A 56,731-nucleotide genomic window follows, 5' to 3' on the forward strand; every position below is an offset into this window, starting at 1 on the left:
TGCGATGTGTTGCAGGCCGATGGCGGCACGCGTTGCGCGTCGATCACGGGGGGTTGGATCGCCTTGCGCCTTGCGGTGAACAAATTGATGAAAGCGGGCGATGTCATTAGCGACCCGATGCCCGATCCGGTCGCCGCGATCAGCTGTGGCATCTATGCGGGCCAACCTGTTTTGGATCTCGATTATCCCGAAGATTCCGAAGCGGGCGTGGACGGCAATTTCATCATGACCGGATCGCATCAGTTGATCGAAATTCAGATGAGCGCCGAAGGTTCGGTTTTTTCACGCGATCAGATGAACGCCCTGATGGACCTTGCGGAAAAAGGTGTTTCCGAACTGGCCGCCGCCCAAAAAGCAGCCACCTCATGAGCAGGCGGTTCGACGGCAAGCGGATCCTGATTGCCACGCATAACGCGGGGAAACTTGAGGAAATGGCGCAGCTGTTCGAGCCTTTCGGTGTGACCGTGGTTGGTGCTGCCGAAATGAACCTGGCCGAACCAGAAGAGACCGAAACCACCTTCATCGGCAACGCTCGTATCAAGGCGCAGGCGGCGGTCAAGGCCACCGGCCTGCCCGCGCTGGCAGATGATTCCGGGATTGAGGTCGAGGCACTGGACAATCAGCCCGGTGTTTACACGGCCGATTGGGCCGAAACGCCCGATGGTCGCGATTTCATTATGGCGATGACCAAGACGCACAATCTATTGGAATCGAAGGGGGCACCGCACCCCCGTCGTGCGCGGTTTCGGGCAACATTTGTGCTGGCCTGGCCCGACGGTCATGACGAGGTGTTCGAGGGTAAGGTCAACGGGAGTTTGGTTTGGCCGATGCGCGGTGCGGTCGGGCATGGGTATGATCCGATGTTCCAACCGGATGGCCACGAGATGACCTTTGCCGAGATGGACCCGGCGCAAAAGAACTGCATCAGCCACAGGGCGGATGCCTTTAGCAAACTGATCGCGGGTTGTTTTGGCTGAGGATTGGGAACAAGGCGGCTTCGGGCTTTATCTGCACTGGCCGTTCTGCGAGGCCAAATGCCCCTATTGCGACTTCAACAGCCATGTATCGCGCGCCATTGATCAAACGGCGTGGTGCGACGCTTATCTGAAAGAACTCGACCGCGCCGCCTTTGAAACACCGGGGCGCGTCTTGCAATCGGTCTTTTTTGGCGGCGGCACACCAAGCCTGATGGACCCGGACACGGCTGCATTGGTCATCGAACGGATCAAACGAAACTGGCCCTGTGCCAACGATCTGGAAATCACGCTCGAAGCCAATCCCGGTTCTGTTGAGGCCGGCCGTTTTCGCGCATTTCGCGACGGCGGGGTTAACCGAATTTCGATGGGGATACAGGCGTTGAACGATGCCGACCTCAAACGTCTCGGGCGGCTGCATTCGGTGGAGGAGGCGTTGCAGGCTTTTGAGATTGCCCGCAAAACGTTCGAACGCGTTAGTTTTGATCTGATCTATGCGCGGCAAGGTCAGGGTCTTGAGGCCTGGCAAGCCGAGCTTGAAGGGGCGTTATCCCTGGCAGTCGATCATCTGTCGCTTTACCAGCTGACGATTGAGCAAGGAACGGCATTTGGGGACCGCTATAATGCAGGGCGATTGCGCGACCTGCCGGACGAAGATCTGGGCGCGGATCTCTTTTCCCTGACCCAAGACATATGCGACCGGCACGGATTGCCCGCCTATGAAGTTTCCAATCACGCCCGTGACGGTGCCCAATCGCGGCATAACCTAATTTACTGGCGATACGGGGATTACATCGGAATTGGTCCGGGGGCGCATGGGCGATTGACGTTGAGTGGCCAGAAATACGCAACCGAATGTTATTCAAACCCTAACCGTTGGCTCAGTGCGGCATCGGATGGGGCACCGGAAAAACCCCGCGTTCGATTGTCAGCCACGGATCAGGCAAGTGAATTGCTTTTGATGGGATTGCGCCTTAAGGAAGGTGTGAACATCCAGCGCTATGAAGCACTCGCTGGCCTGCGGCTAGATCCCACCCGCTTAACAGAATTGCGGAACCTGGGAATGATCGACATCCAAAACGGCCATTTAATCGTTTTAGATCAAGGTGTTATATTACTAAATTCGGTTATTGCGAAGCTATTGGATTCTTAGCTTCCACTTAGGACACGGCATAGCTCATCCAGCTCATCCAGTGATTTATAGTGCAGCGTCATTTGGCCAGAATCCTGCCCTGTCTTGTGGTTCAGCACTACTTTCATACCCAAAGCAGCCGATAAATCGCCTTCCAGCGCCTTTGTATCAGCATCTTTAGCATCGCGCGCTTCACGGTTTGGATTTGGTTTCGACCCGCTGGATTCGTCCGCCTGTTCTTTTTTGACCAGCGCCTCAACGGCCCGTACCGACAAACCGCCCTTTACGATCTGCTGTGCGATCCTGAGCGGGTTCTCAGCGGTCACAAGCGCGCGTGCGTGACCGGCGCTCAAACCCCCTTGGCGGACCATCTCCAGAACCTCATCGGGCAAGTTCAGCAGGCGTAATAAATTGGCAATATGACTGCGGCTTTTCCCCAGTGCTTCGGCCATTTTCTCCTGCGTATGACCAAAGCGATCCATCAGTTGGCGATATCCAACCGCCTCTTCTATCGGGTTCAGATCAGCGCGCTGGATGTTTTCGATGATTGCAACTTCCAGCACCTCAACATCGGTGAAGCTTCGAATGACCGCGGGCAACGCATGCAATTTTGCAATTTGGGCGGCACGCCACCGACGTTCGCCCGCAACGATTTCATATCGCCCCTCGTGCAAAGCCCGTAGAATCAGTGGCTGGATGATGCCCTTCTCGCGGATCGACGCTGCAAGGTCTTCCAAATCCGCCTCTGCAAATCGTTTTCGGGGCTGATCGGGATTTGGTGAAATCTGTTCGATAGGTATAAGCTTTTCTGCTGAGGACGGTCCAGCACTCGTCGCGCGCTCCGTCTCTGCAACGTCTGACATCAAAGCCGACAAGCCCCGACCAAGGCCTCGTTTGCGGTCTACTCCACTCACCATCTCATCCCCCTAAGCAACTTTTTGTGTGTTTTTGGTCAGCACTTCCTGTGCCAAAGCGCGATAAGCCACAGCGCCCTTTGATCCCGTGTCATAAGACAGAACCGGCATGGCAAAAGATGGGGCTTCACTAACGCGGACATTTCTTGGAATTCTCGTCGCAAAAACCAAATTTCCAAGATTGTCCCGCGCGTCCTGCTCCACCTGCATCGACAGGTTGTTACGCTGGTCATACATGGTCAGAACAACCCCTTCGATACGCAGATCCCGGTTCCCCGTTTGGCGGACCTCTCGAATGGTCAACATGAGCTGTGAAAGACCTTCCAGTGCGAAAAACTCACTTTGGAGCGGCACAAGGACAGAATGAGACGCGATCATCGCGTTCACCGTCAGCAGATTAAGCGACGGCGGGCAATCGATCAATATGTAGTCGAATTGAAACAAATCCATCGCGGTTTGGCGAAGTGCGTCATGCAAAAGAAAGCTACGCTTTTCGTTTGAAATCAATTCGATATCGGCTGAGCTCAGATCGATCGTCGCAGGTATAATCATAAGCCCAGGTGTTATCGTCGGGAGAATTATTTCCGACAAATCCACATCATCAAGTAACAGGTCATATGTCGTTAATGCGCGGCTCTCAACTTCAATGCCCAGCCCGGTCGACGCGTTGCCCTGCGGATCCAAATCGACAACCAGCACTTTCTGTCCGAATTCAACCAGTGCAGCGGCCAAATTGATCGTGGTTGTCGTCTTGCCAACACCACCTTTTTGATTGGCAATTGAAATGATTTTCGGTCCAATGGGACGTGATAAATCAGACAATCTGGATATCCCTTATCTCAAGTATTGCTGCGTCCGGATTTGTGTTACTCTTATGCGCGATCACATCAAAAGACCATGATTCACGTGCGATGTTGACCTCTGCCTCCCATGTTTTTCCCTTGTGCAGTAGTGCACACCCTCCCCGTTTCATGTGCCGGTCAGCATAACCAAGCAACCCTGTCAAATCCGTCAAAGCACGTGCAGAAAGAATATCACATTCGAGCGGAGCCACTTTCTCGATACGTGCGTTGATAACTGTGGTTTCGAGGCCCAACTCTCGACTGGCGTTGCGCAGGAATGTCGCTTTGCGCGTATCACTTTCGATCATCGTTACATGACGTTCAGGATACGCCTGTTGCGCCAGAATTGCCACAACGATCCCAGGCAATCCGCCTCCACTACCAAGATCTACCCATTTTTCCCAGTGACCAGCATAATCATACACCTGAGCAGAATCCCATATATGTCTGTTGTTGATTTCAGAAACACTAGATTTGGATATTAGATTTATGGTTTGGTTCCACTTTTTAAGAAGACACACATAGAAATCAATTTTATCCAATGTTTCACGTGAAACATCTTCTCCAAGTAAGTTCATGCTGATTTCAGTCGCTTGAATTGCCGCAATTTTATCGAAACCAGCGTTAATGCGGCAGGAGTAACCCCCTCAATCCGCGCCATTTGAGCAATCGTTCGAGGACGAGACGCATTAAGCTTAGTTTTCATTTCGTTTGAGAGGCCATCCATATCGTCATATTCAAAATCACCTGGAATGACTTGGGCTTCGTCTTTATGAACAAGTTCTATCTCTCTTTTCTGGCGATCAAGATAATTTGCGTAAACAGCCTCTTTTTCTAGCTGTTTCTGAGTTTCAATTTCGACCGCTTCCAATGAAGGGTCCATTTTTTGAAGGTCTGAAAATGAGACTCCCGGAAAAGCCAGCAGCTGCATTCCCGTTCGTCTTTCGCCGTCTTCATTAATTTTTAGACCAACACGAGCGGCCTCTTTGGGAGTGAATGTCTGATATTCCAAATTACCACGCGCTTTTTCAAGCTTCTCAATTTTGGATCGATATGACGCTTGCCTTTCTTGGCCCACACACCCCAAATCAATACCAACACCTGTCAAGCGTTGGTCTGCGTTATCTGCACGGAGTGAAAGACGAAACTCTGCCCGAGACGTAAACATCCGATAGGGCTCAGTAACACCGCGAGTCGTCAGATCATCAATCATGACACCAATATAGCTATCCGCCCTCGAAAACTGTATGGAATCCTTGCCTTGCGCTTCCAGCGCGGCATTCAGACCGGCAACAATCCCCTGAGCAGCGGCTTCCTCGTAACCTGTCGTGCCGTTAATCTGACCCGCTAGGTATAAACCCGGAACGCTTGAAGCAGAGAGACTGCTATTTAGGGCGCGGGGATCAACGTAATCATATTCAATTGCATATCCCGGTTGAACAATTTTAACATCTTCTAGCCCCACAATTGAACGAACGTACTCAATTTGGACATTTTCCGGCAATGACGTTGATATTCCATTCGGATAAATTGTGGTCGTAGAAAGGCCTTCCGGTTCCAAAAATATGAGATGGGACTCCTTATCAGCAAAGCGAACTACTTTATCCTCGATTGAGGGGCAATATCTTGGCCCAACCCCTTCTATCCGGCCACCATACATTGACGATTTCGTTAGGTTATTCCTAATAATCTCATGGGTTTGCGCATTTGTATGGGTAATACCGCAAGAAACTTGACGGGCCTGAGTTGCGTTGGTCAGAAAAGAGAAAAACGTCGGCGATTCATCGCCCGGTTGCGCCTCCAACCCTTCCCAATTTATCGTTTCCCCATCTAGCCGTGGGGGCGTTCCGGTTTTTAAACGCCCGAGCGAAAAACCAAAGTCGTCAATTCGTTTCGCGAGCCTGTCACTAGACCTGTCACCCATCCGCCCAGCAGAATAAGACACATCGCCAATATGAATTATACCTCGAAGAAAAGTCCCTGTGGTTAATACAACACTTTTAGCGCGGATGGCACTCCCATCATCAAGAACGACGCCTCTTACACGAGGACCCTCCATCACAAGATCGACAACCTCTCCGACGATAACCTCTAGGTTTTCTTGCCCTTTCGTGGCCTTAATCATCTCGTTCTGGTATATTTGCCGATCTGACTGCGCGCGGGGCCCTTGAACTGCGGGGCCCTTGCGACGATTCAAAAGTCGAAATTGAATCCCAGCCTTATCCGCAATACGACCCATCACACCATCCAATGCGTCGATTTCTCTCACCAGGTGCCCCTTACCAAGACCCCCAATTGCCGGATTACAGGACATCACCCCAATACCATTTTGGCTCATCGTCACCAAAACAGTATCAACACCCATTCTAGCCGCCGCGTGCGCAGCCTCTACGCCCGCATGTCCCCCGCCAACAACCAATACATCAAAATGTTTCACGTGAAACACTCCATTATTTACCCAAGCAAAAACTTGAGAATATTTCGTCCAAGAGATTCTCAACATCCACCCGGCCTACGAGCAGCTCAAGCGCATTTACAGCGCTCCGAAGTTCTGCCGACGCCAGATCGTAATTATCTGGACCTTTCGACAAAATCTCCGACGCACAGATCAACCCTTCGACAGATCGCTGCATCGCCGTTCTATGTCTCTCATGAGTAGCTATACCAGCCACCGAAGCCCTGTCCATCAGAACATTCTGAACTCTCAGAACCAATTCGCTAACACCTTCACCGCTCTTTCCAGAAACACCAGGAATTCCAATTACAGGGTTTTCGTCGATCTTAGGAAGAAGAACGATGTCATCCTCTTCCGGTTCCAACATTGATTTATCACCCTGATTTTGCAGAAAGACCCGTAAATCCGCGGCACGCGCTCGATCAATCGCCCGCGTTACACCGATATTCTCGATCTCGTCCTCTGTGGCCCTCAGACCAGCGGTATCCAGAAACGTAACGGGCAACCCATTCAAATCCATGCGCACCTCTATCACATCCCGTGTTGTTCCCGCTATTTCGGATGTGATCGCTGCTTCCCGGCCCGCGAGTCGGTTCAGAAGTGTTGATTTGCCGGTATTAGGTGCCCCTACCAAAGCCACCTCAAACCCTGTTCGTATCCGTTCCGCTACAAAACTACCTGCAATTTCTTCAGAAATACCAGAAATGACATTGGCCAAAAGACCCTTAACTTCTGGGCTGACATCGACCGGAACATCTTCATCGGTAAAATCAATCGTCGCTTCAAGCAAGGCAGCAGCCCGAATGAGGTCGGCACGCCAGATTTCTATCTTCTCACCCATCACGCCAGACAGTACCCGAACGGCCTGTTTCCGCTGTGATTCCGTTTCTGCTGCAATCAGATCTGCCAGACCTTCAACCTGAACAAGGTCAAGCTTCTCATTCTCTAAGGCACGACGGGTGAACTCTCCCGGCTCCGCCATCCGCAGATCACTGTGCCGTGACAACTCGGCCAGCACGACGCGTACCGCTGCGACACTTCCATGGACATGATATTCAACAACGTCCTCACCGGTGAAACTCCGCGGTGCCTGAAAACAAATCACCAGCGCATGATCAAGCAAACCGCCTTTGTGATCTCTTAAACTGCGGGTGACGGCGTACCGTGGTTCCGGCAAATTTCCACACAGCAAACGCGCGGAATCCCAGGCCTTTGGCCCCGATACACGGACCACGGACACGCCGGCTTTACCTTGTGCTGACGCGAGAGCAAATATCGTATCCATGTATTAAATCACTGTTATATAACAATAAATTATGTATTCATAGAATCGAAGAAGTCCGAATTTGTCTTGGTTTGTTTTAACTTGGAGATCAGGAACTCAATTGCATCGGTCGTGCCCATCGGGTTCAAAATACGGCGCAACACGAATGTTTTCTGCAAATCAACCTTATCGACAAGCAGCTCCTCCTTGCGGGTACCAGATTTGAGAATATCCATCGCCGGGAACACCCGCTTGTCTGCAATTTTCCGATCCAACACGATCTCCGAATTACCCGTTCCTTTGAACTCTTCGAAAATCACCTCGTCCATTCTGCTACCTGTATCAATCAGGGCCGTCGCAATGATCGTCAGCGAACCGCCCTCTTCAATATTACGTGCGGCACCAAAAAAGCGCTTGGGTCGTTGCAGGGCATTTGCGTCAACACCCCCCGTCAAAACCTTACCCGAGGACGGTACAACGGTATTGAAGGCCCGCCCTAAACGCGTGATGGAATCCAGCAAAATCACAACATCCCGCTTGTGTTCCACAAGGCGTTTGGCTTTCTCGATCACCATATCGGAAACGGCGACATGGCGCGTCGCGGGCTCATCAAAGGTCGATGACACAACCTCACCTTTCACGGACCGCTGCATGTCGGTGACCTCTTCGGGCCGCTCATCGATCAGCAGGACGATCAAATAACATTCCGGGTGGTTCTTCTCGATTGAATTCGCAATGTTCTGCAAAAGCACGGTTTTACCGGTGCGTGGCGGGGCCACAATCAGGGAACGTTGTCCTTTACCGATCGGGGCCACCAGATCGATAATCCGCGCCGAGCGGTCTTTGACCGTCGGATCCTCGACTTCCATCGTCATCCGCTCATCTGGATAGAGCGGCGTCAGGTTTTCAAAAGCAACTTTATGGCGCGCCTTCTCTGGCTCCTCAAAATTGATCTTGGTGACATCAATCAGCGCAAAATACCGCTCGCTATCATCCGGTGCCTTAATCACACCTTCGATGGTGTCCCCCGTGCGCAGCGAGTGTTTACGCGCCATCTCTGGTGAGACATAAATATCATCCGGACCTGGCAAATAATTGGCCTCTGGCGACCGCAAGAACCCAAAACCATCCTGCAAGACTTCCAACACACCATCCCCGGAAATCTCCCACCCTTCATCCGCGCGCTCGCGCAGAATCTGGAACATCATCTCACCCTTGCGCATCGTGGAGGCGTTCTCGATCTCCAATTCCTCAGCCATGGACAAAAGATCTTTGGGGCTTTTGCGTTTCAGATCCGCGAGGTTCAATGTCTCAAGCGTTTCTGGAACATTTGATGTGTCGGTTGCGTCTAATGTCATGGGAATACCTGCGATCAACAAGCGCGTTTTGGCTGGTTGATGTATTTGTTTTGAATGTGAGGTCTGCGCCATCCCCGGACGGGGCGGTAATGATCTCTTACGGACCAGACCTCTTGGAGTCAATCATTTCAGAACCGCACCACTACCGACAGAACGATCAGGACCATCAACAAAGTGGGAACCTCATTCATCATTCTAAACTGGCGTCCGGTCAAGTTATTGGAGCCATTCATAAAATCCTTACGCCGCAAACCCAACCAGTGATGAAACAACGTCATTGCGAGCACACCACCGGCTTTTGTCCAGGGCCAGATTTCAGACCAATTAACCACACCTGGCGTAAATATGAGGCAAATCCCAAAGCCCCAGGTCGCTATCATAGCCGGATTCATGATCACGCGGAGAAGTTTAAGTTCCATCGTTTGAAATAACGCGTGGGTTTCTCCGCTTTGGCCGACCTGTTCAACGTGATAAACGTAAAGGCGCGGAAGATAGAACAACCCAGCCATCCAGGCGATGACCGACATGATATGAAATGCTTTGACCCAAGGGTACCCAAGGGCAAGAAGTTCGGTCATCTCATTCTCCCAACAGTCCTTGCCCTCTTATAATAATATAAGAAAAGATAAAGAGATGATGATTAAGTAGGGTTTCAGAATTCTGTGGATTATTGCCTTATGCCTAAACTTGTCCCGATGCGGAGATCTTTGATCACCAGCACCCGAAAATATGTAAAAATATAGAAAAATCATTATATTTCAAATATTTAAATGATGTTATATTTGCATTTTGGTTTATAAATCTGTGGATATCTCCGAACACGCGGGTTTAATCACAGGGCGTGACTTATCTTTGTGCGCATGGGTATGTTTTCTTCAAAAGCCAATGACACACCGCCAGATTTGGCCCCTTGTGAAAAACCGCAGATTTACGCAGAAGAAACTATTAATAAATCCTTAATGCTGTTCACAGGGATATCCACATGCCACACCCCTTGATCCTTGCGTCTGGTTCGGATGTTCGTGCGCAATTGCTGCGCCAGGCCTGCGTATCGTTTACCGCGCAGCCTGCCCGTGTTGACGAAGACATGATCCGCGACGCGATGCTCGCAGAGGCCGCATCCCCGCGTGATATTGCCGACACACTTGCCGAGATGAAGGCCCGAAAGATCAGCGATAAAAACCCCAACGCGCTTGTTCTTGGCTGTGATCAGGTTCTGGATCATAACGGAGACATGATGTCCAAGCCTGAAACCCCCGAGGATGCAGAGGCGCAATTGACCAGCTTGCGAAATGATCGTCACAGCCTGTTGTCCGCTGCCGTGTTGTATGAGGCGGGCAAACCGGTCTGGCGCCACGTTGGACAGGTGCGCTTGCGCATGCGCAATGCCAGTGATGCCTATATCAAAGGGTATGTCGCGCGGAATTGGGAGAGTATTCGCCATTCCGTTGGGGCCTATAAACTCGAAGAAGAAGGCGTACGCTTGTTTACCCGGATTGAGGGGGATTATTTCAATGTGCTGGGGTTGCCGCTCTTGGAACTACTGGCCTATTTAACATTGCGTGGAGATTTGGAACAATGACGCAGAGATTGGCGAAAATCCCTCTGGCTGGTGTCATTGGCGCCCCGATTGCTCATTCAAAATCGCCGCTGCTTCATGGGCATTGGCTTAAAAAATATGGGATCAAGGGGTTTTATATCCCGATGGAAGTTGCCAGCACCGATTTACGTAACGTTCTGACTACCCTTCCCAAGGCCGGTTTTGTCGGTGTAAACGTCACCATTCCGCATAAAGAAGCGGTATTTGAAATCGCGGATGTGATCAGTGACCACGCCAGATTGATCGGGGCGGCAAATACGCTGGTTTTTTCCGAGGATGGCAAAATCCATGCGGATAATACCGATGGCTACGGTTTTCTGGAAAACCTGAAAACTGGCGCACCGAATTGGGATCCCTCGCTTGGACCAGCGGTTGTCTTGGGTGCGGGAGGCGCTGCGCGTGCCGTGATCATGTCCTTGCTCGATGCAGGTGTTCCGCAAATTATGCTGACTAATCGAACACATGCGCGGGCGGAACAGCTCGAGGGGGACTTTGGCAATCGGGTTAAAAGCGTGCCATGGGAGCAAGCCGGTGACGTGCTGGACGCGGCAAACCTGCTCGTGAATACCACCTCCCTCGGTATGGTTGGAAAACCTGAACTCGCCGTATCGCTGGACCGTCTTGAGCCCTCCACCGTGGTGACGGATCTTGTCTACACCCCTTTGCAAACGCTCCTTTTGACTGCGGCTGATCAAAAAGGATGCGTTACCGTCGATGGGCTTGGTATGTTGTTGCATCAAGCGGTCCCCGGGTTTGAACGCTGGTTCGGTCACCGCCCGGTTGTGGATGCCGATACCCGTGCCGCCGTGTTGATATGACGTTCAAACTCGGCCTCACCGGATCGATCGGGATGGGCAAATCCACCACGGCACAGCTTTTTTCAGAGGAAGGCTGCGGTTTGTGGGACGCGGATGCGGCGGTGCACCGGCTCTATGACGTCGGCGGTGCTGCGGTTGGCCCGCTTGGCGGTGTCTTTCCAGCGGTCATTGAAAACCGGCAGGTGTCCCGCGAAAAGTTACGTGCCTTGCTCCGCGAAAACCCGGATGCGCTGAAGAGCATAGAGGTCATCGTCCATCCGCTTGTCGCGCAGGACCGTAACGCGTTTCTCGCCAAAACCACGGCAGACATCGTTGTTTTGGACATCCCGTTATTGTTCGAAACCGGGGGCCACACCGAAATGGATGCCGTCGCCTGCGTGACTATCCCGCCCAAAGAGCAAAAGGCGCGCGTGATGGCGCGCGGGACAATGACGCGCGAAGCGTTTGAGCATATTTTGTCACAGCAAATGCCGATTGAGGAAAAATCCGCCCGATCAGATTTTGTGATTGTCACGGATACGATTGAAAATGCCCGGTCACAGGTTCAAGATATCGTAAGACAGATCAGAGAGAGAATAGGCGATGCGTGAAGTTGTCCTTGATACAGAAACCACCGGGTTTGATCCGCAATCCGGCGACCGGATTGTTGAGATCGGTGCGGTGGAATTGATGGGGCATATGGCGACGGGCAAAACATATCATCAATACATCAACCCTGAACGCGCCATGCCCGAAGAGGCGTTTCAGGTGCATGGGCTGGGTGATGAATTCCTGCGCGACAAGCCCAAGTTTGCCGAAGTGGGTCAGGCGTTTCTGGACTTCATCGGCGATGCGAAACTGATCATCCATAATGCGGCCTTTGATATCAAATTCCTGAACGCGGAATTGAAATGGATGGGCTTGCCACAAATTCCGTGGGAGCAAGCCATCGACACTCTGGAGATGGCGCGCAAACGGTTCCCAGGCTCGCCGGCCTCGCTGGACGCGCTTTGCCGTCGGTTCAACATCGACAATGGCGCGCGCACCCTGCACGGCGCGCTGCTCGATAGTGAAATTCTGGCGGAGGTTTATCTGGAGTTAATCGGCGGTCGTCAGCCCGATTTTGGCCTCTCCACGCGATCAGGTTCCACATCGGGCGCGGACGGCGATGACTGGACCCCGCGTCCCCGCGCAACGCCTTTGAAGCCGCGCATTACTGAAAAAGAGGCCGCCGCCCATGCCGAATTTGTGGCAAAACTGGGCGACGACGCTTTGTGGCTTAAGGGCTGAAGATCAGGCGTCAGCCCTTGGTGCATCTTCGCTCTGGCGACGGGCCAGTTCGTTGCGATAAAGCGCCAGGAAGTCGATGTTTTCCAGATTGAGCGGTGGGAAACCGCCATCGCGGGTCACATCGCTGACCACACGGCGCAGGAACGGGAAGATCATCCGCGGGCATTCGATCAGCAGGAACGGATGCAACTGGTCTTCGGGCACGTTCTCGATGTGGAAAATACCGGCATAGTCAATTTCGAGCACAAAAAGCGTCGTGTCGCCGTCCTTTGCCTTTGAGGTCACGTTTAGCTTAATGGAGGTTTCATATTGATTGTCTGCGCTGCGCTTTTTGGCGTCCAGGTTGACCTGAACCTGAACGTCGGGCGTGACGTCAGCGGGCGCGCCCTTCTGGGCCATGATGTTCTCAAAAGACATATCACGAATGAATTGTCCCAGGACGCGCATTTGTGGTGCTTGTTGTGGTGCTTCGGCTTCGGCCATGAGTGACTCCTAAAGTGTAAAATAAATCGGGCGAGCCTTAACAGCTTGAAATGGGGTTCTCAATGGTCTGACCATTTTGACGGTCCCTTGATTTCATCAACATCCGGTGTGACTTCGGAATATTCGCCATCAATGATATCGCCGTTCTGATTACGCCTTTGACGGGGACCGGTATCGAAGGTCTGCACATTGACGCGCGCCCTGATAGCTTTGAACACCGCCGTGCGAAAAGCCGGTACGAGCAGCAGAAACCCAAAGGCGTCGGTAAAAAAGCCCGGTGTCAGCAAAAGTGCGCCGGAAAAGAGAATCATCGCCCCATGCACCAAAGGCTCAGTGGGATCGCGCAAATCTGAAAACGACGATTTCAATTTATTGATCGCCATAAGCCCCTGATTTCGCACAAGCCAGGTGCCAAGGATTGCGGTAAAAACCACTGTGATCAGCGTCCAGCCCAGACCGATCAGACCGCCGACCTGAATAAACAAGGCGATTTCGATCAGGGGAACCGCAAGAAAAGCGATAAATAGCCACATTTTGATACTTCCTTTCGTCCACGACGCAGTGGACTTGACCACGTGCCACACCTACATAAGAGGTAACAACGTCTGTTTCCATGATTTACCCCATATGAGGTTCCTATGAATTCGTCCCTGATACAGCTTTTGGTGCTGGCCGGCATTGCTGTTTTTCTGATTTTACGTCTGAAAAACGTGCTGGGAACACGGGATGGTTTTGAAGCCCCGCCCGCGAAACTGCCAACCAACACAAATGAACGCAAACATGACTTTGAAGTCATTGAGGGCGGGCCGGATCTGGATATCGTCGATCACGTAGATGAAAACAGCCCCGCGGCGCGCGCACTTGCCGAGATGAAAAGGATTGAGCCTTCGTTCAGCGTCACGGATTTTCTGGGCGGCGCGCGCGGTGCCTATGAAATGATCGTGATGGGGTATGAAAACGGCGAATTGGCTGAAATTCAGCCGTTTTTGGCCGAAGATATTTACGAATCCTTCGTTGACGGAATTGCAGCACGCGAAGATCAGGGCCTTACCGTGGAGGCGAATTTCATCGGCGTACGTGAGCTGAAACTGGTGGATGCAACCTTTGATGAGGACAATCACGAGGCCGAATTGACCATCAGATTTGTGGCCGAGCTGACCTCCGCTGTGCGCAACAGCGAAGGCGAGATCATTGACGGCAGCACAACCGAGTTGAAACGGCAGAAAGACACCTGGAGCTTTGCCCGCGCGATGGGGACAAATGATCCCAACTGGTTGCTCGTTTCCACCGACGCATGAAGCCCGCAGGTGCGGCGGCGTTTTTGGCAGGGCTGGTCATAATGACTGGCTTCGTTGATGCCGAAACGCGTGTCAGCCTTTTGTCCTTTGATGATCTGGAGGGCTGGCAAGCGGACGATCATGCAGCGGCTTTCGAGACGTTTCAAAATACCTGTCTGGACATGGATGATCCCGATTGGCGCGCGGTCTGTGCCTATGCAACCTCCAGGCCCGACCCAAAGGCCTTTTTCGAATTGCTGTTTCGCCCGGTGTTGATCGAGGACGGTGATCCCATGATCTTCACCGGGTATTTCGAACCTGAATTGACGGGCTCGCGGGTTCAAACGGCGCGTTTCAAATATCCCATCTATGCGATGCCACCCGAAGCCAGGGACACGAAACTCTGGTACTCTCGCCGTCAGATCCTTGAGGGTTCCATGATGCAAGACAGAGGTTTGGAAATCGCCTGGGTCGATGATCCGGTTGAGCTGTTTTTTTTGCAAATTCAGGGGTCTGGGCGGGTTAACCTGCCGGACGGCGAAAAACTGCGCGTGGGCTACGCAGGGGCGAATGGTCACGGCTATCGCTCCATCGGGGCCGAATTGGTACGTCGTGGCACTTATGATCCGCATCAGGTCAGCGCCGAAGTCATCAAGAATTGGGTACGGCGCAATCCGGCTGAGGGCCGTGAGTTGCTGTTTCACAACGCCTCTTTTGTCTTTTTCCGGGAGGTCAGCGAAGTGCCCGCGGATAAGGGGCCATTGGGTGCGATGAACCGTTCGGTGACGCCGATGCGCACCATTGCGGTTGATCCGAAACACACGCCTCTGGGCGCGCCGGTCTGGATCGAGAAGGCGGGTCAAAGCCCAATACGTCGTTTGATGATCGCGCAGGATACCGGGTCGGCGATCAAAGGGGCGCAGCGCGCGGATATCTTTTTCGGAACGGGCAAAGAAGCCGGTCGTGCGGCCGGAAAGTTGAAAGATCCGGGGCGCATGGTCGTATTGCTGCCGATACAGCGCGCTTATGCGATGGCACCCGAGGATGGGTTGTGACACGGCGCAAACTGTCAAAGGATGAGGTCGCGCTATGGCGAAGGGTGGCGGAACGCACGGAGGCTTTGGAGCAGCGCAGCAATTTTGATCCCGACGCCTATGCACCCCAACCCAATACGGCGCTCCCGTCCCGGCAAAAAACCGATTTTACCAAGCTGAACGCCGGATTTCCGCCCAAGCCTGAGGCGCGCAGGAATACCATGAACCTTGCGCCCTCCCTCCCCGATCAACTGCGCCAGATGCCGGTCCAGATGGATCGCAAGACTTTCGGCAAGATGAACCGTGGCAAGATCAAACCCGAGGGGCGCATTGATTTACATGGGATGACATTGGATCGCGCGCATACGGCGCTGACAAGCTTTATCCTGCGGGCAAACGGTTCCGGCAAGCGGTTGGTCCTGGTCATCACGGGCAAGGGCAAGAACCGCGATGAAGGCGGGCCGATCCCGGTGCGGTTTGGCGTGCTGCGCCATCAGGTGCCGCAGTGGTTGAATACGCCGCCGCTGGCCTCGGCGGTGATGCAGGTCAGTGAGGCGCATATTAGCCACGGGGGCGGCGGTGCCTATTATGTTTATCTCAGGCGTCGCCGCTAGGCAGGTCGCGTTGAAACCGGAAGATCCCGAGGCCCGCCAGTAGCGCCCCGGCAAAATAGAACATTGCTATTGCGACCATCTGGTCGGGGAAAACGATACCGACATCAATCAATGCGCCGGTGATCCCCGGCCCGATAGCGGAGCCGAAAACCATCAGTGCGGCGGCGGCGGCCTTGATCGCGCCGAGGTGTTTCGTGCCGTAAAATACCGCCCAGAAGGCGGTTGTTGCGGGGCCTTGCATGCCTTGGCCGATACCGAAAATGACAAGCCCGACACCCGCCATGAAAATTGTATCGGCAGAGGCCAGCACGATAAACGACACCCCAAAAGGCACCATCTGAAACGGCACGATCCATTTCACGCCAAACCGGTCGATGGCCCAGCCGGTGAGGAAGGTAAACGCAATGGTTGCCAGCGTGTAGATCGGCATCAACGCGACATAGGACCCAAGGCTCCAGCCTTTCACCTCGGTCAGGTGGACCTGATGAAAAAATAACGCGGTCCCAAAGGCAGCGGGGCCTAAAATGAGCGGAATGAGGCAATAAAACAGCGGATGGTGCAGAAGTTCCCGGCGGGTCCAGTGCTTATTACGCATCCCAAAGCGTTGCGTGCTTTCAGCGAGCGATTGGGGTGTGCGTTCGAGCCGCAACAGAACCTGCATGACCGGAATGGTGGCGAGCACGCAGACAGCCGCCAAAACCCAAAGATATCGCCAGTCAAACACCGTCAGCAGAGCGACGAAGAGGATTGGCAACAGCGCTTGCCCGACAGCGAAGCCCATAGAGGAGATCGAAATCGCCCGCCCCCGTGTGGCTACGAACCATCGCGACATGGCCACCGCACCCAATTGGGACATCATCCCCTGGCCTGTGAGGCGCAGGGCGAAAACGACGAGGATCAGCAAAAAACCGTTCGGCACAAGCGCCATGGTGATGCAGGAAGCCGAGAGCAAAATCATGACGCCCAGCGAGAGGTTTTTGACCCGGAACCTGTCGGTCAATGCGCCCGCCCAGATCATCGTGATCGCGGAAAGCGTCGTGCCGATCGTATAGATGCCGCCCCAGCTGCCATCGGTCAGCGAAAAGGCTGTTTTGATTTCACCCGCAAACAGCGAGATGAAATAGGTTTGCCCGAAGGACGATGTGAAGGTGAGCAAAAACCCGGCCGTCAGGAACAGCCGGTTTTCGACAAGGAAACGAAGATACCCCATCCGTTCGGTTTCGCAGGCAAAATCCGAAATTGGAAGTGTTAAAGCATGTAGCGGCTGATATCCGTAGACTGCGTCAATGCGCCGAGGTTTGCCTGCACGAATGCCGCGTTCACGACAACGGCGTCGCCTTCGCGGTCCGGTGCGTTGAAGGACAACTCCTCGAACACGCGCTCCATCACGGTATAAAGCCTGCGCGCGCCGATGTTTTCGACCGACTGGTTGACGTCTGCGGCGATCTTGGCCAGGGCGGCGATACCATCCTCTTCAAAGCTGACAGTGACTTTTTCAGTGCCCATCAGAGCGGTGTATTGCAGGGTCAGCGCGTTATCGGTTTCCGTCAGAATGCGTACGAAATCCTCCTCCGTGAGGGCGCGCAATTCAACGCGGATCGGCAGGCGGCCCTGTAATTCAGGCAGTAAATCAGACGGTTTGGCGATATGGAACGCGCCGGAGGCAATGAACAGCACATGATCGGTTTTGACCGGCCCGTGTTTGGTGCTGACGGTGGTGCCCTCGATCAGGGGCAGCAGATCGCGCTGCACGCCTTCGCGGCTGACATCGCCACCGCGCGCGTCCGAGCGTGCACAAACCTTGTCGATTTCATCTAGAAAAACGATACCGTTTTGCTCCACGGCCTCAATGGCGGCGCGGGTGACGGTTTCATCATCGAGCAATTTATCGGCCTCTTCCGAGATCAGCACGTCATAGCTTTCGGACACTTTTAACCGTTTGCGCGTGGTGCGCCCGCCCAGTGCTTTCCCGAACAGATCGCCGATGTTCATCATACCCATGCCACCTTGCTGACCGGGAATATCCATCATCGGGAATGGGTTAGAGGTATCGGCCACCTCAAGGTCGATCATCTCGTTGTCCAGCTCGCCCGATTTGAGCTTTTTGCGGAACATTTCGCGTGTGCCTTCGCGGGCATCCTCCCCGGCGATGGCGTCGATCACGCGTTCTTCCGCGGCGTGGCGGGCACCTGCTTTGACGTCCTCGCGCATGTGGTCGCGGGTCATGGCAATGGCGTTATCGACCAGATCGCGGATGATCTGTTCCACGTCACGGCCAACGTAACCGACTTCGGTGAATTTGGTGGCTTCGACCTTGAGAAACGGCGCGCGCGCCAGTTTGGCCAGACGGCGGCTGATTTCGGTTTTGCCGACGCCGGTGGGCCCGATCATCAGGATATTTTTGGGATAGACCTCGTCGCGCAGATCATCGCCCAATTGCTTGCGCCGCCAACGGTTGCGCAGGGCGACGGCGACCGCCCGTTTGGCGTCCTTTTGGCCGATGATGAACCGGTCGAGTTCTGAAACGATTTCGCGGGGGGTCAGGTCGGTCATGAAGAAGCCTTTGCAACATGGGAGGGCGGCAATTTTTGGAGCGGGATGAAGCCGGGCAGCAGCGCCAGGAGACGCGCGCGGATATTTTCCCAGCGCGCACCCAGAAAGAGGAGCACGATCCCGAGGAAAAAGACCGTGAACACCGCCCCATCCCCGTCAAAAATGGTAGCGGTCAGGATCACGGTGTAGCCGATGGCTGCGATCAGGAAAGACCGGCGGTCAATGATGATCGCAACCAGCGCGAAGAGCGTCAGGACCGCGACCAGCAGCGAGTTGGACCAGCCAGCGTCATTGTCGAGTAGGGACAGCGCGATGGTATTCACCAGGGCGGGCGCGGCGACGACGTGCAGCCAGAAGCCATTGGCGGAACGTCGGGTAACGCGGTGCGGGTCGGACATATCGAACATCATGGCGATGGCGAACACCACGAGCCCCAGCGCAAGTGTGATGAAGGCAAAGGGGCCGCCCGCGGAAAGCAGGAAGAGTTCCTCAGTTGAGCCGGGTGATCCGCTGCTGTTGCCCGCGATCAGGATGGCCACGCCGAAGGCCGCCAGCGCGATCAAAGCCAGCGCGAAGGGGACACGGAACCGGAGCCAGTAGGCAAAAAGCGCCAGTGTTGCGAGGATAAAGGGCAGGGGCAGGCTGCTGTTATCGCCCTGTGCGACCATGAAAAGTTCGGAGAAGGCCCCGGCGAACCCGTAAGCTGCATTGATCGCGAACATGATCGACAGCGCGATGGCGGGCGCGACCATACGGCGGCGGCGGATGAAATATTCCGACATCCCCCAGAGAGAGGCGGCGGCAAAGAGGCTGGAGAATATGAGCGTGTTTTTGAGGCTTAGCGGATCATTGGTCACGACAAACGTCACAACACCAACCCATCCAACGGCCAGAATGAGCATGCCGACGACGATGAAAATCTCGTTGAAGCCTTTGAATAATTCAAACGGTTCGTCGCCCGGCGCAAGGTTTTCACGCGCACCGCTGCGGCTGTGGGCAAGGCTCATCAGCGCGGCAGCCTGCGCTTCCGTCACGATCCCGGCGCTGACGGAGGCCCGAAGATCGTCCTGACTAATCATGCGGTGATTTTCTCCACCGTCAGATTGCCGTTTGTATAAACACAGATGTCTGCCGCAATCGCCATGGCATCACGCGCCACCTCTTCGGCGGATCGTTCGCTGTCCATCATGCCGCGTGCAGCGGCCAACGCATAATTGCCACCCGACCCGATGGCGGTGACGTCATGCTCGGGCTCCAGCACGTCGCCCGCCCCGGTGATCACGAAAATATCCTTCCCGTCCGACACGATCAGCATCGCTTCGAGCTTCTGGAGGTATTTATCCGTACGCCAGTCCTTGGCCAGTTCGACACTCGCGCGCGCCAATTGTCCCGGCGTGGCTTCGAGTTTGGTTTCCAGCCGCTCCAGCAGGGTAAAGGCATCGGCTGTGGAGCCTGCAAACCCTGCGACAATGTCAAAACCGCCGGGGCTCAGACGGCGCACTTTGCGCGCGGTGCCCTTGATCACGGTCTGGCCCAATGACACCTGGCCGTCGCCCGCAATCACGACCTCACCGGCTTTTTTGACGCCGATGATCGTCGTGCCGTGCCAGCCGGGGAATTCTGCTCGTGCCATTGGGACCTCCTTCTTGGTGTCATTCTATATGGCGCGCTGGTTTAACGGGTACAAGCCCGGTGCCACAACGGCCCCGCCAAAAACAAAGGGCGCTCCGATGGAACGCCCTCGGGGTTTCAAGTGCTAAAAGCCGTCAGATCGAGTCTTCGATCCAGCTTTGCAGCGCCGCTTTCGGCTTGGCACCGGCCATGTTGGACACGACCTGACCGTCCTTGAAAATGAACAGCGCCGGAATGCCGCGCACGCCCATTTGAGCAGGGGAATTCGGGTTGTCGTCCACGTTCACCTTGACGATCTTGACCTTGCCTTCCATCTCGCTGGATAGCTCTTCGAGCGACGGGCCGATCTGTTTACAGGGGCCACACCATTCCGCCCAGAAATCCACCACAACGGGGATGTCGGAATTCTTCACTTCGGCGTCGAATGTTTCATCTGTTACAGCAAGGGTGGCCATCGTGCGCTCCTGACAGGATATGATTAAGGCATTGTACCTATGGACGCGGTTTGGGAACGTCAAGATGCTGCGTGCTTTGCAACGCTTGCGTCACGATTTCGTGCGGCAAATGCATGAGCATCGCCGTTTTGGTCCACAGCACCGCAGTCCGGATTTTATGATGCGGATAAATCTGTGCGAGCGCATGGGCATAGGCCCCCATCTGGCGCAAAATACCCTCTGGGCAGTTTTTGGCTTGTGCAGGGACGGTTTGGTTGGTTTTGAAATCCACCGCCAGAATTTTGGTATCGGTGATGATCAGGCGATCAATGATTCCGGCCAATCTGCGGTGGCCAATCTGCGCCGTAACGGCCACCTCAGCGAGTGAGTTATCGCTAAAAACGTTGGCAAGCTCTGCGGATTGCAATACGAAACGCGCCTCTTTTGCTGCCTCATCATGATCGGAATTGTTTGGATCAGCACTGCGTAGGGACGCCAGCGTGGCTGGCCAGTTTTGCGAGGCGGCGACGCTGAGATGTTCGAGGTATTTATGCACCAGCGTGCCATATGCTTTGGCCGCCTCTTCATCTCTGCCTTGTTCGCCGGGCAATGCCTTAGCACCGCCAAGATCGGAGGGCGAAAGCGTTTCCAATATCACCGGCGGGGAGGGTGGTGGCCGGTGAAACAGATCTTCTAAAACGACTGTTTTGGCCGCTTCCACAGGTATGTCCGCCTCGGGCAGGTCATCCCAATGCGCATGGGTGTGTCGTTTGATTGCCAGTCCCTGAAAGGTAACGTCGCGCGCGTCCATCTGGTCAAGTGCGCCATCGACGATCTGATACCAGCTGTCGTTTTGTTTGGACAACTCACCCGCCGCCGCGATGATCAGCCACTTTTCAGCCCGTGTTAGAGCCACATAAAGGAGCCGCAGGCGTTCTTCGAACTGCGTCTCTTTCAAACCATCAAGCGTGTCTGACATCACGCGGGGCATATCACTGGTGCTCGTTTTCCATACGGCATGACCGCGCATTTTCACGATGTCATCCTTGATCTGGATGTTGCGTTTGCCAGTATCGGGCAGGATCACGATAGGAGCTTCCAACCCCTTGGCCCCATGCACCGTCATGACCCTGATCTGATCCGAAGCGCTGTCGATCTGGCGTTTGATTTCGAGATCATCGGTCTCCATCCAGACCAGAAAACCGGTGAGGCTGGGGACCGCGTTGCGCTCATAGGCGAGCGCCTGAGAGAGCAGCGCGTTGATGCCGTCCTCCGCCTCATTACCGAGCCGGGAGAGCAGATTGCGGCGTCCCTTATGCCGGGTCAGAATGCGTTCGATCAGGTCATAGGGACGCAGGAAATCCACATTGGCGCGCAGATCGTTCAGCACGGCAAGGGTTTTGGGATACTGCTCCGCCCGGTTGCGCAGAGTCTGCCAGAGGTATTTTTCGTCACGCCCCTGCGCGAGGGTAAAAAGATCCTGTTCGGACCAACCAAAGAGCGGCGATCTGAGTGCGGTGGCCAGAGACAGGCTGTCCTCCGCCACGGCCAGAAAGGACAAGAGCGCGGCCAGATCGCGCACCGCCAGTTCCCCGCCCACCTTGAGCCTGTCGGCCCCGGCAATCGGCAGGTCGTGGGTTTTGCAAGCCCGGATGATTTCGGCGAATAGATCGGAACGCCGCTGCACAAGGATCAGAAAATCGCCCGCGGTCACGCGCCGTTTTGCAAGACCGCCCTCGGGCATATCGACAGGGATGGTTTGCCCGTCATTGATCATCTGCTTGATCTGGCCTGCGATCTGCTGCGCCAGAATGACCGTGTGGTGATGTTCCGAGCGGCGATCCAGCGGCTCATGCCAGACCCGGTCATCGGCGTCTTGTTGTTTTTCGACCAATGGCCAGATGTCCACGCGCCCCGGCAGGTTTTGTTTGAAGGCGATGTGTTTGGCGTCCTGGCTGAACCCGGCTGCTTCCTGATCCGCAAAGGCGGCATCGACCACATCAAGCACCGCTTCGGAGGATCGGAACGAATATCCTAATGTCAGGCTCTGAAAATCGCGTTCGCCAGCTTGCAGTTTCGATCTGAATTCCGCCTCCATCCTGTCAAATTCTTTTGGGTCCGCGCCCTGAAACGAATAGATAGATTGCTTCTTGTCACCCACGACAAACAGGGTTCGCGCTTCATCACGCGCGCCTTTACCGCTGGAAAATTCTGCGGCCAGCTTGCGAATGACGTCCCATTGCGCGGGGCTGGTGTCTTGTGCTTCGTCCACCAGAATATGGTCAATGCCGCCGTCGATCCGGAACAACACCCAGGCGGCCACGGCGGGATCGTTCAGAAGATCGCGCGCCTTGAAGATCAGATCGTCAAAATCGAGCCATCCGCGCAGCAGCTTTTGACCTTCGTAACGGCGGATGAATTGGGCGGCGAAACCCTGAAGCGCTTGTGTTTTTTCCGCGGCAATCAATGACAAACGTGGTTCGCGGGCCGCTTCCACCCGGCCCATGAAATCATCGAGCCTTTGCATATGTTCGCTCAGGACCGCTTGCGTTGGTTTTGTCGGGAAACTGCCGATTTTCGCACCAAAGGGCGATTTGGCCGTCGCCCCAAAGAGGAAAACACCCTCAAGTGCTGCAAGCGAATCATACCCTAAATCGCCAATTCGGGCGAGTTTTTCCGCGGCCTTCGTGTCCAAACCGCCCTTGTTTTGCAACGCCGGGAGGATGTCGGCGATAAGCACCGCTTCGCCGCCCAGAAACACTGAGGCACTGATACCATCGCGCGAAAGATCTGCTGGCTGATCAAAAACCTTAAGAATATCGCCCCACCCCATGGGCGTTCTGAGAAGATCGCGGTGCCCGATCACGGCGCGGGTCAGCTTGCTGAAATCCTCGCCGGTGTAATGGCGCGCGATGGCGTCGATCAACGCGGCATCCGGGCCGTCGGCCATCAGGTCCACGATTTCTGCGCGCAGCAGATCGGCGGCGCGGTCTTCGATTTCCGTAAACTGCGGGCTAACCTGCGCTTCAAGCGGAAAGCGCCTTAATAGAGACGCACAAAACGAATGGATCGTCTGGATTTTCAACCCGCCGGGCGTTTCGATCGCACGGGCGAACAGCGTGCGGGCATCGCGCAGGCGGTGCTCCCCGATGGGGCCTTCGACCCCCAACTCGCGCAGCGATGCGGTCAGGTCATCTGAGGGAAGCATCGCCCAGGCGCCGAGCCGCTTGAACAACCGGTTCTGCATCTCCGAGGCGGCGGCCTTGGTGTAGGTCAGGCAGAGGATATGTTGCGGTTGCACCCCATCCAGCAGCAAACGCGCGACCCGGTCGGTCAGGACCCGTGTCTTGCCCGATCCGGCATTTGCGGCCAGCCAGGTGGAGGCATCGGGGCGCGCCGCGCGCACCTGCGCCTCTGTGGCGTCATCACGCGGGCTCATGTCAAATCCTCCGGCACCGGATCATCCGTGGCGTCCCATTCCCCGAAACGCGCCAGCAGGTCATAATCGCCCGCGATCTTGTCTTCCTGCATCATCCGGCGCGCCGTAAACCCCTGCCCCGGTGAAAGGTAGCTATCGATCAGCTTGCGCAGATTGGCCAGAACCTCGCGCGGCGGTTCATCATCCAGAGGCGCCATGACCTCCATAGGAGTCGAGCCTAAACCGATGAAAATGGCCATCGCAACGGGGCGCACGCCCAAGGTTTCGAACGCGCCCTCCTCGATCATCGCGGCCTCGATCAGGAGTTGTTTGTCAAATGTACCTTGTTGTTTCGCGGTGGGCGGTTTCCCGGTTTTATAGTCATAGAGCAGCGCATCACCCACATCGGTCTGATCAATCCGGTCGGCCCTTGCGGTCAGCGTAAAACCGATGTCAGGCCAGACGAGTTTGCCCTTCGCCTCCTCCTCAAAGGCGCGCGGCGCGGAATAGCCGCGCCGTTCGGTTTCGCGGTCCACAAACCACTGCGCGATCTTATCGATTCGGGCCAACCACATGGCGCGGGCGGCGGGCCAGGGAACCTGATCCGCCATCACGGCTGCGGCGACCTGTCTGAGATGTTGCGGGTTGAGCAAGACCGGGTCGGCCACCGTATCCTTGATGAAACGCTCCATGATGTCATGCGCCACGGTGCCCCGCATCAAGGCATCCGGGCTTTGGACCAGCGGGCCAAGCCGGTTCAGTTTCAACACATGGCGCGCGTAAATGGCGTAAGGATCGCGGATCAGACGCTTGATTTCGGTGACGGAAAGCTGGCGTGGGCGCGTAGCAACAGGGGGGCGCGGCGAGGGGCGTTTGGCGGAGTCAACGCGCGTGACCTCCTCAAAGGCGCGCACCTTGGCCAGCCACAGATCACCGCGCGCCAGCATGGCATCCAGGGCCTCCGGTCCCCCCTGATCCCGTAAACCGGCCAGCAGGTTGCGCAGCCGATTCACCCACCGCGAAGCCACGGTTTCGGCATCATCAGAACGGATCGCACGCGTCAGCCAGACTTCCTTTGCGCCAACCGCTTGTTGGTAATCATGCGCCGACAGTCCGATGCGCCGTTCGGGAAGCAACAACCCGGCCTTGTGCCGAAGCGTGCGGTTCAGCCAGGGATCAGGCTTGGGCGCTTCGGGCCAGGTGCCATCGTTGAGACCGGCGAGGATGACCAGATCCGCGCCCTGCACCCGCGCCTCCAGCGTCCCCCAGATCATGATGTTGGGATGGGGTGCGTCGCGGTCGCGGATTTCCTCTCCCGACAGCAGCGCGCCGACCAGATCGCTGTAATCGGTCGCCGTCATCTGCGTGCCGAAAGCGGCCTGCTCTTTGAGCCCGCGCATCACGGCTTCGGCTTTTTGCCCGGCCTTCTTTTGCCAAAGCTCTCCGGGGTCCGTGCCATCCGTGCCCGCTGAGATTGTTTCCGCAAGGGCGGTATGCATGTCGACCCATTGTGCAAGTGGTCGCATCTGATCAGTGAAACACTTGCAAAGGGTATCGCCGATCCAATGCGCCCAGAGGTCGATTTTCGCCTGTTCCTCGGGATGGGCTACGGCGTTTTGCAACAGCTCGATAATGCCTTCCGGATCGGGGTATGGCAGGCCCTTGTCGCGGATGCGCAATTCGAGACGTTGTGTGTTCAGGACATGCGGGCCGCGCTCCGTGCCGCTGTGGGACAGCGGGTGTTTGAGCAGCGTGAGCAAAGCCTCGGCGTCCAGACGTCGCACGAATAGCCCGGCCACATGCCGCAGAAACCGACCCGGCGGCGACAGATGTAGCGGCGTTCCCGCGGAATCGTCTGGCAGGATTCCCCATTGATCAAGTGCTGCCGTCACCTGCCGGGTCAAAATACGGTCGGGGGTGATGAGGGCGGCGGTTTCGCCGGTCTCCGCCGCCCGGCGCAGTCGCAGCGCAATAGCAAGCGCCTCCGCGCGCGAGCTGGGCGCATCCAGCACTGTGACATCCGCGGTGGCCTGAGCGATGTTGCGTAGCTCTGCGCCTTCGGTGAGCCAGGCGTCCGTCACGGGGGCAGGGCGCAGCGACAGCGAGACAAGCGCATTGCGGGCGGCTGACGGGGGCGGGCTGTCATGCCATTCTGTCACATCGCCGCGCGCGGCATTGATTTCCGAGAGCAGTTTGTAGAACCGGAATTGCGGATGGTCTTCGGATAAAAGCGGGTCTTTGAGCTCGGACCATATCGCGGCGGGCATTTCAAAATCGAAACCCGGCAGCACCAGCGCGCCCTGCGGCAAAGCTGCGACGGCCTTCATCAGCAGCATCGTGGTGCCGCGTGATCCGGTTGACCCGGCGATGATCACCGGGTTTTTCGGCGGTGTAATCGCCCATTTCGCCGCCAGCGCCGTAACCAGCAGACGTTGGCGCGCCTCGCTGTCGGGCAGGGTCGTGGCCTCATCAAGATAGGCCTGCGCAATCTGGATGAACCGCAGCGCGCGTTGCCAATGGCCGGATTGATCGGTCACGTCCAGATTTGCGATGACCTCTGCACTGATGCCTTCGCCCTGCATTTCATCCATAAGCGCGGCGAGGCTGTCGGTCAGATCATACAGCGATGAGCGGGGCGCGAGGTCTTTTTGTTGCGTCAGGAGTTGGGACACCAACGCGATCAATTCCAACCGGCGGCGCAGAGGGGGCACCGCCGGGGGCAGGGTTATGGCGGGATCCAGCACATCGAGATCGGTCAGCAGCCGGATTTGGGGCAACAGGCAGGGGGGGCCTTCTTCAAAAAGGCTGCGCAATCTGCGTTGCATACGGCGCGTGTTCACGATCAATTGCACGCGTGCCATGGCCTCTGGGGGCTGTCCTTTCAACCGGGCCACCAACCCGCCTACAAGCGCACGCGGAAAATCGACGCCCGGCGCCACGCCAAAAATCCGGGGGTGCGCGGTGCTGTCAAACATCGCGGCGGGCCAATTGGTTTTGTGCGGTTTCAACGCCAGCAGGATGGCCGACGTCACACCAATCTCCGGGATAACTCAGCCCGAAGAGGCGATTTTCCGCATGCATCAGGTCCCATAGAACATTCAGCGAGAACTTCGTTTCGCCGATTTCGGCAAGGCGCTCTGTTTTGATGATCTGCGCGCCGCCATAGACCTGCCCCTGACCGCGTGTCAGATGGCCGTTCGGGCCAATTTGAAAATCACCCTGTCCGGCATAGCCATGCGTCTGCGCCACCGGAATACACATCAGCAAGGCGTCCATATCGTTGGGCCGCCACGCGTCCCGCAGCCATGCCAGCGGGCTGGGTCCGAGCCAAACGGCATCGGTGTTCAGGGTGAAGACCGGACCCGGACCCAAAAGCGGGAGGGCATTTCGCAGACCGCCGCCGGTATCCAGAATCTCCGGTGTTTCCAAAACGGTCTGGACCCCGGTCCCTGCAAGATGCGTTTCCAGCGGCGCGGGTTTATAGTGCATATTTGCGACAATCCGGTCGATCTCGACGCCGTTGGTTTGATCGAGGGCATAATCAATCAACGGCCTGCCCGCGACGCGCACCATGGGTTTGGGGATGTCATTGGTCAGAGGGCGCATGCGCGCCCCGAAGCCTGCGGCAAAGAGCATCAACGATTGGGGTATGTCGCGCATTTCAACCTCAATTCGTCCAGAACGGTTTGGGAGGGGGGCGGCAGTGTTTCTCTGATAAGATCGGCTATCCCACGCAGTACCGGGTGTTGCAGATTGGTCTGAATATGCGCCCAGACCCGCGGGATAAGGTCAATGTATTGTGCCTTGCCTGCCTTGAGGCAAAGCCGCGAGAATCCGCCAAGTATTCTCAGGTTGCGCTGAGCGCCCAGCAGGGCATAGGCGGTCTTAAATTGTATCGCGTCTTGTGGATTTTGTTCCAGAAACCGATCAATCATGGCTTGCTCTACGGCGCGTGGCACATCGCGGCGGGCATCTTGCAGCATCGAGACCAGATCATAGGCGGGGTGGCCGGCCATTGCGTCCTGAAAGTCAAGCAGCCCAACACGCGCGACGCCGTCCCGTTCCGGTATCCACAACAGGTTTTCGGCGTGGTAATCCCGCTGAATCAACACCTTTGGTTGGGTATCCAGCGGCGCGAGCAGAGCGTGAAAATCCCGCAGAAAACGCGACCGCGCGCTTAGATCAACAGCACCCTCAGCCCCGAATTGATACCAGTCAAACGCCCGCGTCGCGAGCGGGGTCATTACGCGCGCGTCATAGGGTTCAAGTTCTGGCATCGCTTGGCGGTGCAGGTGCGAGAGAACATCCACCGCGCATTGATAAAGCGGCAGTTCCAAAGCGGGTTCCACGAGGATCAACCGCGCAAAAAGGTCATCCCCCAGATCTTCGATCAGCAGGAACCCCCGCTCTGTATTGGCTGCGAAAATCTCCGGGGCACTCAATCCTGTACCGGTGAGATATGTGGCAATATCGACGAATGGCGCGATATTTTCACCCTTGTCCGGGGGCGCGTCCATCAAGACCGCAACCCGCCCATCAGGATGGTGCAGGCGATGATACCGCCTGTTGGAGGCGTCACCGGCCAAGGGGGCGATTTTGGCAGCGCCCCATCCGATCTGCTGGATAAAATTCATCAGGTCGTTGTTTCGGCTCATGATTGTGTCCAACCTTGCAGTCTTTTGTCCCAGCGGGCATCTTCCCACTGCGCTGTGAGCCGTCGGGCGTCCTCATCACCCCCATCCGCAAGATGAAGGGTCAATGCCCCCTGCGGTCGCAAGGGGCCCAACCTGTCGGGCCATTCCAGGAAACAGATGGCGGTGTCAAAGGCCTCCAGCAGGCCAAGCTCCTCAATCTCCTCCACCGCGCCGATCCGGTAGAGGTCGGCGTGCCAGACTGGCCCAAGCCGGGTCTGATAGGTCTGTACCAGCGTAAATGTCGGAGACGGCACGTCTTCGGGCACCCGCAACAGCGATTGAATGGCGGCGCGCGCGAAATGTGTCTTGCCTGCGCCGACGTTGCCTTCGAGCAGCACGATATCTCCCGGACGCAACATCGGCGCAAGGCGTGCGGCAGCCTGTGCGGTTGCATCGCTGGACGTCAGGATCAGTGAAAGAGTACGTTCGGGCATAGACCCATGCTTACCCTGCGCAGTCGCGGCTGCAAGCCATAACAGGGATCAGGAAGCCCGCGCCCCCAGATGTAGCTGCTTGGCCGCGGTTTTTTCGGTCTGGATAAACCGAATGACCGTCGCACCGGAGGCGATACGCGATACCGTGCAGGTCAGGGGCGCGCCATTGTTCAGCGTGGCGGGCATGTCCCAGGAGGTTCGATCACTTATGTTGCGTACGAAATCGGTGAGCGCCGCCCAGCGTGCGCCGGGTTTGCATTGGCGTTTCCATTCATCCACGGAATCCAGAATGGTGATGTCGGTAAAAGAATTATCCGGGTCCAGACCCCAAAGTTCACGATATGCCAAATTGCAGAAGGTCAGCACGCCGGTTGAGGAAAAAACCACCAGACCCTCCTCGAAGGTGTCCATCAGGGATTGACCAAGCTCCAGCTCCGCCCGGAAATTCCGCGTCAGGGAGACTTCGGCGCTGATGTCCTCGATCAAAAACGCAATGGCACCGTCCGGGTGCGGACGCCCGCGCACACGGTAGGTCTGCCCGCTTTCCAGCGTCCATGTTTCCTGATACCGCCCATCGGTCGCCGCGGCGATGACCTCGGCGATTTCCTGGCGCCAGGAGTGATAGTTTTTGGGTTCCGGCATGCGGCGATTTTCGCGCATCCGGTCAAAGAAAGACAACAGCGTCGGCCGCCCGCTCAGGAATTCAGCCGGCAAGTCGGTAAGGTCGATCAGGGCCGGATTGAACAGGACCAATTGTCCGTTGCGGTCAAAAATCGCCAAACCGATGGAGAGCTGTGCGAATGTCTTTGCCAGGGTCTGGACAAAATTGCGCTGGGCGGCTTCGGATTTCACCACGGCGTTTACGTCAACCGCGTGGAATATGGTGATGTCGGAGACGGTGACGGCGGTCACATCATACCAGTCTTTTCGTCCGCCCTCTTTGGTCAGGGTCGACAGCCGTTGTCGTCCGGTTTTTGCAGTCCCGAACGGCTTCACCTCGAAGACGGGTTTTTCCGGCTTTGGCATGGTTCTGTGCAACCTGTCGTAAAGGTCTTCATAGGCGCCGTTGAACCATGTTACCTTTCCTTCCGCATTGACCTGCCAAACGGCATGCGGCGTGGTGTCGCTGGCGCGGCGCAGATCGGCAAGTTCGCGGTGGACCTTGAGCATCTTCTCGGATTGGGCCGTGCTCACCTTGCGATCATCATCCATATGAACCTGGATGAACCTTCCCCGACAGGTCAGCCTCAGTGTGGCGACGTCTTCGGCATGGCGCGCCTCGATTGAAACCGAACCGGATTGGTCCGTTGGCGGGTGTTCCGGCAGCTTGGGGAAGCGTTTCAGCATCCGCTCGCGCCATGAATGCCAATCATCCTGCCCTGGGGTCACGTTATATTGATGTTGTGCGGCCTCAGACGCATGATGCAGGTCTTCATGATCAAACAGGAGAGACACCCCATTCTCGTTTTGTGCCGCCTGCCCCAAATGGGATGCGCCGCCCGATTGCCCAGTGGTTTTTCGCACCCAAAACAACCCCGCCAGCACGCTCAGCGTAGCGGTGCCGATGATGGCAGCAATATCCCAAAAAGGCATGTGTTACAGAATCCCCATCCTGACCAAAAACCAAATTAATTTTTCACTCAGCTTGGTTAATTCGGAGTTAATTTTGCCATTGATCAAGAGCTAATCGGGCGATTTTCTCCCAATCCAGACGTGGTTGCCTTGGAATCTTCCTCGATTCTGTGTCGCGGCCACGTTACTTTGACAACCGCACCGAGTTGGCCCTGCTGATTATCGTTCCCGCTCAAGGGATCGCGCCCATTTGCGAATTGTAACTCCGCACCGGAACGTTCCAGGAGCGTTTTGGCAATGAACAAACCCAGACCCATGCCTTCATATTCCGGGCGTAGACCATTTTGCATTCCGGACCGTCTCCTGCGCACAAAAGGATCACCGATCCGTCCGATCAGATGGGGCGGAAACCCGCGCCCGTCATCCATGATGCGCAGCGATATGTCCGTGTCATCCCAACTGGCTTCGATCCAGACTTGCGTCTCCGCAAAATCGACGGCGTTCTGGATCAGGTTTCGCAGGCCATGAATGATCTCTGATTTTCGGAGAATAACGGGCTGTGACATCGGCTCATTCAAGTGCTGGAACCGGACCATTTTTCCGCGGTCCATGTGGGGTTGTGCCGCTTCTTCGACAATTGCCATCAATGGCGCACGATGGAGAAGAAGATCATCCTTACCTGCGCGCCCCATATCGCGCAGAATATCGCGACACCGATCCGCCTGTTCACGGATCAAGGCCGCGTCCTGGCGCAGTTCGGGGTGGTTTGACAGCTCATCATAAAGCTCTCCACTAGCCAGCTTGATTGTGGCCAGCGGTGTGCCGAGTTCATGCGCGGCTGCCGCAACCACGCCGCCTAGATCGGTGAGTTTCTGCTCGCGTGCCAGTGCCATTTGCGTGGCGGCCAAGGCGTCCGACATCGAATGGATTTCGGAGGTGACGCGCACCGAATAGGCGCTGATGAAAACAATCGCGATAATGAGTGCAATCCAATTCCCGAACACGAAAAGCTGTGGAAATTCGAGAACCGATCCGGTCGCGGTGCGCAGTGGCAGGTAGAATTGAGACAGAACGGTCACAATGATGATCGCTGTGCTGCCGAGCAGGACGGTCGACCTGAGTGTCAGAACGGCCGCGGAAATTGTCACCGGCCCGAGCAGCAAAAGCGCAAATGGGTTGTGAAGCCCGCCGGTCAGGAAAAGCAGAACGCTCAGTTGGAGAAGGTCAAACAGAACCATCAACATGTTTTCAACTTCGTTCAGGCGCTTGTTTTCGGGAAAGATGAAAATCGCGACCAGATTGGCGATGATCGATGTCCCCACGACAAAGAAGCACAGGCCGATTTCGAGCTGTAAACCGTACCAATAATGCGCGACCCCGATGGCGGTGAGTTGCCCCCCAACGGCGAACCAGCGCAGCAAGATCATGGTACGCAGCCGTATCCAGCTTGCGCGGATATCTCCGCTCAGGGGTCTGACGTCTGATTGGGGCATTGATCTCACCGCTAATTGAGTTGCACAGATGTCGCAGGACGTTAGGACTGCAATTTGATATGATTACTCTAACGCAGTTCAGGAGACGCGAAAACATGCGCTATATTGCCCCGATTTCTGCCTTTGCGATTGTTGGACTCCTGGGGGGTGTCTGGTTTGCAACGCAAGGGTCACAGGCGAACGACCAATTTGCGCAATGCCGGGCCAGCCAGGTCGCAGGCGGTGCCGGTGCCATTGGCGGACCTTTTGAGTTGGTGAACGCGCAGGGTGAGACGGTAACAGATAAGGACGTCATTACCGAACCCAGCATTGTCTATTTCGGGTATACATTTTGTCCGGATGTCTGCCCCATTGATGCCGCGCGCAATGCAGTCGCCGTCGATGTGCTGGCAGAGAATAACATCTCGGTAACGCCGGTGTTTATCTCAGTGGACCCCAAGCGGGACACGCCGGAAGTCGTCGGTGACTTTGCCGCTAATCTGCATGAACGCATGATTGGTCTGACCGGATCGCCCGAGCAGGTAAAGGCCGCCAGCCAGGCCTATCGCACCTATTACAAGGCGCAGGATGGGGACGACGCGTATTATCTCGTGGACCATTCGACGTTTAGTTATCTGGTCCTTCCCGAGCACGGGTTTGTTGAGTTTTTCCGCCGCGAAACATCCGTCGATCAGATGGTAGAGACGGTGTCTTGTTTTGCACAGAATGCCTGATGGGGCTTTTTCTGCGCGATCTGATTTGACGAAACAGGGGTACGGCAACATATACAAAGGTATAAAACGTGCGCCAGGAAAGACATTTGATGCAGGATGCTACTGAACTGAACCTCGGAGAAGATACCAGCCTGTTGCTGGTGGATGATGATGAACCGTTTTTACGCCGGCTCGCGAAGGCCATGGAAAAGCGTGGCTTCTCCGTGGAGACGGCCGACTCTGTCGCGGCTGGCCGGGCGATCGCTGTTTCAAGGCCACCGGCTTTTGCGGTCGTCGATCTGAGGCTGGGTGATGGCAATGGCCTTGATGTTGTGGAAGTGCTTCGCGAACAGCGCCCAGATGTCCGGGTCGTTGTTTTGACAGGCTATGGCGCAATCGCAACGGCAGTTGCGGCAGTGAAAATTGGTGCGACGGATTACCTGTCCAAACCTGCCGATGCAGCCGATATCGTGAACGCGCTCCTCACACGGGGAGACGACCTGCCCCCGCCGCCGGATAATCCGATGAGCGCCGACCGGGTACGCTGGGAGCATATCCAGCGTGTTTTTGAGCTTTGTGACCGCAACGTCAGCGAAACGGCCAGGCGGTTGAACATGCACCGCAGAACGCTTCAGAGGATTCTGGCCAAACGCTCACCGCGGTGAAAGCAAAGGTGGCCTGAAAGCCCACCTTACGTCACCATATCGCGCCGTAGGGTGGGCTTTCAGGCCACCATTCCCTCTAGAGGTCATAACGTTTGCTGATTTTATCCACGACTTGACCGCTGTCCAAAATAACAGCTTCGTCGATATGCCAATCCCTAAATCCACGGCTTTGATAATACGTCAACCCGCCATCATTATCGGCTCGAATGGTTGAATTGATCCAGACATAGCCATGGTTCTTGGCAGCTTTCACCGTTTTATCAAAAAGCGCCGAGCCAATCCCGAGACCTGATTGCCCGATTTGCACGAAGGTCGCGATATCGACGGCTTCAGGGGGGAGGTTGCAATGCGGTGCGATCCACTGAAAGCCGACCACTTCTTCCTTGTTATTGACAGCGACGTGCCAGGCGGATTTCTCCGGTGTTTCGGCCATCCAATCATTGATGTCTTGTGCAATAACCGGTCGGGTCAGCGCGGTCGTATCGCCCTTTGCAATGATATCATTCAGAAGGCGCGCCATGGATCCACAATCCAACCTCATTGCTGGTCGCACAACGATCATCCCATCTCTCGCAACAGATCATAGTGCCGTACGGTGAAGGCCCCGCGTGTTTTGACCGGCGGGCGCAGCACGATGGCCAGATTTTCCATAACGGCAGCATCGGGCACCCCAAAAAGTTTATCGGCTTCTTTTTCTGAAAATCCCGCGATTTGCGTCGCTTCCATCCAGGCGCTGATTTTATCGGCCTTTTTGATCTTCCGTTTGATCTGCGGCGGGACAACAGCCGGGAGACCAAACCGGATGTGAACCGCGGCGGCAAGCCTGTCGTCCAGTGCACCGTATCCTGCACCCACGGCGGTTTTCACAGGTGAAATCATATCACCAATAACGTATTCCGGTGCATCATGCAGCAGCGCCGCCAAGCGCCATTTTGCCGGGGCTTTCGGTGCGATCCGTCCAAAAAGCGTTTCGACCAAAAGCGAATGTTCGGCGACCGAATAGGCAAACTCGCCATGTGTTTGACCGTTCCAGCGCGCCACAAATGCCAGGCCATGTGCGATATCTTCGATTTCGATGTCAAATGGTGTTGGATCCAAAAGATCCAACCTTCGACCCGAAAGCATACGTTGCCAGGCTCGTTTATGTGTCGCCATGATTATAAAGCCTGATGTTCGTGCTGTTTTACCGTGCCCAAGTAAAGCCTACCCGCCGCCGGACCGCCACCAATAAAAACTCTCCCGAACGGCTTGTGTATTGGCTTTCATTAAACCGATAGCATCCAATCGCCAAACGGATGCCCGATCAGAGCTTGCATGACGTGATGCCCGCCATACGGCAAATCTTCACGGGGTATTCATACCGATTCAACCTCAAGGATTGTCTCATGCAGCCCCCGGTGCTATCTGCGCGTCAAATTGCATGGATAGGAACCGGAAAACATGGCCAACGACTATATCGTAAAAGACATCGCACTTGCTGAATACGGACGCAAAGAACTCAATATTGCGGAAACCGAAATGCCGGGTCTGATGGCTTTGCGCGAGGAATATGGCGACAGCAAGCCCCTCAAGGGATCGCGCATCGTCGGCTCCTTGCACATGACCATCCAGACGGCTGTTCTGATTGAAACACTGGTTGTGCTGGGCGCGGATGTGCGCTGGGCGTCGTGCAACATTTTCTCCACCCAGGATCATGCCGCGGCGGCCATCGCAGCAGGCGGCACGCCCGTTTTCGCGATCAAAGGCCAGAGCCTGGAAGAGCATTGGGACTATCTGGACAAATCCTTCATGTTCGACGAAGGTCCGAACCTGATCCTGGATGACGGCGGCGATGCGACCCTTTATATTCTGCTGGGCGCACGCGCTGAGGCGGGCGAAGAAATTATCCCGGTGCCGGGCTCCGAAGAAGAAGTGGCTATCAAAGCCCAGATCAAAAAGCGTCTTGAAGCCAGCCCCGGCTGGTTCACGAAAATGCGCGATCAGATTGTTGGTGTTTCTGAAGAAACAACGACCGGTGTTCATCGCCTATATGAATTGGTACGTGACGGCCAGCTGCCTTTCCCCGCGATCAACGTGAACGATTCTGTGACCAAGTCGAAGTTCGACAATAAATATGGCTGCAAGGAATCGCTGGTTGATGGCATCCGACGCGCAACAGACACTATGATGGCGGGCAAGGTCGCGGTTGTCATGGGCTATGGCGATGTCGGCAAGGGTTCGGCGGCGTCGCTGAGTGGGGCGGGTGCGCGTGTGAAGGTCACCGAGGTTGATCCAATCTGCGCGCTGCAAGCCGCGATGGATGGCTATGAAGTTGTGCTGCTTGAGGATGTGGTCGATACGGCTGATATTTTCATCACCACGACCGGCAATAAGGATGTTATCCGCATCGAGCATATGCGCGAGATGAAGGACATGGCGATCGTCGGCAACATTGGCCATTTTGACAATGAAATCCAGGTCGCAGCACTCAAGAACCACAAATGGACCAACATCAAAGAACAGGTGGATATGATCGAAATGCCCAACGGGCACCGGTTGATCTTGCTGTCTGAGGGTCGTTTGCTGAACCTTGGTAACGCGACGGGCCATCCGTCCTTTGTGATGTCCGCCTCTTTTACCAATCAGGTGCTGGCGCAGATCGAGCTTTGGACGAAAGGCGACGAATATAAGAACGAGGTCTATATTCTGCCCAAGCATCTGGACGAAAAAGTTGCGCGTCTGCATCTCGATCGGATCGGCGTGAAGCTGAGCAAACTGGATGCGGAACAGGCGGCCTACATCGGTGTGGCCCCTGAGGGTCCGTTCAAGCCAGAGCATTACCGCTACTGATTTGCGGCCTCTGCGTGTTGCGAAACTCATCTCGCTTCGCATCGTGCATCTCGGGTCTGTCTCAATAATCTTGAAGGTGGCAATCGCGAAAGCGGTTGCCATTTTTCGTGTATCGTGGGGATGGGCTGAATGCTGTCGGGGCATATCATATGCCCTGCGGATTGGATCAAATCCGCCTAAGCAGATTTCGTTTTTTATTTCCCCCTATGTTGCAAGTATTTTGATTGCTAGGCTGCTTGTGTCAGGGCTCCGATGGGCCTGTTTATAGAATGATAGGGATTTTTCATGGGCAAAAGAGATGATTTGATCGCGCAATATGCAGATGATCTGAAAAATAAATGCGGCATGACGCCGGATATGGATTTACTGACAAAGGTCACAATTGCATGTGGCCCCGCGATTTATAACGTGGATGCGGCGACCGTGGCCGCCAGTCAGGCCAGCGAGATCGAAACCGTCAAGACCAACTTCCTGATCAAAAAGTTGGGATTGTCTGATGGTCCCGAGCTGACGGCGGCAATTGACAAGGTTGTCGAAACCTATGGCAAATCCGAACGCAATAAATACCGCGCCGTGGTCTATTATATGCTGACGAAACACTTCGGCAAGGAAGCGGTTTACGGCTGATACTGCGGTGAAAAATGCGAAACGCTTCTTGTTCTTAAAGAAGCGTTTCCTTTTTAGACGGCTTTTAAACTATTGAAAGCTTGAGGTTTTGATCCCCTTTAGGTATCAATATCTCATCCGGCCAGCATGGCCAGGACCAGTTTCGATCTCGTGCAGTGGGTGCATGTGGGGTGAAGAAGGGTTCTGGCAATCTTGTCGGGACCCTTCGACTTTTTATGATCCTGAAACGCAATCAAAAAAGCGTTAAAACCAGTCCGATCACGGCGCAGCCCAAAGTAGCGTATCCCCCATCAATCAGGAGCAGGCTTCTTGGCCGTCCGCTGAAGCTATAGAATGTCGCGATCCACGGGCTGACCAGAAACAAGCCGATGCCAAAACCCGAAATCAGCCCTTTGCCGACGGTTTGTATGTCGCTTAACTCAAAAACATGCCGCATCATGCCCGCCACCAAAATAGCACTCAGCAGGCTGGTGATATAGGGAATCGGGTCGGAACGGTTCGCCGGATTGCCCGCGCTGTCTTGTGGCACACCTGACGCTGCGATCCATTTGCGGGCCAAAACCATGTACCAAATGGCACCAAAGGCAAAGCCCGCTACTCCGGCAATTGCGACGCTTATGAATTCCATGACGCTTCTCCTTATTGCATCGGGGCAGGGCTTCAGATGTCGCTCGAAACGCCGGCCATGTGGCAAATAATCTGCCATTCGGTTTGTGTAACGGGCTGCACGGACAATCGTGAATTACGCACCAAAACCATCTCGGCCAGCCGTTCTTCGGCCTTTATATCCTCCAGGGTCACAGGCGTTTTCACCGGCGCGACCGCCTTGATATCCACGCATTCCCAGCGTGCATCATCGGTGGTGCTATCGGGATGCGCCTCTGCGCAAACCTCAACGATCCCGACAATGGCGCGTTCCTTTTGCGAATGATAAAAGAAACCTGAATCACCGACTGCCATTTCACGCATGAAATTGCGCGCCTGATAGTTGCGCACGCCGTCCCATTCTTCGCCCGCGTCGCCCTTTGCAACCTGGTCATCCCAACTCCAGGCGGAGGGTTCGGATTTGAACAACCAATAGGCCATCACCCGATGACCCGGTTCCAGGGGATCAATTCCACCGAGGCAAACAGACCCGCCTTGCCATAGGGGTCCCCGTCGACCCAAGCCTGCGCGTCCGCGATGTCCTCGACATCAAGAATGATCAGCGATCCGGCCATCTCGCCTTGCGCGTCAAGCAAGGGTCCGGCTTGTTGTACGGCATCGCTGGATTTCAGATAGGCGACATGGGCGGGACGGTTTTCCTGACGGATCGGCAAAGCACCGGGTTTGTCATGGGCGATCAGGGCAATGAGCATTTATTCTTCCTTCAGACTGCGGGACAGGAGGCGTTGCATGGCCTCTTGCACATCCAAGCGGTTTTCGACCAAACCTGCAACTGCCGCGGTAATCGGCATGTCGAGGCCCTCCTTTTGTGCCATTTTATGCGCGGCTTTTGCTGTGGCGGCCCCTTCGACGGTTGTGGTGGGATCAAAGTCGACACCCTCACCAATTGACACGCCCAAGCGGTAATTGCGCGATTGCGTCGAGGTGCAGGTCAGCACCAGATCACCAAAACCAGACAGCCCCGCAAGGGTACCGGGTTGGGCACCCTTTTCCACGGCCAGCCGCTGTATTTCGGCAAATCCACGTGTCATTACGGCGGCGCGTGCGCTTTCCCCCAGGCCCGCGCCCATGGCGGCCCCGCAGGCAATCGCGATCACGTTTTTCAACGCACCGCCCAATGACGCCCCGACTGTGTCCTGCGTTCGGTAAAGGCGCAGCGTGGGTGTGGACAGGCGGTGTTGCAGAATACGTCCCATCGCCTCGTCCGCGCAGGCCAGTGTCAATCCGGTGGGCAGGCCGCTCGCGATGTCACGCGCAAAACTTGGGCCGGTCAGCAATGCAGTTTGGCTGTCTGGCAGAACGCGCAAAATCACATCCAGCGGTCCCAGCTCGCTTTCCAGATCCATCCCCTTGCAACAGGCGACCAAGGTTTTCTGCGTCAAAACCGCCTGATTTTGGTCGATGAAGTGTTTCAATTGCTGCATTGGAACAGCCAGCAGTACGATGTCCCCGGCACAGGCCTCTTGCAGTGATGCGGAAATTTCCAAAGCGTCCGGAAAGGCGCAATTTGGCAATCGCGCTCGGTTCTCGCGGTCTTGCCTCATGGCGGCGGCGTGCTCGCCGTTGCGACCCCAAAGCGTCACAGCGGTTATTTTGGACAAGCAAATCGCCAAGGCCGTGCCGAACGCGCCTGCACCAACAACGGTGATATTCATGCTTTGGCTCCCTTCTTCCCGCTTCCGAGCATCGCAGGGCTGGTTTGATCCAATGGCCAGCGGGGACGTGCTGACAGTGTCAGATCGTCCGGGGCGCGGTTCGACATTTGTTCAAGTGCGGCAAAGGCGATCATGGCTGCATTATCTGTGCACAGGGCGATCGGAGGGGCAATGAACTTTGCGCCATAGACATCACAAACAGTCTCTAACCGGGCTCGTATTGCCGTATTCGCGGCAACACCGCCCGCGACGCAGGCCGTGGGATGCGCAGGATTAGTCTCTAAATATAAGTGCAGCGCGCGCTTTGTCTTTTCCGCCAGAACATCGACGACAGCCGCTTGAAAGCCAGCACATAGATCCGCGCGCGCTTGGCTCGGCAACCCGCCATGCCGCTCGATAATATGGTTTCGCATACGCAACACAGCGGTTTTCAAACCGGAAAAAGACAGATCGCAACCCGGTCGATCCAAAAGTGGCCGGGGCAGGGGATAAACGTCGGCGTCCCCGTCGCGTGCCGTTTTCTCCACGGAAGGCCCGCCCGGTTGCGACAGACCGACAAGCCTTGCAATCTTATCAAAAGCCTCGCCCGGCGCATCATCAATGGTGCCGCCCAGCCGCTCGAAGCTGTCCGGTGCATGAACGATGAGAAACTGGCAATGCCCGCCAGACACCAGCAACATCAGATAGGGGTAGCTCACATCATCTGTCATGCGCGGCGTGAGCGCGTGGCCTGCGAGATGGTTGATCCCATAGAGCGGCGCACCGGTGGCGATGGACAGCCCTTTGGCACACATCACGCCCGAAACGACCCCGCCGATCAAGCCCGGACCGGCCGTAACGGCAATGGCGTCTATGTCGCTTAGAGCCACATTTGCGCTTGTTAGAGCCTGCTCGACGCAGAGATCCAAGATCTCGGCATGCGCGCGCGCAGCGATCTCGGGAACAACGCCGCCAAATTGAGCGTGCAGGCTCGATTGACCCTGCACGATGGAAGAGAGGATTTCAGTTTTGCCCGCAGGATCACGGCGCAACACCGCAGCGGCCGTGTCATCACAACTGCTCTCCAGGCCTAGAATCGTGATAGAATGCGCCAAATGCCGACCCCGTTGCATGCGTTTGATCTCGGGGGTAACACCGTAAGGGATCGCAAACAATGCCGAGAGGATCCGATGGTCGCCGCGCCCATCCCGTTGATCATAACCCGTCCGGAAGGTGCCGGTGCAGCGTTTGTGCAGGCCTTGCCACCGGATTTACGGTCGCGGTTTCATGTGATGTATAACCCGTTGATCGAAATTGTCTCTGTTGAAGGGACGCCGCTTGTGGGGGAGCATGACGCTGTGATCTTTACCTCTGCGAATGGGGTGCGATTCGCGCCGGACGGCCAGGGCAGGGTGGCATATTGTGTCGGCGCGGCGACGACGAAAGCTGCCGGGCAAAACGGATGGCGCAGTCGATGTCTTGGGCAAACTGCCGATGCCTTGATTGCCGAACTGATCGCCATAAGACCGGCTCACCGTCTGTGGCATTTGTCAGGCATCCACGCCAGAGGCGATGTTGTGCAGCGGTTGTCTGACGCGGGCATCGAAGCGGTGCGAGAACCCCTTTATGATCAAAGGACATTATCGTTGAGCCCTGAGATCAAGCGCGTTCTGGATGGGGCGGGCCCGGTCGTTGTCCCTCTTTTTTCACCGCGCACGGCGGCTCAATTTGCACGTGAATGCCCGGAGAATGCATCGCCCCTGCTCCTGGCCTTGAGCGCTGCGGTTGCGCATCCATTGGCGGTCTTGAAACGTGCGAGTGTTGATATTGCCGCCAATCCAAGTGCGCCAGCAATGCAGGCGGGTCTTGAAAAACTAATAACCCGCGTCAGCTTGGGTTGAGAGGAGGAGTGCGCACGGGTAAGGTTGTTAAAGGGTGGCCTACCGGGCAGATTCGAAAAGGGTGATTGAATTGGCGAAAGACAAGAAACCATGGGGCGATGCGCCCGAAAAACTGGCTTCTGAAACGGCACCCATTGATGGGTCGGAAACACCGGTTGAACCCAAGCTTCCGCAGACAGATGATGATGTGACTGACAAAAGCAACCTGCAGGATGAGGTGATAAGCCCTGAGGCGGATAAGGAATCCGCATCACAAGAAGCGGTTGAGCCAGAAGATCAGGCCGCCGAATTGACCGAAGAGTCCAAAGCACAGGAACAGATTGAACCGGGCGAGGCTCGCGACGATATTGAGCCAGATGACAATCGTGACGCCGCGCTGCGCGAGGACGAGGCACCTGATACGCCCTTGAATGCACAAGACGCCCGGAATGACGATGACAACGCCCAGAGATATACCGAGCAGGACAAGGGAGAGGCGGAAACTACGAGCGCTCCACAGGATCCTCCCGCGCCGGTTCCAGCCCAGCAAGGCGGCTCTATCTGGCCCGCTGTCATTGGTGGTGTGATCGCGGCGATGATTGGGTTTATCGCGGGGCGCGGAGATCAGCTTGATGCGTATCTGCCTGCTTCCATGCAACGCGAAACCGTGGATATCGCTCCCGTTGTTGCCGAAACATCGGCTCTTGCAGAGCGGCTTGAGGCGCTTGAGAATGCGCCTGCACCAGACGCCCCCGCCTCGGAATTGGATCAAAGCACTCTTGCCTCCAATGAGGCATTGGAGGCAGCAATGGCCCAGATTGAAGCGCTCAATGAAACGCTGTCCGGTTTGAACCAACGAATTGACGAGATGGAATCGCGGCCTGTGGAAACGGTGGAGACTGTGGTGGTGCAGCCCGCAGATAATTCCGAAGAGGTTGCCGCGTTGCAATCGTCTATCGAGAACCTGGAAGCGCGGATCAGCGCGGATGAAGAGCGTGCCAAATCCGAAGCGGAGCGCGTGCTGGCGCAGGCGGCGCTGACGCGGGTGGTCACGGCGGTTGATAGTGGTGACAGTTTTGAGCCGGCGCTGAGCGCTTTGGAGGCGATCGCACCGGTTGATGTGCCCGAGGCATTGCGTCTTGCCGCGGCAGAAGGCGTCCCGACGCTTTCCGCGCTGCGCGAGAGTTTCCCGCAGGCCGCGCGCGCGGGACTGGCCGCCGCCCGCGCTGATGTACCGGAGTTGGAAGTTGCAGGAATAGGAAATTTCCTGCGTCGCCAGTTGAGTGTTCGTTCTGTGACGCCGCGCGAAGGGGATGATCCTGATGCCATTCTGTCGCGCGCCGAAGCCGCAGTGAATTCGGGTAATCTGGACCGCGCACTTGGCGAGTTGGATGCATTGCCGCAGAGCGCCAAGGCGGCCATGCAGGGCTGGTTTGACGGCGCTGCTGCCCGGCAAGCTGCGCGTGATGCCGCGCAGACCCTGTCAGATAGCCTGACGGTTAATTGAGAAAGACAAAAATATGCTTTGGTCCCTGATTAAGATAATCCTGTTTGTCGTTGCGGTCGCTGCCCTGGCGCTCGGGGCAGGTTACCTGCTGGAAAGCGAAGGTGGCGTACAGATCACAGTGATGGGGAGCGAATATACCTTTAGCCCGCTTCAATCGGTGATCGCGGTTGTGGTCCTGGTGGTTGCGGTGTGGCTGCTTTTGAAGCTGATATCGCTATTGATGGCGACCTGGCATTTTCTGGCCGGGGATGAAACGGCGCTATCGCGGTATTTTGATCGTAACCGGGAACGCAAGGGGTTTGAGGCGCTCTCCGAGGGTCTGATGGCCTTGGCCAGTGGCGAAGGGCGTGTGGCGATGGCCCGCGCCGCCAAAGCGGAAAAATACCTCAATAAGCCCGGTCTGACCAATCTTTTGACGGCGCAGGCGGCGGAGATGGCCGGGGATCGGCGCAAGGCGGAAGAGACCTATAAGAAACTGGTTGCCGATGACGCCACGCGGTTTGTCGGTGTGCGCGGGATCATGCGTCAAAAACTGGCGGATGGGGATACGGAAACGGCCTTGCAATTGGCCGAGCGCGCTTTTGCCATAAAACCAAAACATGAAGAAGTTCAGGATGTTCTGTTGCGCTTGCAGGCCAAGAAAGAAGACTGGTCAGGCGCGCGGCAGACGCTGAGCGCGAAACTCAAGCACGGCAGCCTGCCAAGGGATGTCCACAAGCGTCGCGACGCGGTTCTTGCCTTGTCAGAGGCCAAGGATATCATTGCGGATGGGACGTCCATTCAGGTTCAGGAAAAGGCGATCGAAGCCAATAAGCTCTCGCCTGATCTGATACCGGCTGCGGTCATGGCCGCGCAAAGCTACGTCACCAAAGGAAAGCCGCGATATGCGACCCGGATCCTGAAAAAGGCGTGGGAAACCGCGCCACATCCAGACCTTGCCGCGGCATTTGCGGCAATCGAACCGAATGAAACGCCAGCACAGCGGATCAAACGTTTCGCTGCTTTGACGCGCGTGAACACGGACAACCCCGAAACGCAGATGTTGTCGGCAGAGCTGCATATTGCCAATGAGGATTTCCCGGAGGCGCGGCGCGCGTTGGGTAATTTGGTCGATACCGATCCAACGGCGCGATCGGTGACGTTGATGGCGGCGATTGAGCGCGGCGAGGGTGCCGAGGATGCCGTCGTGCGGGGTTGGCTGGCGCGTGCATTGGCTGTTCCGCGCGGGCCACAGTGGATTTGTGACAATTGCCAGCATATTCATGCGGAATGGGCCCCGATCTGCGAGAATTGCGACAGTTTCGATACGTTGGCCTGGACAAACCCGCCCAATTCCGAAGTCGCGATGCCGGGTGGGGTGCAAATGTTACCGTTGATTGTCGGCGCTCTGGAGAGCAAGGATGCACCGGATGCACCGGATGAGCCCGAAGAGGGCGACGGCATTGAGGATGCGGAAATTTTGCCGCCTGATGCCACGCCCCAAGGCGAAGATGCCACGGTAAAACAAGCATAGGGCTTGACCTTCCAGTAACTGGAGGCCCTATGTCTGACCTCTGATATTATGACGAGGGCCGGACAGATGCGCGATACAATTACGCTCAGCGTTGAAAAGATGTCATGCGCCTCCTGTGTGGGGCGTGTGGACCGTGCGCTGGTGGCGGTTCCGGGTGTGCTGGAGGTTTCCGTAAACCTCGCGACGGAAGAGGCGACCGTGTCTCTGGACCCTGCACAGGTAACTGCCGACACTTTGGCCCGGATCGCCACCGAGGCCGGATATCCGGCGAGGCCGGTGCTGTCTCGCGCGCTAAAGGTGCAGGAGGCGAAACGGTCAAAGGCGGCGCAGGAACTGGGTCGGCAAACCTTGCTGGCGGCTGTCCTGGCTGCACCGGTCGTGGTCCTGGAGATGGGATCACATATGATCCCCGGTTTCCACCATTTCATCCTGAACAGCATCGGATTACCGGCGAGTTGGTGGATGCAATTCATTCTGACCTCGCTGATCCTGATCGGTCCGGGTCGGCATTTCTATGCCGCTGGGTTCAGCGCATTGATCAAACGCAGCCCGGATATGAACAGCCTCGTGGCGCTTGGCACCTCAGCGGCTTATGGCTTTTCGGTCTGCGTTCTGATCGCGCCGCACCTGCTCCCGGCTGATGCGCAGGCCGTCTATTTCGAGGCGGCGGCGGTCATCGTGGTGTTCATCTTGCTGGGCAGATGGCTGGAGGCGCGCGCCAAGGGACGCACCGGTGCGGCGATCAAATCCCTGCTCAGCCTCAGACCAAAAACCGCGCAGGTGATGCGGGCGGGTGTCACGCAAACCGTGGCCGTCGATGATTTGATCCTGAACGATACCATCCTGTTGCGCCCCGGAGAGAGGGTGCCTGTGGATGGTCAGGTCACCGAAGGGGACAGCCACGTGGATGAAAGCATGATCACGGGCGAACCCCTGCCGGTGGTAAAATCGACGGGTGACACGGTGACCGGAGGCACGATCAATGGTCCCGGCAGCCTCACGTTCACGGCGACGCGCATCGGGGAGGACACCGTTTTGTCGGGGATCGTGCGCATGGTGCAGGATGCACAGGGCGCGAAACTCCCCATACAGGCTCTGGTCGACCGGGTCACGCTGTGGTTCGTGCCGGTCATTCTGGCGCTGGCGGCGGTGACGGTTACTGCCTGGCTGGCCTTTGGCCCGACGCCGGTTTTGTCACATGCGCTGGTGGCCGGGGTGGCGGTGCTGATCATCGCCTGCCCCTGTGCCATGGGTCTCGCCACGCCGACCTCGATCATGGTCGCGACGGGGCGCGCGGCGGAATTGGGTGTGTTGTTTCGCAAGGGGGATGCGCTGCAATCCCTTGCGGATATTGACCTGATCGCCTTTGACAAGACCGGTACGCTGACCTTGGGCAAGCCGGAATTGACGGCCTTGCAGGTTGTGGAGGGGTTTGACCGCGCCGAGGTGTTCGGCCTGATCGCCAGTGTTGAGGCGCGCGCGGAACATCCCATCGCCCACGCCATTCTGAACGGGGCCAGGGATGAAGGGATCGAGGTCAAAACTGCCACGGATGTTGGTGCCATGGGCGGTATGGGCATCCTGGGGCAGGTCGGCGGACACCGTGTCATGGTCGGCACGGCCAAATTGATGGATGATAACGCCATCGACGTCACCCGCTTGGAACACCAGGCCGAGGATATGGCCAAATCCGGTGCGACCGTGTTTTTCGCCGCCGTGGACGGTGCATTGGCCGCTTTAATCGCCGTTTCCGATCAGATCAAGCCGAATGCCGCAGCCACGATTGCCGCGCTCAAAGCGCAGGGCATTGCCGTCGCCATGATCACCGGGGACCGCGCCGAAACCGCCCATGCGGTCGGTCGTGAGATCGGCATTGATCACATCGTTTCCGGCGTTCTGCCCGAGGGGAAGGTCGCGGCACTGAACCGCCTGCGCGAAAATCACCCAAAGGTCGGCTTTGTCGGGGACGGTATTAACGACGCGCCCGTGCTTGCCTGTGCAGATGTCGGTATCGCGATTGGTACAGGCACGGATATCGCGATCGGGGCGGCGGATGTGGTGCTGATGTCGGGCGATTTGAACGGTGTCACGACGGCCACGCGCGTGTCAAAAGCGACGATGCGCAATATCAGGCAGAACCTCTTTTGGGCATTCGGGTATAATACCGCGCTCATTCCGGTCGCGGCGGGCGTGCTTTTTGCAAGCCATGGCGTTCTGCTGTCCCCGGAATTGGCGGCGGGTGCCATGGCGCTTTCGAGCCTTTTTGTGCTCAGCAATGCGCTGCGATTGCGCGGCCTCAACAGGAGGACAGCATGAATATCTCAGAGGTCGCAGACCGCACGGCTTTGCCGGTGAAAACCATCCGATATTACGAGGAAATCGGTTTGATCACCCCCGCCCGCAGCGCCAATGGATACCGTCAGTTTTCAAAGGCTGACCTGCACAAACTGGCTTTTCTGGCCCGTGCACGGTCTTTGGGGTTCACCATCGATGCCTGTCGCGGATTGTTGCGCCTTTACAATGACCAGGCCCGCGCCAGTTCGGATGTGAAGGCTTTGGCGCAGGATCATTTGAATGAGATCGACACCAAGATTGATGAGTTGAAACAAATGCGTGACACGCTCGCACATCTGATTGATGCCTGCGCCGGGAATGATCGGCCTGATTGTCCCATTCTTGCGGATCTTGCGGCGGATCTCTAGAGAGGTGGCCCCCTTGACGTGGAGCCAAGACGTGTCACCTTGGCGGATATGAACCAGAAATTCGAACATAAGATCAAGGTCCTTTTCCAGCACTGCGACCCTGCGGGCATCGTGTTTTATCCACGGTATTTTGAAATGGTGAACCAGACCGTGGAGGAATGGCACGAAGTCGGGCTGCGCCATTCATTTTCGCAAATGCACCGCGAATCCGGTTATGGCGTTCCCACGGTCTCTATCGGGGCCGAATTCACCGCGCCGAGCCATATGGGTGACGTGTTGACCTGGTCGCTTGAAGTCACAAAACTCGGGCGTACCTCGGCGCATTTGCGGATTATCGCGGTCTGTGGCGAGGCGCTGCGGATGACGGCGACGCCGGTTCTGGTGTCGGTGCATATGGCGACGGGCCGCCCGGTGCCATGGTCCGATGACATTCGCGCGCGCATGGGCTCGTTTTTGATCGCCGCTAAATAATTTTATACCTAAACATTTTATACTTGAAACATTTAGGCGTTTCGTTACGTTTTGTGGAAACAAAACGAATGGGTGTCGATTGTGAAAATTGCGTGTCTGGGAGGGGGTCCGGCGGGGCTCTACTTCGCGATTTCGATGAAACTGCGCGATGCCGGGCATGAAATCACCGTGATGGAGCAGAACAAGGCGGATGATACCTTCGGCTGGGGCGTGGTTCTGTCGGATGAAACCCTCTCTAACCTGGCACAAAACGACCCTAAAAGTGCTGCGATGATCCAGGAACATTTCGCCTATTGGGACGATATCGCGGTAGTCCATGACGGGCATCATACCGTCTCGTCGGGTCACGGGTTCTGTGGCATTGGTCGCAAGAAACTGCTGTTGCTGTTGCAGGACCGTGCGCGGGAATTAGGGGTCGAATTGCGCTTTGAAGCAAAGGTCGAAAGCGCGGCCACCCTTGCCAAGGACTATGATCTGGTTGTGGCCTCGGATGGGTTGAACTCCCGCACGCGTTCGGAGTTCGAAGACCACTTCAAGCCCAATGTGGAGCTACGCAAATGCCAATTCACCTGGCTTGGCACCCGGCAGAAATTCAACGACGCCTTCACGTTTATTTTCGAGAAAACGGCGCATGGGTGGGTTTGGGCGCACGCCTATCAATTCGACCCTGATACGGCGACTTTCATCGTGGAATGCTCTCAGGAGACGTACGACAAATGGGGTTTCGCTCAGATGTCCAAGGCGGATAGCATTAAGGCCTGCGAGCGGATTTTTGTGAAATACCTCGACGGTCATGCGCTGATGTCAAACGCCAACCATGTGCGCGGATCGGCCTGGATCAAATTCCCCCGTGTACTTTGCGAAAAGTGGCATCATCAAAACATTGTCCTGATGGGGGACGCGGCGGCCACGGCGCATTTTTCGATCGGATCGGGCACGAAACTGGCGCTTGAATCCGCGATCGCGCTGGCGGATGACGTGACGCGGGAAGCGACGCTGCCCGCAGCCTTCGAGAAATACGAGAATGAACGCCGTGTTGAGGTTCTGAAACTGCAATCCGCGGCGCGCAATTCGCTGGAGTGGTTTGAGGAGATTGAACGTTACCTTGATCTGGACCCGGTGCAGTTCAACTATTCCCTGCTCACCCGCTCGCAGCGCATCAGCCATGAAAACCTGCGCGCGCGGGATCCGGCGTGGCTCGCATCAGCGGAAAAATGGTTCCAGACACAGGCCGGTGCGGGGGATCACGCGCCCCTGCGCCACCCGATGTTCGCGCCCTATCGGTTGCGCGATATGCATCTCAAAAACCGCGTCGTCGTGTCCCCGATGGCGCAATATAAGGCGGTGAATGGCGACCCCACCGATTGGCATTTGATCCATTACGGCGAGCGGGCCAAGGGGGGTGCGGGTCTCATATATACCGAAATGACCTGTGTGAGCGCGACGGGTCGCATCACGCCGGGCTGTCCGGGGATCTATTCAGATACACAGGAGGCGGCCTGGAAGCGGATCGTTGATTTCGTGCAGGGCGAGGCGGGCGCAAAGATATGCCTCCAGCTGGGCCACTCCGGTGCCAAGGGCTCGACGCAGGTGGGGTGGAATGAGATGGACGCGCCGCTGGCAGATGGGAATTGGCCGCTGATCGCCGCCTCCGATGTCGCGTGGTCCGCGCGTAATGCCAAGCCCCGAGCGATGACGCGTGAGGATATGGATAGCGTCAAAGCGGAATTTGTGCAGGCCACCGAAAGGGCGGCCCGTGCCGGTTTCGACATGATCGAACTGCACGCCGCGCATGGTTATCTGATCTCAAGCTTCATCACGCCGATGCAGAACCGGCGCACCGACGCCTATGGGAGAACGCTGGAAAACCGCCTGCGCTACCCGCTTGAGGTGTTTGATGCGATGCGCGCCGCCTGGCCCAAAGATCGCCCGATGGCCGTGCGCATTTCCGCGAATGACTGGACGGGCGATAGGGGCGTGACGCCACAAGAGGCCGTGCAGATCGCCGCCGCCTTCCGCGATCACGGTGTGGATATTTGCGATGTGTCCGCCGGGCAGACCTCTATTGAGGCGCAACCTATCTATGGACGGATGTTCCAGACGCCCTTTTCGGATCGCATTCGCAATGAGGCGGGGATGGCGACAATGGCGGTTGGTAATATCTTTGAACCCGATCACGTCAATTCCATTCTGATGGCGGGTCGGGCGGATCTGGTCTGCCTGGCGCGCCCGCATCTGGCGAATCCCTACTGGACGCTGCATGCCGCGACGCAGCTTGGGGATCGCCATGAAACATGGCCTGCGCCCTATCTGGCGGGGCGCGATCAGGCGTGGCGTTTGGCTGAGAAAGACGCGCAGACCCCAGAGGTCAAAGTATGAATGATCTGTCCGGCAAACGCGCGCTTGTGACGGGCGGCGGTACCGGCGTCGGGGCCGTGATCGCGCAGGTTCTGGCGCAAAACGGTGCGCAGGTCTGGATTGCCGGGCGACGTCCTGCGCCTCTGGAGGTTATCGCAGCGCAGACCCCCAACATTGAGGCATGTGTCGGGGACGTTACCGATCCACAAGATTGCGAGGCCCTGATCAAGGTCGCAGACGATCCGGACATCGTGATCGCCAACGCGGGCGCGTCGATCTCGAAACCCTTCGACAAGATGACCCCGGATGATGTGCAGGCGATGCTGTCCATCAACCTCTTTGGCGTGTTCAACATTTATGCCGCCGCATTGGGGGCGATGAAATCGCGGGGCACGGGGCGGTTGATCTCGGTGGCCTCGACCGCAGGATTGAAGGGATACCCCTATGTGAGTGCCTATTGCGCAGCCAAACACGCCGTCATCGGGCTGACCCGGTCTCTGGCGCTGGAGCTTGCGCGCACCGACATCACCGTGAACGCCGTCTGTCCGGGTTTCACCGAAACGCCCATGCTGCGGGCGTCAGTTGAGAACATCATGGCCAAGACCGGGCGTAGTCAGTCAGAGGCGGAAAAGGCCCTGAGCGCCCCCAACCCACAAGGCCGTTTCGTGCAACCGCAGGAGGTCGCGGATACCGTGCTCTGGCTTGCCGGGTCCGGTGCCAGCGCCATCACGGGACAGTCCATTTCCATATCCGGCGGAGAAACCATGTGATTGATGCAAACGAAATCCCCTCCGATCTCAGCAAGGACCGACTGCGCGTATGGCTGCGCATGTTGAAAGTAACGCGGATGATTGAGGCCGAATTGCGGGAACGGATGCGCCAGACGTGGGATATCACCCTACCGCGTTTCGATGTGATGGCGGCGCTCAGACGGGCGCAGGACGGCATGAAAATGAGCGACCTGTCCGGTGAATTGCGCGTCTCCAACGGGAACGTCACCGGTATCGTCGACCGCCTGGAAGCCGATGGTTTGGTGGCGCGCCAAAGCGTCAAGGGCGACCGGCGCGCGATGCATGTCCTGCTGACACCGACCGGACGCGCGATGTTTGACGAAATGGCCGCCGTGCATGAGCTTTGGGTGGATGAGCTGTTCTCTCCCATCGGGGCGCAGGGCCTGAACACGGTACACACCCGCCTGGGCCGGATTTCTGACAAACTCGAGGGGGACGCGTGATGCCCGAGCATTTCAACCTGACACGGGAAGGGACTGTCGCAGTTGTGTCCCTAAACAGGCCAGATCGCAAAAACCCCCTGACTTTCGACAGCTACGCAGAATTGCGCGACTGGTTCCGCGCGCTGGCCTATGACGATGACACGACGGCGGTCGTTTTTGCCCCTAATGGTGGCAATTTTTCATCGGGTGGCGACGTGCATGACATCATCGGCCCGTTGGTCGCGATGGATATGAAAGACCTGCTGCGCTTTACCCGCATGACCGGTGATCTGGTCAAGGCGATGTTACATTGCGGCAAGCCGATCATTGCGGCTGTGGATGGTATCTGTGTCGGGGCGGGGGCGATTATCGCGATGGCTTCTGATTTGCGGTTGGCGACTCCTGAGGCCAAAACCGCCTTCCTGTTTACCCGCGTCGGATTGGCGGGTTGTGACATGGGGGCCTGTGCCATGCTGCCCCGGATTATCGGGCAGGGGCGCGCGGCGGAATTGTTATACACTGGGCGGTCGATGAGTGCGCAAGAAGGGGAGCGGTGGGGTTTTTTCAACCGTCTTGTCGCGGCGGATGCGTTGGTGGCTGATGCTCTGGCGCTGGCGCAGCAAATCTCCGAGGGGCCAAATTTCGCCCATATGATGACGAAAACGATGTTGCACCAGGAATGGTCGATGACGCTTGATCAGGCCATCGAGGCCGAGGCGCAGGCGCAGGCGATCTGCATGCAGACGCAGGATTTTACCCGTGCCTATGAGGCATTTGTTGCGCGCGAAAAGCCCGTTTTCGAGGGGGATTGAGCCATGCCGGACCGGAGTTTTCTGACATGGCCGTTCTTTGAGGATCACCACCGGGCCTTGGCGGCGGATCTGGAGGCGTGGTGCGCGGCGTCCCTGTCCGATATTGACCACTCGGATACGGATAAGGCCTGCATTTCACTGGTCGCGATGCTGGGGGAGGCGGGGTGGCTCACATATTCCGCGATTGACCCCGATGCACCCGGCAAGCTGGATGTGCGCAGCCTTTGTTTGATCCGCGAAACCCTTGCGCGCCATGACGGCCTTGCGGATTTTGCCTTCGCCATGCAGGGGCTTGGGACCGGCGCTGTCTCTCTTTTTGGCACTGAAACGCAACGCGACTGGTTACATAAAACGCGGGCTGGAACCGCGTTGTCCGCCTTTGCGCTCTCTGAACCGCGCTCGGGATCGGATGTCGCGCATATGGATATGACGGCGACACGGGATGGCAACGGGTATCGCCTGAACGGTGAAAAGACCTGGATTTCGAATGGCGGTATTGCGGATATCTATACCGTTTTCGTTCGCACGGGTGAGGCCGCCGGGGCCAAGGGGCTATCCGCTTTTCTGGTGCCAGCGGATACGCCCGGATTAAGGGTCGCAGAGCGGCTCGACGTCATGGCACCGCATCCTCTGGCAAGACTGTCATTTGAGGATGTCAGGCTGGATGCGAACGCCATGATCGGTCTGCCGGGTCAAGGGTTCAAAATTGCGATGTCGGTGCTGGATGTTTTCCGCTCCACCGTCGCTGCCGCCGCGCTTGGATTCGCGCGTCGTGCGCTTGATGCGTCTCTGATACGGGTAAAGCAGCGCGAATTGTTTGGCGCACCCCTCTCTGAGATGCAAATGGTGCAGGGGCATATCGCGGAAATGGCGCTGGATGTGGACGCGGCGGCCTTGCTGGTCTATCGCGCGGCCTGGGCCAAGGACATGGGGGCTGCGCGCGTCAGCCGAGAGGCGGCGATGGCCAAGCTTTTCTCCACAGACCAGGCGCAGAGCGTGATTGATCGGTCGGTACAATTGCATGGCGGGGAGGGTGTGCGCGTGGGGAGTATTCCCGAAAAGCTCTACCGTGAAATCAGAGCTTTGCGCATTTATGAAGGCGCGTCCGACGTGCAAAAGATAGTGATTGCGCGCGCCGTTCTGGCCGGTAATGATTGACCCGCGGGCCCAAAGAAAACGCGCCATAGGTGCCAGCCGACAATCCGCCCCCTCTCGCTCGACAGGTCATTTGAAGCTTTGAATGTCGCTTCACATGCGCATTTCTCTTGCAGGCAAACCACGTTTCCCGCTTTGATGTCACCTACGGCGCAACAGACCCCGGAGACCCGATGATGCAGAACACAGACGCCCCCGTGCTTTTGGAGCGTGCCGACGGCATTGCAACACTGACCTTGAACCGTCCCAAAGCCCTGAACGCTTTGTCCGAAGAGATGTTGGAATGCCTGCAAGCCGCGCTTGATCAGTTGTCCGGCGACAGGTCGGTCAAGGTGGTCATCCTGCGCGGGCAGGGCGCGCATTTTTGTGCCGGTCACAACCTCAAGGAGATGAGCGCGCAGCGACAGGACGTCGATGGCGGACAATCCTATTTCAACACGCTCTTTGCTACCTGTTCCAAGATGATGCTCTGCATTACCCAATTGCCCCAACCGGTGATTGCCGAAGTCAAAGGCATCGCGACCGCCGCCGGGTGTCAATTGGTCGCCACCTGCGACTTGGCGATTGCCAGCGACACCGCGACATTTGCAACTTCCGGCGTGAACATCGGGTTGTTTTGTTCGACGCCGATGGTGGCGTTATCGCGTAATGTGGCGCGCAAACAAGCGATGGAAATGTTGCTGTTGGGGGAGTTTCAGACGGCCGCCCATGCGGAGCGGATCGGTTTGATCAACCGGGTCGTGCCCGAAGACATGCTGTCACAGGCCACGCAGGACATGGCGCGAAAGATCGCCTCCAAGGCCCCGGTTGCGATCAAGATCGGCAAGGAGGCTTTTTATAAACAAGCGGAAATGGATTTGGCGTCTGCTTATGCCTACACGGGCGAGGTGATGGCGCAAAACATGATGGCGCGCGATACCGAGCGGGGCATTGAGGCGTTTCTACAAAAAGCGCCGATTCCTGCGTGGCAGGAGGATTGAAGATCGGCGGATCGTAAAATGTTGAGGGCTGTGGTCTTAAAAAACCGACCCAGATGCGCGAAATTGCGCTCTGGGCCGGCCGTAAAGTTTAACAGGGAATACTCGTTAAGTCGGTTCTGTGCTCAGGCGGCCTTGAGCTTGGCGCGGTGTCTGTAAGCCAGCGGTGCAAAGGCGCTCAGGAGCAAAAACAAAGACGCCGGGATCGGAACTGGTGCAGGATTTATTGGTTCGCCGAAGATGAAATCATCCATGGCAACCACGTTCGATCCGTTGGCATAATGATCGTCCACCGCGAATAGCCCCGCAACAATGGTGACCTTTGCAAGGACGTTGTCCTTGAAGGATGCACCGAGGAAAGACAGGCCGCCTGCGCCGCTTTCTTCGACATATTCCTGTGCCAGCAGGTTATCAAAAGCGTCGAAAAACGACATATAGACGTAATCATTGTCGATGACGTTGGTGAAAACAGCGCCGAAACCATCCGTCAGGGCAGGTGTCGTTTGATCGGCCGGATCAAAGAACAGGACATCGAAAACGGTGCCGCCGGTGGGCGCAAAGAGCCGTTCAGGGCTGAAGGTTTGCAGGTTCTTTTCAAAACCGAACTCTACCGGCTCGCCCGATGCGGCGGTGGAGGAGAGTTGAAAGCCCTTGGCACCGCGACCGCCGCCTGCGTAGTCATCATTACCTTTGAATTCGATCCCGCGGGCTCGGGGGGCGGCGGGCCCGTTGAAGAAATCACCGGGAAAGGCGGCAGGGTCCGATATGGCGTCCGGGGCCGCGTCCCAGTTGATCTGGCGACGCCCATCGTCGAAGTTTTCAGGAGTGAAAGGGTTCAAATCGCCCAACTCATCCCGAAAATCATCCACCTTCTTCTGAATATCAGCCGGGGCGTATCCGGCGCTGGAAAAAATCTGGGCGGCATGAACGCTGCCGGGTAAAGCCAGTGAGCAGATCAGAATGAAGGGGGCGGCATGCCCCACGTAGTTTTGAAATACCATGGTAGAAACTCCTTTTTGAAATCCAGTTTGCGAGCTGTGATGAGGCAGTTCTCCTCGTCGCTGTTTGGGTTACGCCCGGAGCCTGGGAATTATTCTGTGGATTTGTGAAAAATTTTCGTCACCTGGAATTTCGGCGCTGCCAGATGTCCATTTGTAAGTGATCCGCACAGCTCGCGGGGCGCGCAACAGGCCTAGATTTCAAGCGCGGCTTTGGCGGCCACAGCCCCGAGATCGGGATGCCCGCCGGGGCCGATTACGACATAATCCGCATCCTGCGCGCTCCAGGAAACGAAATCGAACCCGTTGATGGTGCTTTGCTTGAAGGTCGGCTGATCGTCACGCGCAACCGTGCTGCGTTGCAGACAAAGCGCGATCACGGTGCCATCGCCTTGCCGATACATCAGCTGCGCGACCGGCCTGCCATTGGCGACAAGCAAGCGACCGCCCTCAAATGTCAGACCGAGGTCGGACAGATCGGGGATCGAGAAGGTCGTCCCAATGGTCGCGCCCAGCCATTTTTCGATATGATCGGACTCGTCTGCGCCGACCTCGACCAGATGCCGTTGCTGGCCTGCATAGACGCCGTGATAATCCGCGATATCCGACAACCACCCGGCTGTTTGTACCGGTGCCGTCTGATCCCGGAGCATATAGCCGCCCGTCCCACCGATCATGAGGGCCAGGATGCTGGCCGCCATAGCGCCCCAGATTGGCCGTTTTGCAACGGAGCGCGCGGGAGGTGGTGTTTCCTTGATCTGTTTGATGAGGTCGAAGGGGACGGGGTGGCTCAACTCGGCGTCAAAGACCTCTTGCGCGATCCCCTGCGCCTGCAACAGCGCGTCCAGTTCGTCCTGTGCCGCCTGATCTGTTTCCAGCAGGGCTTCGATTGTCTCCGCCTCGGCGGGGTCCAGTTCCCCATCAAGATATGCGCTCAATTTCAACGATAAATCCGTCATTTTGCGATACTTTCCACGTCCGAGAGCGCGGTAATGAGGGTCTGCCGTGCGCGGTGAACCCGGCTCATCACTGTGCCGATCGGTATGCCGAGCAACTCGGATACTTCGCGATAGCTATATCCTTCCGAGCAGACCAGCATCAACGGCTGGGACAAATCGCTCGGCATGGCGTCGATCTTCCCGCGCGCCTGTTGTGCTGCGAGCTGATCCACGATGCGGTCTTCGACGCGCAGGCCGGGCTCCTCTTCGGCGGGCACCTGCCCTGCACCGACACGTACCTTGCGCTTGCGAATCTCAGAAATCCAGAGGTTGCGCAAAACGCGAAACATCCAACGGTCCAAAGGCTGCGCAGGATCGTATTGATCCCATTTCAAAAGTGCCGTGGTGCAGGCCTCCTGCACCAGATCATCCGCATCCGGCCCGTACCGCGTCAGGCTCAAAGCAAAACGGCGCAACCGTGGCAGCAGGTCGATCATCCGGGATTTGAACTGGTCGAACGTCATTCCCATCCCATTATCTGCATGATCCATCCGTCCCCGGCATATTAACGTGGCTTGCGCTCAATTGCGAGCTACTTGCCGGTCTGCCTTCAAGAGAGTTACGTTTCTGGGGCGCGGTTTATTTCCGCATGCCCGATCTTTTTGCACAAACTAGCGTCTGGACCTGATGTCGCCGGTCTTTTGATCCCGAAGCATATCGTGCTTTGGAAAAACCGTTCTGGTTTCGATGTGGCGGAAAAACTGGACATTTTATCCTGTGCCACCCTACCGTTGACTCGTGTTCTTTGCAAAACAACGGAGGCAGGATGA

At 56.6% G+C, this 56,731-nt stretch carries 58 protein-coding genes (2 of these 58 running past the window's edge); 27 read left to right on the forward strand and 31 right to left on the reverse strand.

What is annotated here, in order from left to right; translation table 11 throughout:
- The 3 genes in view from rph to hemW are tightly spaced (each overlapping or abutting the next) and all read left to right on the forward strand, a layout consistent with a single transcriptional unit that may run on beyond the window.
- A protein-coding gene (rph, locus tag ROLI_RS21435) for a ribonuclease PH (protein WP_187428467.1) crosses the window boundary here: on the forward strand, window positions 1-369 show its 3' portion. Its footprint begins 345 nt before the window's first position; only the last 369 of its 714 coding nucleotides appear in the window; its start codon lies beyond the left edge, outside the window; it ends in the stop codon at window positions 367-369.
- Window positions 366-977, forward strand: coding sequence for an RdgB/HAM1 family non-canonical purine NTP pyrophosphatase (gene rdgB, locus ROLI_RS21440; RefSeq protein WP_187428468.1), 612 nt, complete (start codon window positions 366-368; stop codon window positions 975-977). The genes rph and rdgB overlap by 4 nt, the downstream gene beginning before the upstream one ends.
- The gene (hemW, locus tag ROLI_RS21445) at window positions 970-2,127 is read left to right on the forward strand and encodes a radical SAM family heme chaperone HemW (protein WP_187428469.1); all 1,158 of its coding nucleotides are present in this window, start codon (window positions 970-972) and stop codon (window positions 2,125-2,127) included. Before rdgB ends, hemW begins: the two co-directional genes overlap by 8 nt.
- Here the strand turns inward: hemW and ROLI_RS21450 are convergent.
- From ROLI_RS21450 to hemJ, 7 genes are all read right to left on the reverse strand, one after another.
- Window positions 2,124-3,023 (reverse strand): ParB/RepB/Spo0J family partition protein, encoded by a 900-nt coding sequence (locus ROLI_RS21450; protein ID WP_187428470.1) that lies wholly within the window; start codon window positions 3,021-3,023, stop codon window positions 2,124-2,126. The genes hemW and ROLI_RS21450 overlap by 4 nt on opposite strands.
- 9 nt (window positions 3,024-3,032) lie before the next feature.
- Window positions 3,033-3,842, reverse strand: coding sequence for a ParA family protein (locus tag ROLI_RS21455; RefSeq protein ID WP_222869363.1), 810 nt, complete (start codon window positions 3,840-3,842; stop codon window positions 3,033-3,035).
- On the reverse strand, window positions 3,835-4,440 hold the full coding sequence (gene rsmG / locus ROLI_RS21460; protein ID WP_187428471.1) for a 16S rRNA (guanine(527)-N(7))-methyltransferase RsmG: 606 nt from the start codon (window positions 4,438-4,440) through the stop codon (window positions 3,835-3,837). Before rsmG ends, ROLI_RS21455 begins: the two co-directional genes overlap by 8 nt.
- Window positions 4,437-6,308, reverse strand: coding sequence for a tRNA uridine-5-carboxymethylaminomethyl(34) synthesis enzyme MnmG (mnmG, locus tag ROLI_RS21465; protein WP_187428554.1), 1,872 nt, complete (start codon window positions 6,306-6,308; stop codon window positions 4,437-4,439). Before mnmG ends, rsmG begins: the two co-directional genes overlap by 4 nt.
- A 4-nt stretch (window positions 6,309-6,312) precedes the next feature.
- Window positions 6,313-7,602: a tRNA uridine-5-carboxymethylaminomethyl(34) synthesis GTPase MnmE gene (gene mnmE, locus ROLI_RS21470; RefSeq protein WP_187428472.1), complete on the reverse strand. Its 1,290-nt coding sequence runs from the start codon at window positions 7,600-7,602 to the stop codon at window positions 6,313-6,315.
- Window positions 7,603-7,631: 29 nt separating this feature from the next.
- Entirely contained in the window at window positions 7,632-8,939 is a 1,308-nt protein-coding gene (gene rho / locus ROLI_RS21475) for a transcription termination factor Rho (protein ID WP_187428473.1), read from the reverse strand.
- 128 nt (window positions 8,940-9,067) lie between these two features.
- Complete coding sequence (hemJ, locus tag ROLI_RS21480; protein ID WP_187428474.1) at window positions 9,068-9,517, reverse strand: protoporphyrinogen oxidase HemJ; 450 nt, start codon at window positions 9,515-9,517, stop codon at window positions 9,068-9,070.
- Window positions 9,518-9,921: 404 nt separating this feature from the next.
- Between hemJ and ROLI_RS21485 the strand changes: the two genes are divergently transcribed.
- Genes ROLI_RS21485 through dnaQ form a run of 4 tightly spaced genes read left to right on the forward strand, consistent with a single transcriptional unit; the run spans window position 9,922 to window position 12,626 of the window.
- On the forward strand, window positions 9,922-10,521 hold the full coding sequence (locus tag ROLI_RS21485; protein ID WP_187428475.1) for a nucleoside triphosphate pyrophosphatase: 600 nt from the start codon (window positions 9,922-9,924) through the stop codon (window positions 10,519-10,521).
- Complete coding sequence (locus tag ROLI_RS21490) at window positions 10,518-11,357, forward strand: shikimate dehydrogenase (RefSeq protein WP_187428476.1); 840 nt, start codon at window positions 10,518-10,520, stop codon at window positions 11,355-11,357. Before ROLI_RS21485 ends, ROLI_RS21490 begins: the two co-directional genes overlap by 4 nt.
- On the forward strand, window positions 11,354-11,947 hold the full coding sequence (gene coaE, locus ROLI_RS21495; protein WP_187428477.1) for a dephospho-CoA kinase: 594 nt from the start codon (window positions 11,354-11,356) through the stop codon (window positions 11,945-11,947). Before ROLI_RS21490 ends, coaE begins: the two co-directional genes overlap by 4 nt.
- Window positions 11,940-12,626, forward strand: a complete 687-nt coding sequence (gene dnaQ, locus ROLI_RS21500) for a DNA polymerase III subunit epsilon (protein WP_187428478.1) — start codon at window positions 11,940-11,942, stop codon at window positions 12,624-12,626. Before coaE ends, dnaQ begins: the two co-directional genes overlap by 8 nt.
- Window positions 12,627-12,629: 3 nt before the next feature.
- Here the strand turns inward: dnaQ and secB are convergent, their stop codons facing one another.
- Window positions 12,630-13,109 carry a protein-export chaperone SecB gene (secB, locus tag ROLI_RS21505; protein ID WP_187428479.1) on the reverse strand — a complete coding sequence of 160 codons (480 nt, stop codon included), beginning with the start codon at window positions 13,107-13,109 and terminating at the stop codon, window positions 12,630-12,632.
- A gap of 59 nt (window positions 13,110-13,168) precedes the next feature.
- Entirely contained in the window at window positions 13,169-13,642 is a 474-nt protein-coding gene (locus ROLI_RS21510) for an FxsA family protein (RefSeq protein WP_187428480.1), read from the reverse strand.
- A 105-nt stretch (window positions 13,643-13,747) separates the two neighbouring features.
- Here ROLI_RS21510 and ROLI_RS21515 point away from each other — a divergent pair, with 105 nt between their 5' ends.
- The 3 genes from ROLI_RS21515 to ROLI_RS21525 are packed head-to-tail and all read left to right on the forward strand — an operon-like array spanning window position 13,748 to window position 16,034.
- On the forward strand, window positions 13,748-14,407 hold the full coding sequence (locus tag ROLI_RS21515; RefSeq protein ID WP_187428481.1) for a Tim44/TimA family putative adaptor protein: 660 nt from the start codon (window positions 13,748-13,750) through the stop codon (window positions 14,405-14,407).
- Between the two features lie 41 nt (window positions 14,408-14,448).
- Window positions 14,449-15,441, forward strand: a complete 993-nt coding sequence (locus ROLI_RS21520; protein WP_262386373.1) for a murein transglycosylase A — start codon at window positions 14,449-14,451, stop codon at window positions 15,439-15,441.
- Complete coding sequence (locus tag ROLI_RS21525; protein WP_187428483.1) at window positions 15,438-16,034, forward strand: Smr/MutS family protein; 597 nt, start codon at window positions 15,438-15,440, stop codon at window positions 16,032-16,034. The genes ROLI_RS21520 and ROLI_RS21525 overlap by 4 nt, the downstream gene beginning before the upstream one ends.
- On the opposite strand, the gene ROLI_RS21530 is transcribed toward ROLI_RS21525, so the two are convergent.
- The 12 genes from ROLI_RS21530 to regB form a co-directional block, all read right to left on the reverse strand.
- Window positions 16,018-17,244 carry an MFS transporter gene (locus ROLI_RS21530; protein ID WP_187428484.1) on the reverse strand — a complete coding sequence of 409 codons (1,227 nt, stop codon included), beginning with the start codon at window positions 17,242-17,244 and terminating at the stop codon, window positions 16,018-16,020. The genes ROLI_RS21525 and ROLI_RS21530 overlap by 17 nt on opposite strands.
- A gap of 38 nt (window positions 17,245-17,282) precedes the next feature.
- Entirely contained in the window at window positions 17,283-18,587 is a 1,305-nt protein-coding gene (gene hslU / locus ROLI_RS21535) for an ATP-dependent protease ATPase subunit HslU (RefSeq protein WP_187428485.1), read from the reverse strand.
- A complete protein-coding gene (locus ROLI_RS21540) occupies window positions 18,584-19,666 on the reverse strand; it encodes a hypothetical protein (RefSeq protein ID WP_187428486.1) in 1,083 nt (360 codons plus the stop codon). Before ROLI_RS21540 ends, hslU begins: the two co-directional genes overlap by 4 nt.
- Entirely contained in the window at window positions 19,663-20,220 is a 558-nt protein-coding gene (gene hslV / locus ROLI_RS21545; RefSeq protein WP_187428487.1) for an ATP-dependent protease subunit HslV, read from the reverse strand. Before hslV ends, ROLI_RS21540 begins: the two co-directional genes overlap by 4 nt.
- A 133-nt stretch (window positions 20,221-20,353) precedes the next feature.
- The gene (gene trxA / locus ROLI_RS21550) at window positions 20,354-20,674 is read right to left on the reverse strand and encodes a thioredoxin (RefSeq protein ID WP_187428488.1); all 321 of its coding nucleotides are present in this window, start codon (window positions 20,672-20,674) and stop codon (window positions 20,354-20,356) included.
- A gap of 37 nt (window positions 20,675-20,711) precedes the next feature.
- A complete protein-coding gene (gene addA, locus ROLI_RS21555) occupies window positions 20,712-24,092 on the reverse strand; it encodes a double-strand break repair helicase AddA (RefSeq protein WP_187428489.1) in 3,381 nt (1,126 codons plus the stop codon).
- Window positions 24,089-27,046, reverse strand: a complete 2,958-nt coding sequence (addB, locus tag ROLI_RS21560) for a double-strand break repair protein AddB (RefSeq protein ID WP_187428556.1) — start codon at window positions 27,044-27,046, stop codon at window positions 24,089-24,091. Before addB ends, addA begins: the two co-directional genes overlap by 4 nt.
- The gene (locus ROLI_RS21565; protein ID WP_187428490.1) at window positions 27,039-27,731 is read right to left on the reverse strand and encodes a nucleotidyltransferase family protein; all 693 of its coding nucleotides are present in this window, start codon (window positions 27,729-27,731) and stop codon (window positions 27,039-27,041) included. Before ROLI_RS21565 ends, addB begins: the two co-directional genes overlap by 8 nt.
- On the reverse strand, window positions 27,707-28,726 hold the full coding sequence (locus tag ROLI_RS21570) for an aminoglycoside phosphotransferase family protein (RefSeq protein WP_187428491.1): 1,020 nt from the start codon (window positions 28,724-28,726) through the stop codon (window positions 27,707-27,709). Before ROLI_RS21570 ends, ROLI_RS21565 begins: the two co-directional genes overlap by 25 nt.
- The gene (tsaE, locus tag ROLI_RS21575) at window positions 28,723-29,199 is read right to left on the reverse strand and encodes a tRNA (adenosine(37)-N6)-threonylcarbamoyltransferase complex ATPase subunit type 1 TsaE (RefSeq protein ID WP_187428492.1); all 477 of its coding nucleotides are present in this window, start codon (window positions 29,197-29,199) and stop codon (window positions 28,723-28,725) included. The genes ROLI_RS21570 and tsaE overlap by 4 nt, the downstream gene beginning before the upstream one ends.
- Before the next feature lie 48 nt (window positions 29,200-29,247).
- Entirely contained in the window at window positions 29,248-30,792 is a 1,545-nt protein-coding gene (locus ROLI_RS21580; protein ID WP_187428493.1) for a PAS-domain containing protein, read from the reverse strand.
- Between the two features lie 83 nt (window positions 30,793-30,875).
- Window positions 30,876-32,264 (reverse strand): sensor histidine kinase RegB, encoded by a 1,389-nt coding sequence (gene regB / locus ROLI_RS21585; RefSeq protein ID WP_187428494.1) that lies wholly within the window; start codon window positions 32,262-32,264, stop codon window positions 30,876-30,878.
- Window positions 32,265-32,359: 95 nt separating this feature from the next.
- On the opposite strand from regB, the gene ROLI_RS21590 reads away from it, so the two are divergent.
- Together ROLI_RS21590 and ROLI_RS21595 are read left to right on the forward strand one after the other, a co-directional pair.
- Window positions 32,360-32,977 (forward strand): SCO family protein, encoded by a 618-nt coding sequence (locus tag ROLI_RS21590; protein ID WP_187428495.1) that lies wholly within the window; start codon window positions 32,360-32,362, stop codon window positions 32,975-32,977.
- Window positions 32,978-33,066: 89 nt separating this feature from the next.
- Entirely contained in the window at window positions 33,067-33,621 is a 555-nt protein-coding gene (locus ROLI_RS21595; RefSeq protein WP_187428496.1) for an ActR/PrrA/RegA family redox response regulator transcription factor, read from the forward strand.
- Between the two features lie 76 nt (window positions 33,622-33,697).
- On the opposite strand, the gene ROLI_RS21600 is transcribed toward ROLI_RS21595, so the two are convergent.
- Both ROLI_RS21600 and ROLI_RS21605 read right to left on the reverse strand, forming a co-directional pair.
- On the reverse strand, window positions 33,698-34,183 hold the full coding sequence (locus tag ROLI_RS21600) for a GNAT family N-acetyltransferase (protein ID WP_187428497.1): 486 nt from the start codon (window positions 34,181-34,183) through the stop codon (window positions 33,698-33,700).
- On the reverse strand, window positions 34,180-34,776 hold the full coding sequence (locus ROLI_RS21605; RefSeq protein ID WP_187428498.1) for an HD domain-containing protein: 597 nt from the start codon (window positions 34,774-34,776) through the stop codon (window positions 34,180-34,182). Before ROLI_RS21605 ends, ROLI_RS21600 begins: the two co-directional genes overlap by 4 nt.
- Before the next feature lie 285 nt (window positions 34,777-35,061).
- Between ROLI_RS21605 and ahcY the strand changes: the two genes are divergently transcribed.
- Window positions 35,062-36,450: an adenosylhomocysteinase gene (gene ahcY, locus ROLI_RS21610; RefSeq protein ID WP_187428499.1), complete on the forward strand. Its 1,389-nt coding sequence runs from the start codon at window positions 35,062-35,064 to the stop codon at window positions 36,448-36,450.
- Between the two features lie 285 nt (window positions 36,451-36,735).
- Entirely contained in the window at window positions 36,736-37,077 is a 342-nt protein-coding gene (locus ROLI_RS21615; RefSeq protein ID WP_187428500.1) for a DUF2853 family protein, read from the forward strand.
- Window positions 37,078-37,309: 232 nt separating this feature from the next.
- On the opposite strand, the gene ROLI_RS21620 is transcribed toward ROLI_RS21615, so the two are convergent.
- From ROLI_RS21620 to tsaD, 5 genes are read right to left on the reverse strand one after another with little or no spacing between them, the layout of a single operon-like run.
- Window positions 37,310-37,705, reverse strand: coding sequence for a DUF1761 domain-containing protein (locus ROLI_RS21620; protein ID WP_187428501.1), 396 nt, complete (start codon window positions 37,703-37,705; stop codon window positions 37,310-37,312).
- 32 nt (window positions 37,706-37,737) lie between these two features.
- Complete coding sequence (locus ROLI_RS21625; RefSeq protein ID WP_187428502.1) at window positions 37,738-38,163, reverse strand: EVE domain-containing protein; 426 nt, start codon at window positions 38,161-38,163, stop codon at window positions 37,738-37,740.
- Complete coding sequence (locus ROLI_RS21630) at window positions 38,163-38,435, reverse strand: YciI family protein (RefSeq protein WP_187428503.1); 273 nt, start codon at window positions 38,433-38,435, stop codon at window positions 38,163-38,165. The genes ROLI_RS21625 and ROLI_RS21630 overlap by 1 nt, the downstream gene beginning before the upstream one ends.
- Complete coding sequence (locus tag ROLI_RS21635) at window positions 38,436-39,398, reverse strand: NAD(P)H-dependent glycerol-3-phosphate dehydrogenase (RefSeq protein WP_187428504.1); 963 nt, start codon at window positions 39,396-39,398, stop codon at window positions 38,436-38,438.
- Window positions 39,395-40,492, reverse strand: coding sequence for a tRNA (adenosine(37)-N6)-threonylcarbamoyltransferase complex transferase subunit TsaD (gene tsaD, locus ROLI_RS21640; RefSeq protein ID WP_187428505.1), 1,098 nt, complete (start codon window positions 40,490-40,492; stop codon window positions 39,395-39,397). Before tsaD ends, ROLI_RS21635 begins: the two co-directional genes overlap by 4 nt.
- Between tsaD and ROLI_RS21645 the strand changes: the two genes are divergently transcribed.
- The 12 genes from ROLI_RS21645 (at window position 40,493) to ROLI_RS21700 (ending at window position 53,968) form a co-directional block, all read left to right on the forward strand.
- Entirely contained in the window at window positions 40,493-41,278 is a 786-nt protein-coding gene (locus ROLI_RS21645) for a uroporphyrinogen-III synthase (protein ID WP_187428506.1), read from the forward strand.
- 70 nt (window positions 41,279-41,348) lie between these two features.
- Window positions 41,349-42,764 carry a hypothetical protein gene (locus ROLI_RS21650; protein ID WP_187428507.1) on the forward strand — a complete coding sequence of 472 codons (1,416 nt, stop codon included), beginning with the start codon at window positions 41,349-41,351 and terminating at the stop codon, window positions 42,762-42,764.
- A 13-nt stretch (window positions 42,765-42,777) separates the two neighbouring features.
- Window positions 42,778-44,277 carry a heme biosynthesis protein HemY gene (locus ROLI_RS21655; RefSeq protein ID WP_187428508.1) on the forward strand — a complete coding sequence of 500 codons (1,500 nt, stop codon included), beginning with the start codon at window positions 42,778-42,780 and terminating at the stop codon, window positions 44,275-44,277.
- A 66-nt stretch (window positions 44,278-44,343) separates the two neighbouring features.
- A complete protein-coding gene (locus ROLI_RS21660) occupies window positions 44,344-46,593 on the forward strand; it encodes a heavy metal translocating P-type ATPase (RefSeq protein ID WP_316247392.1) in 2,250 nt (749 codons plus the stop codon).
- On the forward strand, window positions 46,590-46,979 hold the full coding sequence (gene cueR / locus ROLI_RS21665; protein WP_187428510.1) for a Cu(I)-responsive transcriptional regulator: 390 nt from the start codon (window positions 46,590-46,592) through the stop codon (window positions 46,977-46,979). Before ROLI_RS21660 ends, cueR begins: the two co-directional genes overlap by 4 nt.
- Before the next feature lie 48 nt (window positions 46,980-47,027).
- On the forward strand, window positions 47,028-47,450 hold the full coding sequence (locus ROLI_RS21670) for a thioesterase family protein (protein ID WP_187428557.1): 423 nt from the start codon (window positions 47,028-47,030) through the stop codon (window positions 47,448-47,450).
- 81 nt (window positions 47,451-47,531) lie between these two features.
- Complete coding sequence (locus ROLI_RS21675; protein ID WP_187428558.1) at window positions 47,532-49,829, forward strand: bifunctional salicylyl-CoA 5-hydroxylase/oxidoreductase; 2,298 nt, start codon at window positions 47,532-47,534, stop codon at window positions 49,827-49,829.
- Window positions 49,826-50,578 carry an SDR family NAD(P)-dependent oxidoreductase gene (locus ROLI_RS21680; RefSeq protein WP_187428511.1) on the forward strand — a complete coding sequence of 251 codons (753 nt, stop codon included), beginning with the start codon at window positions 49,826-49,828 and terminating at the stop codon, window positions 50,576-50,578. Before ROLI_RS21675 ends, ROLI_RS21680 begins: the two co-directional genes overlap by 4 nt.
- Complete coding sequence (locus ROLI_RS21685) at window positions 50,575-51,042, forward strand: MarR family transcriptional regulator (protein WP_316247393.1); 468 nt, start codon at window positions 50,575-50,577, stop codon at window positions 51,040-51,042. The genes ROLI_RS21680 and ROLI_RS21685 overlap by 4 nt, the downstream gene beginning before the upstream one ends.
- Window positions 51,042-51,833 (forward strand): enoyl-CoA hydratase family protein, encoded by a 792-nt coding sequence (locus ROLI_RS21690; RefSeq protein WP_187428512.1) that lies wholly within the window; start codon window positions 51,042-51,044, stop codon window positions 51,831-51,833. The genes ROLI_RS21685 and ROLI_RS21690 overlap by 1 nt, the downstream gene beginning before the upstream one ends.
- 3 nt (window positions 51,834-51,836) lie before the next feature.
- The gene (locus ROLI_RS21695; RefSeq protein WP_187428513.1) at window positions 51,837-52,991 is read left to right on the forward strand and encodes an acyl-CoA dehydrogenase family protein; all 1,155 of its coding nucleotides are present in this window, start codon (window positions 51,837-51,839) and stop codon (window positions 52,989-52,991) included.
- Between the two features lie 170 nt (window positions 52,992-53,161).
- A complete protein-coding gene (locus tag ROLI_RS21700; protein ID WP_405048984.1) occupies window positions 53,162-53,968 on the forward strand; it encodes an enoyl-CoA hydratase in 807 nt (268 codons plus the stop codon).
- A 122-nt stretch (window positions 53,969-54,090) separates the two neighbouring features.
- Here ROLI_RS21700 and ROLI_RS21705 read toward each other — a convergent pair whose 3' ends face one another.
- From ROLI_RS21705 to ROLI_RS21715, 3 genes are all read right to left on the reverse strand, one after another.
- Window positions 54,091-54,966, reverse strand: coding sequence for a hypothetical protein (locus ROLI_RS21705; protein WP_187428514.1), 876 nt, complete (start codon window positions 54,964-54,966; stop codon window positions 54,091-54,093).
- A gap of 191 nt (window positions 54,967-55,157) precedes the next feature.
- Window positions 55,158-55,922 carry an anti-sigma factor gene (locus ROLI_RS21710; RefSeq protein WP_187428515.1) on the reverse strand — a complete coding sequence of 255 codons (765 nt, stop codon included), beginning with the start codon at window positions 55,920-55,922 and terminating at the stop codon, window positions 55,158-55,160.
- Window positions 55,919-56,425, reverse strand: a complete 507-nt coding sequence (locus tag ROLI_RS21715; RefSeq protein WP_187428561.1) for an RNA polymerase sigma factor — start codon at window positions 56,423-56,425, stop codon at window positions 55,919-55,921. The genes ROLI_RS21710 and ROLI_RS21715 overlap by 4 nt, the downstream gene beginning before the upstream one ends.
- 302 nt (window positions 56,426-56,727) lie before the next feature.
- Here ROLI_RS21715 and ROLI_RS21720 point away from each other — a divergent pair, with 302 nt between their 5' ends.
- On the forward strand, window positions 56,728-56,731 hold the beginning of the coding sequence (locus tag ROLI_RS21720) for a LuxR C-terminal-related transcriptional regulator (RefSeq protein ID WP_262386374.1). The gene runs 989 nt beyond the window's last position; the window shows 4 of its 993 coding nt (coding positions 1-4); it begins with the start codon at window positions 56,728-56,730; the stop codon falls past the right edge of the window.

It is taken from the genome of Roseobacter fucihabitans, assembly GCF_014337925.2.
GTDB classification, from domain to species: domain Bacteria; phylum Pseudomonadota; class Alphaproteobacteria; order Rhodobacterales; family Rhodobacteraceae; genus Roseobacter; species Roseobacter fucihabitans.

Excerpts from the sequence above, each read along its gene's own strand:
- ROLI_RS21655 (WP_187428508.1), top strand. The coding sequence starts at position 42,778 with ATGCTTTGGTCCCTGATTAAGATAATCCTGTTTGTCGTTGCGGTCGCT.
- rsmG (WP_187428471.1), bottom strand. The coding sequence starts at position 4,440 with ATGAACTTACTTGGAGAAGATGTTTCACGTGAAACATTGGATAAAATT.
- tsaE (WP_187428492.1), bottom strand. The coding sequence starts at position 29,199 with ATGCCCGAACGTACTCTTTCACTGATCCTGACGTCCAGCGATGCAACC.
- ROLI_RS21645 (WP_187428506.1), top strand. The coding sequence starts at position 40,493 with ATGCCGACCCCGTTGCATGCGTTTGATCTCGGGGGTAACACCGTAAGG.
- ROLI_RS21705 (WP_187428514.1), bottom strand. The coding sequence starts at position 54,966 with ATGGTATTTCAAAACTACGTGGGGCATGCCGCCCCCTTCATTCTGATC.
- ROLI_RS21620 (WP_187428501.1), bottom strand. The coding sequence starts at position 37,705 with ATGGAATTCATAAGCGTCGCAATTGCCGGAGTAGCGGGCTTTGCCTTT.
- ROLI_RS21615 (WP_187428500.1), top strand. The coding sequence starts at position 36,736 with ATGGGCAAAAGAGATGATTTGATCGCGCAATATGCAGATGATCTGAAA.
- ROLI_RS21635 (WP_187428504.1), bottom strand. The coding sequence starts at position 39,398 with ATGAATATCACCGTTGTTGGTGCAGGCGCGTTCGGCACGGCCTTGGCG.
- trxA (WP_187428488.1), bottom strand. The coding sequence starts at position 20,674 with ATGGCCACCCTTGCTGTAACAGATGAAACATTCGACGCCGAAGTGAAG.
- ROLI_RS21695 (WP_187428513.1), top strand. The coding sequence starts at position 51,837 with ATGCCGGACCGGAGTTTTCTGACATGGCCGTTCTTTGAGGATCACCAC.
- dnaQ (WP_187428478.1), top strand. The coding sequence starts at position 11,940 with ATGCGTGAAGTTGTCCTTGATACAGAAACCACCGGGTTTGATCCGCAA.
- cueR (WP_187428510.1), top strand. The coding sequence starts at position 46,590 with ATGAATATCTCAGAGGTCGCAGACCGCACGGCTTTGCCGGTGAAAACC.
- ROLI_RS21625 (WP_187428502.1), bottom strand. The coding sequence starts at position 38,163 with ATGGCCTATTGGTTGTTCAAATCCGAACCCTCCGCCTGGAGTTGGGAT.
- ROLI_RS21690 (WP_187428512.1), top strand. The coding sequence starts at position 51,042 with ATGCCCGAGCATTTCAACCTGACACGGGAAGGGACTGTCGCAGTTGTG.
- ROLI_RS21490 (WP_187428476.1), top strand. The coding sequence starts at position 10,518 with ATGACGCAGAGATTGGCGAAAATCCCTCTGGCTGGTGTCATTGGCGCC.
- ROLI_RS21515 (WP_187428481.1), top strand. The coding sequence starts at position 13,748 with ATGAATTCGTCCCTGATACAGCTTTTGGTGCTGGCCGGCATTGCTGTT.
- rho (WP_187428473.1), bottom strand. The coding sequence starts at position 8,939 with ATGACATTAGACGCAACCGACACATCAAATGTTCCAGAAACGCTTGAG.
- mnmE (WP_187428472.1), bottom strand. The coding sequence starts at position 7,602 with ATGGATACGATATTTGCTCTCGCGTCAGCACAAGGTAAAGCCGGCGTG.
- rdgB (WP_187428468.1), top strand. The coding sequence starts at position 366 with ATGAGCAGGCGGTTCGACGGCAAGCGGATCCTGATTGCCACGCATAAC.
- ROLI_RS21630 (WP_187428503.1), bottom strand. The coding sequence starts at position 38,435 with ATGCTCATTGCCCTGATCGCCCATGACAAACCCGGTGCTTTGCCGATC.
- ROLI_RS21600 (WP_187428497.1), bottom strand. The coding sequence starts at position 34,183 with ATGATCGTTGTGCGACCAGCAATGAGGTTGGATTGTGGATCCATGGCG.
- ROLI_RS21595 (WP_187428496.1), top strand. The coding sequence starts at position 33,067 with ATGCAGGATGCTACTGAACTGAACCTCGGAGAAGATACCAGCCTGTTG.
- ROLI_RS21450 (WP_187428470.1), bottom strand. The coding sequence starts at position 3,023 with ATGGTGAGTGGAGTAGACCGCAAACGAGGCCTTGGTCGGGGCTTGTCG.
- ROLI_RS21715 (WP_187428561.1), bottom strand. The coding sequence starts at position 56,425 with ATGACGTTCGACCAGTTCAAATCCCGGATGATCGACCTGCTGCCACGG.
- ROLI_RS21580 (WP_187428493.1), bottom strand. The coding sequence starts at position 30,792 with ATGCCTTTTTGGGATATTGCTGCCATCATCGGCACCGCTACGCTGAGC.
- ROLI_RS21570 (WP_187428491.1), bottom strand. The coding sequence starts at position 28,726 with ATGAGCCGAAACAACGACCTGATGAATTTTATCCAGCAGATCGGATGG.
- ROLI_RS21680 (WP_187428511.1), top strand. The coding sequence starts at position 49,826 with ATGAATGATCTGTCCGGCAAACGCGCGCTTGTGACGGGCGGCGGTACC.
- ROLI_RS21485 (WP_187428475.1), top strand. The coding sequence starts at position 9,922 with ATGCCACACCCCTTGATCCTTGCGTCTGGTTCGGATGTTCGTGCGCAA.
- regB (WP_187428494.1), bottom strand. The coding sequence starts at position 32,264 with ATGCCCCAATCAGACGTCAGACCCCTGAGCGGAGATATCCGCGCAAGC.
- ROLI_RS21530 (WP_187428484.1), bottom strand. The coding sequence starts at position 17,244 with ATGGGGTATCTTCGTTTCCTTGTCGAAAACCGGCTGTTCCTGACGGCC.
- addB (WP_187428556.1), bottom strand. The coding sequence starts at position 27,046 with ATGTTTGACAGCACCGCGCACCCCCGGATTTTTGGCGTGGCGCCGGGC.
- ROLI_RS21660 (WP_316247392.1), top strand. The coding sequence starts at position 44,344 with ATGCGCGATACAATTACGCTCAGCGTTGAAAAGATGTCATGCGCCTCC.
- ROLI_RS21510 (WP_187428480.1), bottom strand. The coding sequence starts at position 13,642 with ATGTGGCTATTTATCGCTTTTCTTGCGGTTCCCCTGATCGAAATCGCC.
- ROLI_RS21670 (WP_187428557.1), top strand. The coding sequence starts at position 47,028 with ATGAACCAGAAATTCGAACATAAGATCAAGGTCCTTTTCCAGCACTGC.
- ROLI_RS21565 (WP_187428490.1), bottom strand. The coding sequence starts at position 27,731 with ATGCGCGACATACCCCAATCGTTGATGCTCTTTGCCGCAGGCTTCGGG.
- ROLI_RS21590 (WP_187428495.1), top strand. The coding sequence starts at position 32,360 with ATGCGCTATATTGCCCCGATTTCTGCCTTTGCGATTGTTGGACTCCTG.
- ahcY (WP_187428499.1), top strand. The coding sequence starts at position 35,062 with ATGGCCAACGACTATATCGTAAAAGACATCGCACTTGCTGAATACGGA.
- hemJ (WP_187428474.1), bottom strand. The coding sequence starts at position 9,517 with ATGACCGAACTTCTTGCCCTTGGGTACCCTTGGGTCAAAGCATTTCAT.
- ROLI_RS21700 (WP_405048984.1), top strand. The coding sequence starts at position 53,162 with ATGATGCAGAACACAGACGCCCCCGTGCTTTTGGAGCGTGCCGACGGC.
- ROLI_RS21605 (WP_187428498.1), bottom strand. The coding sequence starts at position 34,776 with ATGGCGACACATAAACGAGCCTGGCAACGTATGCTTTCGGGTCGAAGG.
- addA (WP_187428489.1), bottom strand. The coding sequence starts at position 24,092 with ATGAGCCCGCGTGATGACGCCACAGAGGCGCAGGTGCGCGCGGCGCGC.
- coaE (WP_187428477.1), top strand. The coding sequence starts at position 11,354 with ATGACGTTCAAACTCGGCCTCACCGGATCGATCGGGATGGGCAAATCC.
- ROLI_RS21540 (WP_187428486.1), bottom strand. The coding sequence starts at position 19,666 with ATGATTAGTCAGGACGATCTTCGGGCCTCCGTCAGCGCCGGGATCGTG.
- hslU (WP_187428485.1), bottom strand. The coding sequence starts at position 18,587 with ATGACCGACCTGACCCCCCGCGAAATCGTTTCAGAACTCGACCGGTTC.
- secB (WP_187428479.1), bottom strand. The coding sequence starts at position 13,109 with ATGGCCGAAGCCGAAGCACCACAACAAGCACCACAAATGCGCGTCCTG.
- ROLI_RS21520 (WP_262386373.1), top strand. The coding sequence starts at position 14,449 with ATGACTGGCTTCGTTGATGCCGAAACGCGTGTCAGCCTTTTGTCCTTT.
- ROLI_RS21710 (WP_187428515.1), bottom strand. The coding sequence starts at position 55,922 with ATGACGGATTTATCGTTGAAATTGAGCGCATATCTTGATGGGGAACTG.
- hslV (WP_187428487.1), bottom strand. The coding sequence starts at position 20,220 with ATGGCACGAGCAGAATTCCCCGGCTGGCACGGCACGACGATCATCGGC.